This window comes from Algoriphagus ornithinivorans, assembly GCF_900115305.1.
Classification (GTDB): domain Bacteria; phylum Bacteroidota; class Bacteroidia; order Cytophagales; family Cyclobacteriaceae; genus Algoriphagus; species Algoriphagus ornithinivorans.
Genome location: NZ_FOVW01000006.1, coordinates 230,686 through 288,356 on the forward strand (window position 1 = coordinate 230,686; position 57,671 = coordinate 288,356).

Annotated in this window: 47 protein-coding genes (2 of these 47 only partly in view); 21 read left to right on the forward strand and 26 right to left on the reverse strand. The window is 38.8% G+C overall.

The genetic code is table 11. The features are described from left to right. The 3 genes from BM073_RS10995 to BM073_RS11005 form a co-directional block, all read right to left on the reverse strand. Positions 1–1,199, reverse strand: the 5' portion of a protein-coding gene (locus tag BM073_RS10995; protein ID WP_091654101.1) for a xylulokinase. 304 nt of this gene lie to the left of the window's left edge; only the first 1,199 of its 1,503 coding nucleotides appear in the window; the start codon lies at positions 1,197–1,199; its stop codon lies off the left edge, out of view. Positions 1,200–1,202: 3 nt separating this feature from the next. Further along, the gene (locus tag BM073_RS11000; RefSeq protein ID WP_091654103.1) at positions 1,203–2,846 is read right to left on the reverse strand and encodes a sodium/sugar symporter; all 1,644 of its coding nucleotides are present in this window, start codon (positions 2,844–2,846) and stop codon (positions 1,203–1,205) included. 126 nt (positions 2,847–2,972) lie between these two features. Then, positions 2,973–3,782, reverse strand: coding sequence for an aminotransferase class IV (locus BM073_RS11005; RefSeq protein ID WP_091654104.1), 810 nt, complete (start codon positions 3,780–3,782; stop codon positions 2,973–2,975). Between the two features lie 164 nt (positions 3,783–3,946). Here BM073_RS11005 and sdaAB point away from each other — a divergent pair, with 164 nt between their 5' ends. From sdaAB to BM073_RS11055, 10 genes are all read left to right on the forward strand, one after another. Continuing rightward, on the forward strand, positions 3,947–4,624 hold the full coding sequence (sdaAB, locus tag BM073_RS11010; RefSeq protein ID WP_091654106.1) for an L-serine ammonia-lyase, iron-sulfur-dependent subunit beta: 678 nt from the start codon (positions 3,947–3,949) through the stop codon (positions 4,622–4,624). Positions 4,625–4,632: 8 nt separating this feature from the next. Further along, positions 4,633–5,976 (forward strand): TolC family protein, encoded by a 1,344-nt coding sequence (locus BM073_RS11015; protein WP_091654107.1) that lies wholly within the window; start codon positions 4,633–4,635, stop codon positions 5,974–5,976. A gap of 3 nt (positions 5,977–5,979) precedes the next feature. Further along, positions 5,980–7,290 carry an efflux RND transporter periplasmic adaptor subunit gene (locus BM073_RS11020; protein ID WP_091654109.1) on the forward strand — a complete coding sequence of 437 codons (1,311 nt, stop codon included), beginning with the start codon at positions 5,980–5,982 and terminating at the stop codon, positions 7,288–7,290. 141 nt (positions 7,291–7,431) lie between these two features. Next, the gene (locus BM073_RS11025) at positions 7,432–8,913 is read left to right on the forward strand and encodes an acyl-CoA synthetase (RefSeq protein ID WP_091654327.1); all 1,482 of its coding nucleotides are present in this window, start codon (positions 7,432–7,434) and stop codon (positions 8,911–8,913) included. A gap of 1 nt (position 8,914) precedes the next feature. Continuing rightward, positions 8,915–9,289 (forward strand): malonate transporter subunit MadL, encoded by a 375-nt coding sequence (gene madL / locus BM073_RS11030; RefSeq protein ID WP_091654110.1) that lies wholly within the window; start codon positions 8,915–8,917, stop codon positions 9,287–9,289. Further along, entirely contained in the window at positions 9,273–10,037 is a 765-nt protein-coding gene (madM, locus tag BM073_RS11035; RefSeq protein WP_091654112.1) for a malonate transporter subunit MadM, read from the forward strand. Before madL ends, madM begins: the two co-directional genes overlap by 17 nt. Positions 10,038–10,066: 29 nt before the next feature. Beyond that, positions 10,067–10,627, forward strand: coding sequence for a helix-turn-helix domain-containing protein (locus BM073_RS11040; RefSeq protein ID WP_091654114.1), 561 nt, complete (start codon positions 10,067–10,069; stop codon positions 10,625–10,627). A gap of 87 nt (positions 10,628–10,714) precedes the next feature. Beyond that, positions 10,715–12,940 (forward strand): heavy metal translocating P-type ATPase, encoded by a 2,226-nt coding sequence (locus tag BM073_RS11045; RefSeq protein WP_091654116.1) that lies wholly within the window; start codon positions 10,715–10,717, stop codon positions 12,938–12,940. Between the two features lie 241 nt (positions 12,941–13,181). Continuing rightward, positions 13,182–13,874 carry an SIMPL domain-containing protein gene (locus BM073_RS11050; protein WP_091654117.1) on the forward strand — a complete coding sequence of 231 codons (693 nt, stop codon included), beginning with the start codon at positions 13,182–13,184 and terminating at the stop codon, positions 13,872–13,874. 100 nt (positions 13,875–13,974) lie between these two features. After that, a complete protein-coding gene (locus tag BM073_RS11055; protein ID WP_091654119.1) occupies positions 13,975–15,279 on the forward strand; it encodes a polysaccharide deacetylase family protein in 1,305 nt (434 codons plus the stop codon). Here BM073_RS11055 and BM073_RS11060 read toward each other — a convergent pair whose 3' ends face one another. Next, on the reverse strand, positions 15,280–15,861 hold the full coding sequence (locus BM073_RS11060; RefSeq protein WP_245756402.1) for a Pycsar system effector family protein: 582 nt from the start codon (positions 15,859–15,861) through the stop codon (positions 15,280–15,282). It lies immediately after the preceding gene. Positions 15,862–15,926: 65 nt separating this feature from the next. Then, entirely contained in the window at positions 15,927–18,119 is a 2,193-nt protein-coding gene (locus BM073_RS11065; protein ID WP_245756403.1) for a B12-binding domain-containing radical SAM protein, read from the reverse strand. Positions 18,120–18,228: 109 nt separating this feature from the next. Between BM073_RS11065 and BM073_RS11070 the strand changes: the two genes are divergently transcribed. The 3 genes from BM073_RS11070 to BM073_RS11080 all read left to right on the forward strand — a co-directional run bounded on the left by BM073_RS11070 (position 18,229) and on the right by BM073_RS11080 (position 20,585). Continuing rightward, positions 18,229–18,693: a YehS family protein gene (locus tag BM073_RS11070; RefSeq protein ID WP_091654122.1), complete on the forward strand. Its 465-nt coding sequence runs from the start codon at positions 18,229–18,231 to the stop codon at positions 18,691–18,693. A gap of 97 nt (positions 18,694–18,790) precedes the next feature. Next, positions 18,791–19,678, forward strand: a complete 888-nt coding sequence (locus tag BM073_RS11075) for a dienelactone hydrolase family protein (RefSeq protein WP_091654330.1) — start codon at positions 18,791–18,793, stop codon at positions 19,676–19,678. Between the two features lie 130 nt (positions 19,679–19,808). Then, on the forward strand, positions 19,809–20,585 hold the full coding sequence (locus tag BM073_RS11080) for an NYN domain-containing protein (protein WP_091654124.1): 777 nt from the start codon (positions 19,809–19,811) through the stop codon (positions 20,583–20,585). A gap of 14 nt (positions 20,586–20,599) precedes the next feature. Here the strand turns inward: BM073_RS11080 and BM073_RS11085 are convergent, their stop codons facing one another. Further along, positions 20,600–21,304, reverse strand: a complete 705-nt coding sequence (locus BM073_RS11085; RefSeq protein WP_091654126.1) for a class I SAM-dependent methyltransferase — start codon at positions 21,302–21,304, stop codon at positions 20,600–20,602. Positions 21,305–21,454: 150 nt separating this feature from the next. Between BM073_RS11085 and BM073_RS11090 the strand changes: the two genes are divergently transcribed. Then, positions 21,455–22,972 carry a M20/M25/M40 family metallo-hydrolase gene (locus BM073_RS11090; RefSeq protein ID WP_091654128.1) on the forward strand — a complete coding sequence of 506 codons (1,518 nt, stop codon included), beginning with the start codon at positions 21,455–21,457 and terminating at the stop codon, positions 22,970–22,972. Positions 22,973–22,978: 6 nt separating this feature from the next. On the opposite strand, the gene BM073_RS11095 is transcribed toward BM073_RS11090, so the two are convergent. After that, the gene (locus BM073_RS11095) at positions 22,979–23,692 is read right to left on the reverse strand and encodes an NUDIX hydrolase (protein ID WP_091654129.1); all 714 of its coding nucleotides are present in this window, start codon (positions 23,690–23,692) and stop codon (positions 22,979–22,981) included. Positions 23,693–23,775: 83 nt separating this feature from the next. Here BM073_RS11095 and BM073_RS11100 point away from each other — a divergent pair, with 83 nt between their 5' ends. Then, positions 23,776–25,416, forward strand: coding sequence for a carboxylesterase/lipase family protein (locus BM073_RS11100; protein WP_091654131.1), 1,641 nt, complete (start codon positions 23,776–23,778; stop codon positions 25,414–25,416). A gap of 35 nt (positions 25,417–25,451) precedes the next feature. Here the strand turns inward: BM073_RS11100 and BM073_RS11105 are convergent, their stop codons facing one another. Then, a complete protein-coding gene (locus tag BM073_RS11105) occupies positions 25,452–27,710 on the reverse strand; it encodes a helix-turn-helix domain-containing protein (RefSeq protein ID WP_091654132.1) in 2,259 nt (752 codons plus the stop codon). A 62-nt stretch (positions 27,711–27,772) separates the two neighbouring features. Next, the gene (locus tag BM073_RS11110; protein ID WP_091654133.1) at positions 27,773–29,407 is read right to left on the reverse strand and encodes a hypothetical protein; all 1,635 of its coding nucleotides are present in this window, start codon (positions 29,405–29,407) and stop codon (positions 27,773–27,775) included. A 110-nt stretch (positions 29,408–29,517) separates the two neighbouring features. On the opposite strand from BM073_RS11110, the gene BM073_RS11115 reads away from it, so the two are divergent. The 4 genes from BM073_RS11115 (at position 29,518) to BM073_RS11130 (ending at position 38,639) form a co-directional block, all read left to right on the forward strand. Then, positions 29,518–30,303 (forward strand): endonuclease/exonuclease/phosphatase family protein, encoded by a 786-nt coding sequence (locus BM073_RS11115; protein ID WP_091654135.1) that lies wholly within the window; start codon positions 29,518–29,520, stop codon positions 30,301–30,303. A gap of 1 nt (position 30,304) precedes the next feature. Then, complete coding sequence (locus BM073_RS11120) at positions 30,305–31,141, forward strand: 3-keto-disaccharide hydrolase (RefSeq protein ID WP_091654136.1); 837 nt, start codon at positions 30,305–30,307, stop codon at positions 31,139–31,141. Between the two features lie 175 nt (positions 31,142–31,316). Next, a complete protein-coding gene (locus BM073_RS11125) occupies positions 31,317–33,509 on the forward strand; it encodes a carotenoid oxygenase family protein (RefSeq protein WP_091654137.1) in 2,193 nt (730 codons plus the stop codon). A 3-nt stretch (positions 33,510–33,512) separates the two neighbouring features. Next, positions 33,513–38,639, forward strand: a complete 5,127-nt coding sequence (locus BM073_RS11130; protein ID WP_091654139.1) for an adenylate/guanylate cyclase domain-containing protein — start codon at positions 33,513–33,515, stop codon at positions 38,637–38,639. Here BM073_RS11130 and BM073_RS11135 read toward each other — a convergent pair. From BM073_RS11135 to BM073_RS11215, 17 genes are all read right to left on the reverse strand, one after another. Beyond that, positions 38,636–40,048 carry a Gfo/Idh/MocA family protein gene (locus BM073_RS11135; RefSeq protein ID WP_091654141.1) on the reverse strand — a complete coding sequence of 471 codons (1,413 nt, stop codon included), beginning with the start codon at positions 40,046–40,048 and terminating at the stop codon, positions 38,636–38,638. The two genes, BM073_RS11130 and BM073_RS11135, sit on opposite strands and share 4 nt — an antisense overlap. Positions 40,049–40,173: 125 nt before the next feature. Then, a complete protein-coding gene (locus tag BM073_RS11140) occupies positions 40,174–40,386 on the reverse strand; it encodes a YgaP family membrane protein (RefSeq protein ID WP_091654143.1) in 213 nt (70 codons plus the stop codon). A gap of 102 nt (positions 40,387–40,488) precedes the next feature. Next, positions 40,489–41,511, reverse strand: coding sequence for a glycoside hydrolase family 113 (locus tag BM073_RS11145; protein WP_245756404.1), 1,023 nt, complete (start codon positions 41,509–41,511; stop codon positions 40,489–40,491). An 11-nt stretch (positions 41,512–41,522) separates the two neighbouring features. Next, positions 41,523–42,740, reverse strand: a complete 1,218-nt coding sequence (locus tag BM073_RS11150; protein WP_091654145.1) for a bifunctional alpha/beta hydrolase/OsmC family protein — start codon at positions 42,738–42,740, stop codon at positions 41,523–41,525. 5 nt (positions 42,741–42,745) lie between these two features. Further along, complete coding sequence (locus tag BM073_RS11155; RefSeq protein ID WP_091654147.1) at positions 42,746–43,486, reverse strand: DUF6503 family protein; 741 nt, start codon at positions 43,484–43,486, stop codon at positions 42,746–42,748. Between the two features lie 6 nt (positions 43,487–43,492). After that, positions 43,493–44,230 (reverse strand): hypothetical protein, encoded by a 738-nt coding sequence (locus tag BM073_RS11160; RefSeq protein ID WP_091654148.1) that lies wholly within the window; start codon positions 44,228–44,230, stop codon positions 43,493–43,495. Next, a complete protein-coding gene (locus BM073_RS11165) occupies positions 44,220–45,569 on the reverse strand; it encodes an MptA/MptB family glycosyltransferase (protein WP_091654150.1) in 1,350 nt (449 codons plus the stop codon). The genes BM073_RS11160 and BM073_RS11165 overlap by 11 nt, the downstream gene beginning before the upstream one ends. After that, positions 45,559–46,452, reverse strand: coding sequence for a hypothetical protein (locus BM073_RS11170; RefSeq protein WP_091654152.1), 894 nt, complete (start codon positions 46,450–46,452; stop codon positions 45,559–45,561). Before BM073_RS11170 ends, BM073_RS11165 begins: the two co-directional genes overlap by 11 nt. 39 nt (positions 46,453–46,491) lie before the next feature. Next, positions 46,492–47,184: a glycosyltransferase family 2 protein gene (locus tag BM073_RS11175; RefSeq protein WP_091654153.1), complete on the reverse strand. Its 693-nt coding sequence runs from the start codon at positions 47,182–47,184 to the stop codon at positions 46,492–46,494. Positions 47,185–47,187: 3 nt separating this feature from the next. Further along, entirely contained in the window at positions 47,188–48,660 is a 1,473-nt protein-coding gene (locus tag BM073_RS11180) for a glycosyltransferase (protein ID WP_091654155.1), read from the reverse strand. After that, entirely contained in the window at positions 48,653–50,197 is a 1,545-nt protein-coding gene (locus tag BM073_RS11185) for a 4Fe-4S binding protein (protein ID WP_091654157.1), read from the reverse strand. Before BM073_RS11185 ends, BM073_RS11180 begins: the two co-directional genes overlap by 8 nt. Continuing rightward, complete coding sequence (locus BM073_RS11190; protein ID WP_091654158.1) at positions 50,194–51,549, reverse strand: NAD(P)/FAD-dependent oxidoreductase; 1,356 nt, start codon at positions 51,547–51,549, stop codon at positions 50,194–50,196. The genes BM073_RS11185 and BM073_RS11190 overlap by 4 nt, the downstream gene beginning before the upstream one ends. Positions 51,550–51,583: 34 nt before the next feature. Then, a complete protein-coding gene (locus tag BM073_RS11195; RefSeq protein ID WP_245756405.1) occupies positions 51,584–52,348 on the reverse strand; it encodes a DUF547 domain-containing protein in 765 nt (254 codons plus the stop codon). 81 nt (positions 52,349–52,429) lie between these two features. Beyond that, complete coding sequence (locus BM073_RS11200) at positions 52,430–52,942, reverse strand: rhodanese-like domain-containing protein (RefSeq protein ID WP_091654160.1); 513 nt, start codon at positions 52,940–52,942, stop codon at positions 52,430–52,432. Between the two features lie 36 nt (positions 52,943–52,978). Next, on the reverse strand, positions 52,979–53,692 hold the full coding sequence (locus tag BM073_RS11205) for a Crp/Fnr family transcriptional regulator (protein ID WP_091654161.1): 714 nt from the start codon (positions 53,690–53,692) through the stop codon (positions 52,979–52,981). A 68-nt stretch (positions 53,693–53,760) separates the two neighbouring features. Then, positions 53,761–54,234 carry a type I restriction enzyme HsdR N-terminal domain-containing protein gene (locus BM073_RS11210; protein ID WP_091654163.1) on the reverse strand — a complete coding sequence of 158 codons (474 nt, stop codon included), beginning with the start codon at positions 54,232–54,234 and terminating at the stop codon, positions 53,761–53,763. Positions 54,235–54,263: 29 nt separating this feature from the next. Next, entirely contained in the window at positions 54,264–54,938 is a 675-nt protein-coding gene (locus BM073_RS11215) for a ComEA family DNA-binding protein (protein WP_091654164.1), read from the reverse strand. A 181-nt stretch (positions 54,939–55,119) separates the two neighbouring features. Here BM073_RS11215 and hemA point away from each other — a divergent pair, with 181 nt between their 5' ends. Then, a complete protein-coding gene (gene hemA, locus BM073_RS11220) occupies positions 55,120–56,388 on the forward strand; it encodes a glutamyl-tRNA reductase (RefSeq protein ID WP_091654335.1) in 1,269 nt (422 codons plus the stop codon). A 79-nt stretch (positions 56,389–56,467) separates the two neighbouring features. Further along, on the forward strand, positions 56,468–57,671 hold the 5' portion of the coding sequence (locus tag BM073_RS11225) for a WG repeat-containing protein (RefSeq protein ID WP_091654166.1). The gene runs 365 nt beyond the window's last position; only the first 1,204 of its 1,569 coding nucleotides appear in the window; the start codon lies at positions 56,468–56,470; its stop codon lies beyond the right edge, outside the window.

Sequence of the window (57,671 nt, forward strand, 5' to 3'; positions counted from 1 at the left end):
TCTTTCATGATTCTAAATCCGAAAGTCAAAGCTGAAACTATGCCCTCTTGGGCTGCTCTCATTAAGTGCCTTTTATCGTGTTTCAGTAAATCAAGACCAAGCAGATGTGCTCCCAGTTGCTGATTCTGTAGAATTCTTTCAGCTCCATTTCCGAAAGGGATAAAAGTCAATCCACCAGCCCCAATTCCAGCAGAATGGGCAAATTGATTCATCTCTTCATAATCTATTTTGGAAGCTCCCATAGCCTTTTTCACCCAGCTATTTAAAATACCAGTTCCATTGACACATAAAAGAACGCCGTATGAAGGCTTTTTTTCTGTATGATTCACATGGACGAAAGTATTTACCCGTGATTTTGGGTCATATAAAGGTGTATCGCATACCCCGTATACGGTACCGGAAGTCCCTGCTGTAGTAGCCAACTCACCGGGCTTTAGAACCTGCAATGAGAATGCATTATTAGGCTGGTCACCCGCACGGTATGAAACAGGAACACCTTCTTCAATTCCTGTGAGTTGGGAGGCCTTGGAATTCACCTTCCCTTGCAATGAATAAGAAGGAACCACCTCTGGAATCCATGACTCAGCGATTTGGTAGTTTTTGAGTACCTGTTCACTTATTCCATTTTTCTTGAAATCCCAGAAAATCCCTTCAGAAAGACCTGTTTCAGAAGTTAGAATTTCCCCAGTCAGCTTCATGGCGATAAAATCACCAGGCAGCATCATTTTGTGAATTTTTGCTGCCAACTCGGGTTGGTTTTCTATTACCCAGCGTAACTTGGATGCAGTAAAATTACCAGGAGAATTAAGCAAATTAGAAAGGCAATATTCCTCCCCTATTGTTTGAAAAGCTTTTTCTCCAATTGAAACAGCTCGGCTATCACACCAGATAATGGAGGATCGTAGGACGTTCTGGTCTTTATCAACCAAAACCAATCCATGCATTTGATAGGCAATTCCAATTCCTTGAAGCTCACCTTTTTTGACTTGAGCCTCCTTAATTACAAAGTTGCTAGCCTGCACCACATATTTCCACCACATTTCAGGATCTTGTTCTGCCCAACCTGATTCAGGTGAATCAATGGGCATTTCCTGGCTCGGGAAGGCCTTTGATATTAAAGATTTCCCTGTATCGGCATCCAAAAGAGACGCTTTGACAGAAGAACTGCCTAAATCAAGTCCTAATAATAATTTTCTCATCTCTTACCAGAATACTATGTAAAGAGCGGCAATAATTCCAGAAATGATGAATGCCCCAATTTTGAAGCCTGGGCTTGTCTTGAACAATGCCTTATTGATTTCAATGCTGTTTGGATGATCTTTTCCTTTTCCTTCCACCAAACTGATAATAATCATCAAGGCAGCAAGTATCAAAAATACCACACCCATTCTATCGATGAACGGTAAAGCAGGGAACACTACTTTCAAAACTATGGATAGTGGGATACTTAATCCTGCGCCCACTAAGGCTGCATTGGAAGTGGTTTTTTTCCAGAAAACTCCGAAGAAGAAAATAGCGAAAACTCCCGGACTGATAAATCCGGTATATTCCTGAATGAACTGGAATGCCTGATCCAATTGACCCAATGCTGGAGCTACCAATGCAGCGATAAAGAATGCTACACCTGCCGTAATCCTTCCTACAGAAACCTGCTTGGACTCAGATGCATTTTGACCAAAGTACTTCTTGTAGATATCCATGGTGAAAATAGTAGATGTACTATTTGCCATAGATGCCAATGATGACACAATTGCAGCAGTCAAGGCAGCAAAGGCCAAGCCCTTTAGACCCACTGGGAGTAATTGTAATAAAGTAGGGTAAGCTCTATCTGATTTGATCAAGCCAGTACCAGGATCTTTCATGGATTCTATGAATGTCGCATCCAGACCATTATTGACAATTACCAAGGCTGCAATTCCAGGGATCACCACGATCAATGGCATCAATAATTTCAAGAAACCTGCGAAAATCATCCCCTTTTGAGCTTCATCCAAACTTTTTGCGGCCAATGCTCTTTGGGTAATGTATTGGTTAAAACCCCAGTAACTTAAATTGGTAATCCACATACCGCCAACCAAGACTGAAATTCCCGGAAGGTCAAGATAAGCATCTCTTGTTCCGCCCTGACCATCAGGAATCATCATTTCACCTTTCGATAAAATCATAGAAAAATGTCCAGGAACCTCTTTTCTTAATAAGCCAATGCCTTCCCAAGCATCTCCTCCGCCTACCATTTGAAGCGCGATATAGGTAGTAGCCAAGCCACCCACAATCAAGAATACCACTTGTACTACATCTGTCCAAGCAACTGCTTTTAATCCTCCGTAAATGGAGTAAATCATCGCAAACAAAGCCAGACCTATAATTCCGTAAACCAAAGGAACATTCAGAATGGTATTTAAGCTTAGTGCGCCTAGATATAAAACTGAGGTAAGATTGACAAAAACATACAATAAAAGCCAGAAAATGGCCATGGTAGTACGCACTCTGGTATCATATCTATCCAGCAAGAATCCTGGCATGGTGTAAATACCTTTCTTGATATAAACTGGCAAAAAGAATATCGCTACGACTAAGAGAGTCGCTGCTGCCATCCACTCATAAGTAGAAATGGCAAGACCAAGGGCAAAGCCTGATCCAGACATCCCTATAAATTGTTCCGCGGAAATATTGGAAGCAATCAAAGAAGCTCCAACTGCCCACCAAGGGAGTGCTTTAGAAGCAAGAAAGTAATCAGAGGAGTTTTTTACGTGACCTTTTTTTTCTTGAGAAACAAAAAGCCCCATTCCGATAATCAATAGACAGTATCCTATAAATACCGCCAGGTCTAAGGGTTCTAAGAGCATAATTTAAATAGGTTGGGTTTTATGGTTAATTCCTTTAATACAAAAAGGTGTTTGGTTTGATTAAAGCGATAAATATAAGATTTTAGAAGAAAGGTCTTCATTTTATTCTTTCATTTTAAGCAAGAATCATAAAATGTTTTCTAGAAAATCAGGAAGATTTGGATCAAATTTTTGATTTTCAATTTGATGGATCATACTGATACCCGTGACATTGCTAACCCAAACCAAATCAGCATTCAATAAGTCAGTCTGTCCAAACTCTCCCTCATTTACTTCAAATCCCATTTGAGCTAATTTTTCAATTAAAACTCTCCTTCCCACACCATCAATACAACCCGTAGATAGAGATGGCGTAAAGATCCTTCCATCTTTCATCCAAAAAATATTAGAAGCACTCCCTTCTGAAATACTCCCTTGATTATCCATTAAAATCAATTCATCCAGGCCCTTTTTCACCTTTTCTTGATTGGCAAGGACATAGGGAAGCGCTGAAATTGTTTTAAGTGAGGAAAAAGCATTTCCAACCAAAAATATACTATCAGAAAAACCAGCAATTTCTTTCAACTTCGGTGCTGCATGAAAAGACTGAAAGTGAAGCACTTGGGACACAAAATTACTCTCAGGGCTATATTTTCCCAGCCCCTCTCGATAAACAGTCCACCTTATTCTAAGCGGTTTTCCACTTCCGTAAAAATCCGCTAAATGTGTAATTTCTGTTGCCGGAATTTTAAAATCTTCAAATCCTAGTAAAGTCAAGCCGGATGAAAGCCTTTCGCAATGGTAATCCCAAAACCTGATTTGCTCTCCATCATAGACCATTGTTTCAAAAAGACCATCTCCAAAATACATGGCTCGATTGGGAATCCTTCCCATGGGATCGGATAGCCATGTCTCAGAATCGGAAGATTTATAAAGAACTGTTTCAAAATCGCTCATAGCCTTGTACGTAATCGGACATTATTCTAAACTGTCTATTTAGAATGGAGTTAAATTTTAAGAATTGAGAAATAATATGCCTCTAAAATGGCCATTAATTGGCAATTTTAGGCGATAGTTACAAATAGATTTGACTTTAGCACCAAAATTGGATATTTCGGGCAATGGCTGGAAAAAGTAGCATTTTTGATATGATAGGACCTGTAATGATTGGACCATCTTCATCCCACACGGCAGGAGTTGTAAGGATTGCAAGAGCTGCCATTAGAGTTCTTGGCTCCAAGCCAGATCAAGCGCAAGTGGTGTTTTATAATTCATTTGCCAGAACCTATGAAGGTCATGGCAGTGATAGAGCCATCATTGGAGGACTAATGGACTTTAAAACCGATGATGAGAGAATAAAGGATGCCTTAAAAATTGCAGAGGAAACAGATTTTAAATACCAGTTTAAATCGATCGGTAATTCATCTGTTCATCACCCTAATACGATTAAACTCCTTTTAACTAAAGGAGAAAAGAAAGTTGAAGTAGTTGGAGAAAGTTTAGGAGGAGGCGTGATTAATATTGCTGAGGTGGATGGTTTTGTTGCCAATTTCTCTGCTCAGATGCATACATTAATCATCAAAGCGCAAGATGTATCAGGAGCTATTGCTTTCATCTCTTCGGTTATAGCTCAGGAAAAAGCTAATATTGCTACTATGTCAGTGTCGAGAAAAGGCAAAAACGACCTGGCCTGCCATGTAATTGAAATGGATTCCGGAATCAACCCAATCACTATCGAATACCTGAAATCACTCCCCTGGATAAAAGAATTAATTTACATACCAGATATTGACCTTTAACTCACCACATGAAAAAGTTTATACTTAGTATTATTTGGGTTATTGGTTGTTATTTTTCTGCAATGAGCCAAGATGTCTCCGGAGCCTATGATCTGGAAACAGCTGTTCAAATTGCTTTAGAGAACAACCTCTCCCTCAAAAGATCAGAACTGAACCAACTCAGCAATGAAGCTACCCTTCTTCAAAACAAAGGAAGTAGATATCCTTCATTCCAGACAGGCGCTAGCTCAGGATATAGATGGGGTAGATCCATCAACCCAGTTACAAACCTCTTTGAAACCCAAAGGATTGGAAACATCAACCTATTTGCCAACTCCAATGTCAGTATTTTTGCTGGAGGAAGAATCAACAGCTCAATCAATCAGGCACAAGCTGACATCGAGGCGGGTTTGTACAATATTGAAGCAACCAAAAATGATATCACCCTGAATGTGATCAATTTGTTTGTCAATGTTGTCTTCAACAGAGAACAAGTGAATATTGCTGAAAATCAATTAAAAACAACTAAGGATCAGCTGGCAAGAACCACTCGTTTGGTAGAGGCTGGTTCTCTTCCCCTTTCAGATCAATTGGACCTACAAGCTCAAAATGCTACTAATGAACTGGAAGTAATCAATGCAAAAAATTCGCTTAGGATAGCAAAGTTAAATCTGGCTCAAGCGATGCAAATTCCTTTCACGGATGAATTTGAAGTTATTGAACCTAAATTCGAAATTAACGAGTCTCTAATGGCAACTGAAAATCCTTCTCAGATTTATGAAAGTGCCTTAGCAATCATGCCAGAATTAAAAGCAGCTGAGAAAAATATTGAAAGTGCAGAATATGGAGTAAAAGCAGCAAGAGGAGCTTTTTTACCAACCTTAGGCATTGGAGCCAATGTTTTCTCTAACTATGTGGACAGAGGAATCCCTGGGAGAGAGCCCGATGCATTTACCACTCAGATAGAAAACAACCTTTCTCAGTCTGTGAATTTGCAATTGAACATTCCCATCTTTTCTCAATTAAGTAATAAAGCATCTCTTCAGCGAGCTAGAGTTCAGAGGCAACTTGCTGAAGTAACTGAAATAGAAGTTAAAAATCAATTGAGACAGGATATTGAATCAGCATACACTTCAGCTTTGGCGGCTCAGCAATCCTACTCTGCTTCTGTGACTAGAGTGAAAAGCTTGGAGGAATCATTTAGAATAGCACAGCAAAGATTTGATCTAGGCGCTATAAATTCAGTTGATTTTCAAGTGGCTCAAGCCAATTACTTCAATGCTCAGGCAGATTTATTGAACGCTAAATACACCTATATTTTCAGAGTAAAAGTCCTTGATTTCTATCTAGGAAACCCTATCAACCTTAACTAAGCCATGGCTAATAAAAAATCAAATAAACTCCTTTACTACCTACTTGGAATAGTAGGTGTCATCATCGTTTTTGCAATCATCGGCCGTGCGGCAGGATGGATTGGTGGGGAAAAAGTCACCAATGTAGAAGTAGCTACCGTTGGAAAAAATTCCATCATTGAGAAGGTAAGTGCCTCCGGAGAAATCCAGCCGGAAATTGAAGTAAACCTTAGCCCGGATGTTGCCGGTGAAATAATTGAACTTAATGTCGCTGAAGGTGATTCTGTAGAAATCGGTAAACTTCTAGTAAAAATCAGACCTGATAATTTTGTTTCAGCTTTAGATAGAAGCCGTGCAAACTTGAACCAGCAATTAGCCAATTTGGCACAGGCCAAAGCAAGTCTTCAGAGAGCAGAAGCTCAGTACACCAGAAGTGAACTGGAATACAACAGACAAAAGAAACTCTATGAGCAAAAGGCCATCTCAGACTCTGAATTTGAGCAGGCTCAAGCGAATTATATCACAGCGCAAAAAGACTTAGAAGCAGCAAAGCAAAGCGTAGTGGCTGCAGAATTTGTTGTAAAAAGTTCTCAAGCTACTGTAAACGAAGCGGCTGAAAATTTACGATTAACCAACGTTTATTCCCCGGTGAGCGGAATTGTATCCAATCTTTTGGTAGAAAAAGGTGAGCGTGTTGTTGGAACTCAGCAAATGGCAGGTACTGAAATGCTAACCATAGCTGACCTGTCCAGAATGGAAGTAAGAGTAGATGTAAATGAGAATGATATTGTCCGATTGAGCAAAGGCGATACAACCATTATTGAAGTAGATGCCTATTCCTTCTCAGGAAAAAAATTCAAAGGAATCGTGACTAGCATCGCAAATACAGCAAATACAAAACCTTCAGCAGACGCAGTTACAGAATTCGAAGTAAAAATCAGAATTCTGAATAGCTCGTATGCAGATTTGGTTGCAGCTGGAAACAAATATCCATTTAGACCTGGGATGACAGCCGCTGTGGAGATCATCACCAATCAAAAAGAAAACGTATTGTCTCTACCACTTTCTGCAGTTACCACAAGAGAAGATCAATTGGACACTTTGGCGGACGGTTCTACCAAAATGCGTGAATTGGTATTTGTGATGCAAGATGGAGAGGCGAAAATGAAGGCAATCAAGACTGGTATTTCTGATTTCCAAAACATTGAGGTATTGGAAGGTTTACAGGAAGGAGATCAAGTCATTTCAGGTCCATATTTCGTAGTAAGCAAAGAACTGAAGGACGGTGATAAAGTAAGCAAGCAAGAAGGTCCGAAACCTGCTGCTAAAAAATAACATCAGCACTTATTAATTGAAGCTCCGGTATTAATCGGAGCTTTTTTTATGCCTGATTTTTCCAATGGCGGAAGTTTAGGGTGTTTAAAGTTTCTTTCATCAGTAAAGTACTTCCTATATTGGAAAAAAGAATTTTCTCAAATGCTCACCCTATTCCAAAACGCTGAGAGATTTAGCAGCAACATCGCCATCATTGACGCTAAAGGCTCTTATAATTACAAAGAGTTATTGACAGAGGCCCAAAATTTAGCCGGCATCCTACTTCAAGGACAACCTGATTTGAATCAGACACGCGTGGCATTTATGGTTTCACCTGGGTTTGATTATGTCAAAACCCAATGGGCTATATGGATGGCTGGTGGTATTGCTGTTCCGCTTTGCATCAGCTACCCTCTTCCCTCCTTGCAGTATGTAATGGATGATACAGAAGCAGAAATTTTGCTTTTTGGAAATGAATATCAGGAAATCTTAACTCCGATTGTAGAAAAAGGAAACATTCGAAGTTTAAATATTGAGTCTTTAACAGAAAATAAATCCCATAGCACAAATCTCCCTGAAATCTCCTTGACACGAGGTGCTATGATCCTGTACACTTCCGGCACCACCAGTCTTCCTAAAGGCGTGCTAACTACTCATGCTAATATTGAAGCACAAATTTCAACATTGGTAAAGGCTTGGCATTGGAGTCAAAACGATTATACTCTGGGGATTTTACCACTTCACCATGTGCATGGAATCATCAATGTTTTAGGTTGCTGCATGTGGTCAGGCGCCTGTATTCAGTTTATTCATCCATTTTCAGTAGAAGAGGTCTTGAAAGCATTTATTCAAACAAGAATTAATGTTTTCATGGCTGTACCTACAGTGTATTTTAAACTCATTCAAGCAATTGAATCATTATCAAAATCGGATCAAAAAGAATTGAAGGAGAAAATGAAGGGTTTCCGTCTGATGGTTTCAGGATCAGCCGCTCTACCTGTCTCAGTTATGGAAAAATGGAAAAGCCTATCGGGGCATTATTTGCTGGAACGTTACGGAATGACTGAAATCGGAATGGCCCTAAGTAATCCTTACCTGGGAGAAAGAAGAGCCGGTCATGTTGGCTTCCCGCTACCGGAGGTTCAAATAAGGATTGTGGATGAAAACAATAAAGAGATAGACCTAGGTGACTCGGGAGAAATACAAGTAAAAAGCCCCTGCGTTTTTAAAGAATACTGGAGGAAACCAGATGCAACAAATAAAGCCTTTACCTCAGATGGTTGGTTCAAGACCGGAGATATAGCTACCATCGAAGATGGATATTATAAATTACTGGGGAGAGATTCCGTGGATATTATCAAATCCGGTGGTTATAAAATATCAGCTCTGGAAATAGAGGAAGTGCTTCGTAAACATCCTCTAATCAAAGATTGTGGAGTAATAGGTATTCCGGATGAGGAGTGGGGAGAGTTGGTAGCAGCTGGAATTGTTTGCTCAGAGGCAATTCAAAAAGAAGAACTAATATCCTGGCTCAAAGAACGGCTCCCCGCTTATAAAATCCCAAGAAACTATATACAGCTCGAAGATTTACCAAGAAATGCCATGGGTAAAGTGACTAAAAACGAACTTAAAAAACTCTTCTGATATGATTTACGGATTAGCCTTACTCGCGTTTTCATTTTTAATGGGCCAGTGGGCAGGAGAAATATTGGGTTCTATTTTGGGTATAGATGCAAATGTAGGGGGAGTCGGCTTTGCCATGATTATTTTATTGCTCTGCAAAGAATGGTTAACAAAAAGGAATCTCCTAGAATCAGAAATGAACTTTGGCATTAATTTCTGGGGAAAGCTTTATATACCAGTGGTAATTGCCATGGCAGCTAGCCTCAACGTGAAATCAGCCTTATCATCAGGAATATTGGCCATTTTAGCTGGAGTAATCCCAGTGATTCTAGCCTTTTTTGCATTCAAACTTTTGATTGAAAACTTCAAGCCTAGAACCGATGCAGGAACTATTTAAAGTAATCGATCAAAATGGGCTGATTTTAGCATTTTTACTGATTGGGCTCCTTTATTTTGTTTCGGATTGGTTAAGTCGAGCAATTTTCAAGCGTAGAATTCCTGGCTCTGCAATAGCAATTTTTGGTGGATTGGGCTTAGGATATTTGGGAGGTTTGATTACAAATGGAAATAAGGGTTTTGCTGACCTAGAGCTTTTTAAAGGAGTTGGTTTTCTGGGAGGCTCAATGTTTAGAGACTTTACCATCGTTGCTACTGCCATGGGTGCCAGTTTCTTTCTAATCAAAAAGAGCGGCTGGATTGGCCTTGCATCTCTTATCACCGGTACATTGGTATTTTTTATTGCAGGAGTACTCATTGCCTGGACCTTTGGATACCGAGATGCTGTCAGTTTATGTACAATTGGTGCCGGGGCATGTACCTATATTGTTGGTCCAGTCACGGGAGGAGCCTTGGGGGCTAGTTCCGAAGTAATTGCCCTGAGCATTGCAACGGGAGTTGTAAAAACTATCGCTGTCACTGTTTTGACTCCCATTTTTGCCAAAAGAATCGGGCTTGATAACCCTACTGCGGCTATAGCATATGGAGGAGTAATGGGGACTTCAAGTGGAGTGACAGCAGGTCTAGCAGCAACAGATCCTAAACTTGTTCCTTATGGAGCAGTTTCAGCTACCTTCTATACAGGCTTAGGTTGTTTACTTTGCCCTTCTCTTTTCTACCTCATTCTGGAATTATTAACAGCTTCCTGATTGTTAAAGGATCAAGAATTCTAGATAAAATGGAATTAAGAATTAAAAACATGGTTTGCCACAGGTGCATTGAGGCAGTTAAAAGTCTGTTGCAAGAGCATCATATCCCATTCAGTAGCATTCAGTTGGGAACTGTCACTTTAGATTCAGAAATCTCAACATCATCAAAAAATCAGCTAGCTGGTGATTTATCAGGATTAGGCTTTGAATTATTGGAAGAACCCAAATCCATCCTAATTTCTAAAATCAAAGCTATAATCATCAAAGAAATTCAGCAGGCAGAGGGAGAAAGAAAAGTAAATTTCTCTCAATTAATTTCCAGCGGATTACAACATGATTACAGTTATCTGAGTAGGCTTTTCTCTTTAGTAGAAGGAATTACCATAGAAAAATATATTTCAAAACAGAAAATTGAAAAAGTGAAAGAACTTCTTTCCTATGAAGAACTGAATCTCTCCGAAATTGCCTATCAGTTGGATTATAGTAGTTCCTCATACCTTTCTTCCCAATTTAAAAAGGAGACAGGCATGTCACCCAGTGAATTTAAAAATTCTAGGAAAATCTCGAGGGTTTCCTTGGATAGCATTTAACTAGAAAAGGCAACTAGGTCAAAATTTTGATAAAAACTGCCAAAATTCTATAAGCTGTTTTTTTAACTATTATCTGACATTTGAAGCATGAAAAATACGGTAATACATCAATCAACCTTCCCAGTTACGGGCATGACCTGTGCGGGATGTGCTTCCAGTGTTGAAACTATCCTTTCACATACTGACGGTGTACAATCAGCTTCGGTAAATTTTGCCACAAACACGGTCCAAGTAAAGTATTCAGATGAAGTCAGCCCTCAGGGATTGCATGAAGCGCTTTTAGCAGTCGGTTATGGATTAATTTTGGATTCTGAAAATCTCCAGAAATCCGTAGACGAGGAACAAGATAAAAAATATCAGAAGGCCAAAAGACAAACCATAGGATCCGCCATCCTGAGTATTCCTGTCTTCATTTTGGGTATGTTTTTTATGTCCTGGGAACTCGGAAAATGGATTAGCATGGCTCTTTCTGTACCAGTTCTATTTTACTTTGGCCAGACATTTTTTATCAATGCCTACAAGCAGGCAAAGCATCGCAAGGCTAATATGGATACGCTTGTCGCATTAAGTACCGGTATAGCTTTCCTTTTTTCATTTTTCAATACTATTTATCCTCAATTCTGGACTTCAAGAGGCTTGGAAGCCCATGTTTACTATGAGGCAGCAGTGGTGATTATCACCTTTATTTCGTTTGGAAAAATGCTGGAGGAGAAAGCCAAATCCAGTACATCTTCCGCTTTGAAAAAACTTATGGGTCTCCAACCCAAAACAGTTAACCTTGTTAAAGATGGAAACGAGGTAGAACTAGGCATAGAAGAGGTGCAGGAGGGAGATATTTTATTGGTTAAACCTGGCGAAAAAGTACCCGTAGATGGGCAATTAACATCTGGTGAGTCCTACATTGATGAAAGTATGATCAGTGGAGAACCCATTCCGATTTCCAAAAAAACGGGCGATAAAATCTTTGCAGGAACCATCAATCAAAAAGGAAGCTTCCAGTTTATTGCTGAAAAAGTAGGCTCTGACACTCTCTTAGCCCAAATCATCAAAAGGGTGCAGGAAGCTCAGGGAAGTAAAGCACCTATTCAAAAGCTGGTAGATAAAATTGCAGGAGTGTTTGTCCCAACAGTCATTGCGATCTCCATGCTAACATTTACCATATGGATGCTAGTTGGAGGTGATGAAGCCTTTACCCATGCTTTATTAACTTCTATTGCTGTTCTGGTCATAGCTTGTCCATGTGCTTTAGGATTGGCCACCCCTACAGCCATCATGGTTGGGATGGGTAAAGGAGCAGAGAACAATATTCTTATCCGAGATGCAGAAAGTCTTGAAATTGGACATCGGGTTAACACCTTGGTATTGGATAAAACTGGGACAATTACAGAAGGAAAACCTAGCGTTACCGATATCAAATGGCTTAGTACAGAGGATGTCACAGAGGAAAATTTATCATTGCTCTTCGCTATTGAATCTCAATCTGAGCACCCACTTGCGGGGTCTATTGTCAACTATTTAAAAACCCAAGAAATTCAGGGTACTAAAATTGCTCAGTTTGAAAGTATTACTGGGCTCGGAATAAAAGCTATTCATAATGGAGAAACCTATTATGTCGGAAACCAGCGCTTGATAGAAAACAATAATATTGTTTTGGATGGCGAATTGAAATCAGAAGCTAATTCTTGGAAAGATCAAGCTCAAACTGTGGTTTATTTTGCGAATTCCAATCAAGTTTTGGCCATCATTGGAATAAAAGATCAAATCAAAGCCAGTTCTAAATCCGCAATCCATCAACTCAAACAATCAGGGATAGAAGTTCACATACTAACAGGGGACAACCTACAAACAGCCGAAGCTGTTGGGAAGGAACTTTCTATTACAAATATCCGCGCGGAAGTACTTCCATCTGATAAATCTGAATATGTTAAAAATCTGCAGGCTCAGGGAAAGGTGGTTGCGATGGTTGGTGATGGTATCAACGACTCGGAAGCTCTTGCCCAGGCGGATATCAGCATTGCTATGGGCCATGGTTCTGATATTGCTATGGATGTAGCCAAGATGACGTTGATTACATCAGATTTGGAAAAAATCCCTCAGGCCTTTAAACTTTCGCATCTGACTGTAAAGGGAATTAGACAGAATTTATTTTGGGCTTTTATTTATAATCTCATTGGAATACCTATCGCCGCAGGATTACTTTATCCCATCAATGGTTTTTTATTAGACCCAATGATTGCTGGAGCGGCGATGGCCTTCAGTTCCGTATCAGTAGTATTAAATAGTCTTAGACTTAAAAGAATTCAACTAAATTGAAATATGATTAAATCAGGGCTTTCTTAAAATTTGTCAAAACACTTCTTTTAAATGAGCAATTCCTGTAGCATATGAATTTTGGACCGCGTTTTGGAAGTAATTATTGTACTAAGCCATTTTTACTTAAATGAAATCGAGCATATCGGAGCCGAAACACACTGGGATGACCCCATGGTTAGAGGGAAATATGCGAGATTCCATGTGACCTTTAAAAATCAATTTATAAACACATGAAAATATTATGAAAAAGATAGCATTAACCTTACTTGCTGCCATTTTTGGCTTTCAAGTATTCGCCCAACAAATTCAGCAAGTTCCTTTGATTGAGGTTGAAGGATTTGCAGAAAGACTTATTTCCCCTGACGAGGCAGTTTTTAATATTATGCTTGAAGAAAAAGGCATGAAAGTTAGTGATGCCACCAAAATCCTCAATAACAAAACTCAACGCTTAGCGGACCTTCTCAAAAAAGCCAAGATTAAGGACTATAAATTAATTGCAGACAATTACTCTGTAGATATTAATAGAATTTACCGAAGTGGGGTTTCCAGAGACAGTGGTTATGTTGCCAGACAGACACTCAGGATTGTCACCGGAAGTAAAAATGAAGACTTGCAAAAAATAGCAGAGGCTATCCAAGAATCAGGAGATATGAGTTTTAATTTAAGCTTTCAGGTATCAGAAACTGCTCAAAAATCACTCGAGAATTCCTTATTGACCGATGCTTTGAGAAATGCACAATCCAGGGCTCTCCTTATTGCAGAAACTTTAGGGATAAGAAATATTTCTGTTTACCATGTAAGTGTGGACTCTCCTCCTAGCCCAGTTCCTATGTTTAGAATCATGGCAGATCAAGCCAGCGAGCAATCCCAAATAAAACTGGCTCCGGATAGTCAGAAGATTAATCGGAGAGTTTATGTCAAATACACTTATTAAATCTAAGCCGCCACAAGCGGCTTTTTCTTTTTGATCAGCGGTTGGTCCTTTGATATCATTTTGAGGATATTAGACTTCGAAACATCACCCCTATCAAACCATGCGCTACGGAATATTCTTTCTATTTGCCTTTGGCCTATTTGCTTGTCAAAACAACGTCACTGTAACAACAGAGATCACAAAATGGCCTGATGATAAATCAGGAGCAATTTCAGTCACTTATGATGATGGGATTATCAATCAATTTACCATCGCCAAACCTATCATGGATAGTTTGGGGCTCCCTGGGACATTTTACATCATTACAGGAAAAGTAGATGGATCAGGTAAAGGAAAATTCATAGGAAGAGACCCCAAAGAAATAATTACAGAAACCGCCAATACCCCCACTGATTCAACTAACTTCTTTGAGCGAGCATCTCTAATTGCATTTACAGGCACCTCTGAGGCGGAGGATTATCATGCTAGAGTTGGTTCTCTATTTGAGCAAGGAAAAGTAAAAGAAGCATATCTTCTACTGGATGAAGGCTACCAAAAATTACGGGAAGGCAAAATGAAAAACACCAATGACGTAGTATTTCATAACAATGTGGAAGATACTACCACTTGGGACCAGTATAAATCTTATGCCGCACAGGGACATGAGATAGCTTCACACACTGTCACACACCCCAGGTTAGCAGTTCTTGACGAAATAAACATGCTGTATGAGTTGGAGCAGAGTAAAGCTGATCTCCTCAAATTTATAGGAGAAGAATCAATCTTTAGTGCGGAAGGACCTTATGGAACAGAGAATGAACGGGTAATGGAATACGCTCATAAGATTTATCCTTCTTTGAGAAATAGAATGCCTGAAGATTGGTTGGAGGAAATTAACCGAGGAAGCAAAATGACTCCTGGCGAATCAAATAAAGAATATGTGCAATGGCAAAGAGGCCCCGTAAGTAGAATTGGAATTGGTGAAATGAAATCTTGGGTAGACACAGTCATGAAGCACGATGATACTTGGTTGGTTTTAGTTTTTCATGGTGTAGAAAACCTAGGTTGGGAACCTAAAACAAGAAATGAACTAGTGGAATATTTTTCCTACATGAAGGCAAATGAAAATCAATTATGGATCGCCACCTTCCGGGATGTTACCAAGTTTTTGAGAGCAAGAATGAATAGTGAAATCAGTACTAGTATTGAATCGGACAAAAAGATTCAAATTTCACTAAAATCAGAACTAGACCCCGCTATCTACAGTATTCCACTTACACTGAAGACCTATCTTCCTTCTAATTGGAAAAATGTTGAGTTAGGAAATAGCGGAGAGAAAATAGAGATTAAAGAGGATGAAAAAGGGAAGTACATCAGCTACAACTTGCAGCTAGGTAATTCTATCGAATTCAACAGGGTAGATTAATCAAAATATCTGTAGCAATAAGGCAATTACTCCGATCACTAATCCTAAAATAAATGCCTGATAAGCATGTCTCAACAATTTGTATTTATGATTGAGCACCATGCTTTGGTAGTATAAGGAAGTGGACATTTGATCCTGAATTTCGTCCTTGGATTTCAAAGTTTCATTGAGCTCTCTCAAGTATTCATCTTTGGTGAATTCAGAGACGGAGCCAAAGAAGATGACTGATCGCTTTTCAACAGATTGGTTTGATTTGCCAACTATCTTTGGTTTTGCTGCCTGAACAGCCAAGATAGTAGATGTCAATGAGGTAAGGATAAAAACTACCAAAGGGATTAACATTACCAAATTGGACATGTCTATTTGATTGGAAACTGATCCGTATCCGACCAGGGCTACCATAGATGAAATCACCAATGCATTGATACTGATGATAATATTTGCCTTGTTATCAGCTATTTTCAAAAGTTGAGAATTGTTATTAAAAGTAACTCTGTAAAAGGTCTGCCTCTCACGAGATGTTTTCTCAGTTTTTACATTTTGGTAAATCTCTTCTTCCATGTTGGCTAAATATTGAGTCAATTTAACAATTTTTCTCGGCAGAAAACCAAATTAAATTCTACGTAACTCTCAACCTATTTTAGATATCAAAAGATCAAAAGTCCATTATCCCTTAATATTTGCCAAACTTCAGATTCGGCCAATTCGGAAAAATCTCCCAATTTTTCTTCATAATCCTCCTTGATAGATTTCAGCCTTTGAAGCTGATTTTGATAACCGACATTTTCCAAAAAAGAGTAAACCCATTCCGCAAACTCCTCAGGTAACTCCAAGGCAAAATCCTCTTTTTTACCTGAAAAAATGAGTTCAGCAAAACCTTCCTCTTCTGAAGGCACTAATTCAGGCTGCTCACCTATCCAAATTATTCTTTGCTGATCTTTCAAAAGAAACTCCTCTTCCTGAAGCTCTTTTTCTATATATCTTTTGGGAATACTGCTTGAAGGCACTTGATGATCAAACCACTGATGAAGCGGAACGTCAAAACCTATTCCATGCATGTAATTGAAGAGTGATTTCCTCAATCCCTCTCCAAAAAGATCATGATCTGCTCCCGTTGGGTCCTCATGCTGCAACTCATTATTAGCAAAACGACCAAGTCCTGAAACAGCATTTTGCACTTTAAATAAATCTGGCGCCAAGCCAACAGGACTGTGAGCAGTCATGGCAAATCGGTGCCAAAAACCTGACTGCAATACCCCACTTTCAAACAGCTGTCGAACCATTTCAAGAGAATCAATGGTTTCCTGGGCTGTTTGAGTCGGAAAACCATACATCAAATAAGCATGAACCATAATTCCTGACTGGGTAAAGTGATTGCAAACTCTTGCCACTTGCCCAACTGTTACGCCTTTTTTTATAAGCTCTAGTAACCTATCCGAAGCAACTTCCAATCCGCCTGATACTGCTATGCATCCTGACGCTCGCAAGAGCTTGCAAAGATCAGCGGTAAAACTGCTTTCAAAGCGGATATTGGTCCACCAAACTACCGATAGGCCTCTTCGCAAAATTTCAATAGCGAGATCCCTCATCAAAGCTGGAGGTGCAGCTTCATCTACAAAATGGAATCCATTCTGACCAGTCTGAGCAATGATTTCCTCTATCCTATCACAAAGAATGGAGGCATTGATGGGTTCGTAGCGTTGGATATAATCCAAAGAAATATCACAAAATGTGCATTTACCCCAATAGCAACCATGCGCCAAAGTCAACTTATTCCACCTTCCATCCGACCAAAGCCTATGCATGGGATTAGCCACTTCGATCACTGAGAGATATTCTCTCAGGTGCAAGTCACTGTAATCTGGAGTTCCGGTTTCTCGCTGGGGAATATCTTTTACAGCAGAATTATTAATAAATCTCACTGCACCACTCTGCCGAATAAATGTCCTTTTTAATTCATCAACTGGTATTTTGCCATCCAGATATTCCAATAACAACTTGACAGGAGCTTCTCCATCATCCAAAGTGATAAAGTCAATATAATCAAATACCCTTGGGTCTTTCAAAGATCTTAGCTCTGTATTGGGGTATCCCCCTCCCATCCATACTTTGATATCAGGATAAGCCTTTTTTATAAACTGACCGCATTTTAAAGCTCCATATAAATTCCCCGGAAAAGGAACAGAAAAGGCAATTGATTTTGGATTGACATCTTTGATTTTGGCGTCTAAAATTTGACACATCCACTCATCCAAAAGTCCACTGGGTTGCCTGATTGCCTCGTCCATCTCGTCAAATTCTCTCGCACTCAAGCCTAATCTTTCTGCATATCGACTAAATCCAAAATTTGGGTCTATCGCCTCAGTGATCAGATCTCCTATATCTTCCAAGTATAAGGTGGAAAGATATCTTGCTTTATCCCGAATCCCTAAAGTGCCAAAAGCCCACTCCATATCATCCATTTGCTCAAACCGGGAAGCCTCAGGAAGAAAATCACCCTCTACGACGGTGTATGCCAAAGTCGGATTTTTATCCTGAAGAAATGCAATAACAGAACCTATGGTTTGCAAATACTTCTTCTTAAGCCTCAGGATTCTGGCAGAATTTTCAGACAGTTCAATCTGGCTTTCTTCAATTTGATGAAAAATCTGTCCTAAGCCCTCCACTGAAAAAATTTTCCAGATCAGTTCAATACCTAAATCCATCTGCTTGGATTCATATCCCAAGGTTTTTAAATATCCTTTGAGGTAAGCCGTAGCAGGATAGGGAGTATTCAGCTGGGTAAAAGGAGGAGTTATAAATAGAACTTGAGTCACTCTTTTTTTGATGGTTGCTGTCACAAAGATCCGTTGATTTTTTGGGAAAAGACCAATTGGAAAGCAAATTCACTTTAAAAGACCTCATCTAATTTTTGTAAGTATCTTAGTGATTTGAAACAAGCAGCGATTTATGAGTAATAATGATATTCTGAGAACCCTTCGATTCACTTTCGATTTCAATGATTTTGAAATGATTGATCTTTTCAAAAAAGGAGGACTGGAAAGTACCAGAGAGGAAGTCAGCAACTGGCTTAAAAAAGAAGATGATCCTGAATACAAACAGATATATGACAAAGAGTTGGCTCATTTTCTAAATGGGTTTATTGTTTTGAAAAGAGGTCAAAAGGATGGTGAAACTCCCGCAGCCGAGAAATCCCTGAATAATAACATGATATTAAGGAAACTAAAGATAGCCTTAAGCATGAAAGATCAGGATATGCTGGATGTCTTTGAGTTAAGGAAATTTCGGATCAGCAAAAATGAATTGAGTGCCTTTTTCAGAAAACCAGACCAACATCAATACCGAGTTTGCAAGGATCAGATTCTGAGAAATTTCCTCATGGGGCTACAATTGAAATTTAGAAGTACTGATTGATTTTGCCACTTATCCCTCGCTTTGATGAGTGATTCAACTTTTTCATGGATTCTATTTCCTTTTTTCGCAACTTAATGCTACACCCAAAATTGGAATCATGGATAAATTAAAGAAAGAGGATATACCTCAGGAAGTTTTTGACCTTTACGACTATTACGCACACAATAAACTGGATAGAAGGACTTTCATGGAAAAGCTTTCTGCTTATGCAGTAGGTGGGATTACGTTGGCTACTTTGATGAGCACCATGATGCCTGATTACATTACCACTGCAACAGTTCAGCCAGATGATGAACGCCTGCAGAGTTCTGATTATGTGCTTTACAATTCACCAAAAGGCGGAGGAGAAATTAGGGGATTGCTTTCCAAGCCATCAGGTTCAGGAAAATTTCCAGGAATTGTAGTCGTTCACGAAAATCGAGGCTTAAACCCTTACATTGAGGATGTTGGGAGGAGATGCGCTGTGGCTGGTTTTATTTCGATAGCACCCGATGCTTTATGGCCTCTAGGCGGATATCCAGGCAATGACGATGAAGGCAGAGAAATGCAGCGAAAAAGAGATCGGGATAGTATGCTGGAGGATTTTATCGCAGCCTATCATTACCTGAAAAACCATCCGGATTGTGATGGAAATGTTGGGGTAGTTGGATTCTGTTTTGGTGGTTGGATTTCTAATATGATGGCCGTGAAAATTCCTGATCTCGGTGCGGCAGTTCCTTTTTATGGAGGACAGCCATCGGCTGAAGAAGCAGCTCAGATCAAGGCACCATTACTAGTTCAATATGCCGAACTGGACGAGCGTGTCAATGCTGGATGGGAAGAGTATGAAAAAGCCCTAAAAGCCAATAATGTGGAATATACCATGCATATGTATCCGGATGTCAACCATGGATTTCATAATAATACCACTCCAAGATATGATGAGGCAGCTGCTCAGTTGGCTTGGGACAGAACCGTCGCCTTTTTCAAGGAAAAACTCAAATAAACTCCATAAACCAGATCAGAGAAAGGGCGAGATTCGCCCTTTTTCATTACTAGGTATGGAACTACCTGAGTAAAAACAGTCTTATATAACTTAGAATTACTTGTTTAAATAAAACTCTAACACATTTTTAATGAGAGATACCAAATCAAATCTTGCCGTACTCGTCGATGGAGATAATGCCTCAGCCAAATTGATTAAAGAAATTTTGGAGGAAGTGTCCAAATACGGGAAAGCAACCATTCGGAGAATTTATGGGGATTGGACTACTCCCCAAATGAATTCATGGAAAGAGGTCATCAACCTACATTCCTTTAGTCCTATTCAAAAGTTCGCATACACCACAGGAAAGAACTCTACAGATAGTTCTTTGATCATCGATGCGATGGATATTTTGCATAGCAATTCGGTAGATGGCTTCTGTATTGTATCATCCGATTCAGACTATACAGGACTTGCTAAAAGAATTCGGGAAGAAGGCATGTTTGTCATGGGAATAGGTCGTAGACTTACTCCACAGGCTTTCGTACAGTCTTGTGAGATTTTCACTTTTGCAGAAAATCTGGGCGATGAAGTGGAAGATGAAAAGGACACAAGCAACAGAGATTCAAAATCATCAGAACAAACCAAAAAACCTAATTCGAATCAGGAAGATTCAAGAAAGAAGAAATTCTCATCCAAATTGGATATGCATCTAATTGATCGGGCTTTTGAAATTTCATCAGATGAAGAAGAAGAAATTCACATTGCGAAAATCGGTGCTTCCCTTAGAAAAATAGACCCAAGCTTTGACCCAAGGTCTTATGGATTTAGAAACTTGACCGAACTATTCAAAAGCCTGGATAAATATATAGTAGTTAGAAATGAAGTAAATGGGTTGAATTACCCTTTAGTCAAGTTGAAAAATTAGAATTTCAAAAATCACTAATCCTCTTTCCCAAATATCAGGAAGTGTTGGATTTTCATGAATTTCCCGTTTTCAATGAATTTAAACCCATTAGCCTCCAATTCTTTCCTTGCTTGAGCTACCGTCATTTTATGTAAAGGTTTGATTGGAATCCAAGCATCTTCTCCCCTATACTCAATCAGTAGTACTTTCCCATCGGGCTTTAAGGATTTTCGAATTGATTGCAGCATCTCTTTAGGGTACTCTAATTCATGATAAACATCTACCATAATCACTAAATCCACTGAATTGGCCGGAAGATTAGGTGAGGTGGCACTTCCCTTTATTGCCTCCACATTACTGTAGCCTAGTTCTTTACTTTTTGACTTGAGATAGTCTATGGCTGGATCTTGAATTTCAACCGCGTAAACTTTACCCTTTGGTACTTTTGGAGCGATACGAAAAGTATAATAGCCCGAACCCGCTCCAATATCCGCAACCACACTTTCCTCTGTTACCGGAAGATTTTTGATAGCTAAAGAAACACTTTCTTCCTGCTCTCTACTGTTTCTTTCTAGCCAGGCTTTTCCCTGAAAACCCATAATCAGAGAAATTTCACGGCCCATGTAAATTTTACCCGAACCATCCCTACTTGGTGATTGGTATGTATAGGATGAACTTTCCTGGCTAAAAGCAGGAGAAAAAACCATGATTAGAAAACAGAGAGCTGATATAAATCTCATTTTAAGCTTTTGTAATTTTAAAAAGAACAAGGAAAAGCTTAGCATGTTTGATTCTGGAGAACTGTTTTACAGTATTTTTAATAACCATTGGCAATTTTTCCACTTGTTCCTAGCCATAGTTTTATCTAATTTCCAGCAAAGCTTCTATCTATGAAAAATACAATATTCATCCTGTTATTATTCTTGAGCTCAAAAATCATTGCCCAAGTTCCATCTCAAAGTGAGCTAGAGCAGATGACATCTGATAATTGGCAATCAGGCGTCAAGCTATTAAATGAAATAGTGGCTATGCCTAACGATGCGGTTTATCCTGAGCAAATAGAAGTCAATATTCTATGGTGCGAAAGACAGTTTGGTGAAAGAGCTTGGAACTCAGAAAGATTAGATACAGGAGGAATTCCGCTTTTATTGGCTCAAAAGAACCAGCCCGGGGCAACTCAAACTGTGCTTTTTTATTTTCACATTGATGGGCAGGCTGTGGATAGAAGTAAATGGCATCAAAAAGACCCTTACGTTCCTGAACTTAAGGTTCAAAATGACAAAGGGGCATGGGAAATCATCCCTATGGCGAAACTATTAGATGAATACGATCCTGATTGGAGAATATTTGCAAGATCCACTTCAGATGATAAAGGTCCGTTTGCCATGTTTTTGACAGGTTGGGACGCTCTATCAAAAAAAGGAATCTCACCCAATTACAATGTGAAGGTTATTTTGGATTTCGAGGAAGAACAAGGCTCTCCGAGACTACCCGATGCAGTTAAGCAATACAAAGATAAACTGAGTGCAGATTTGATGCTGATTATGGATGGCCCGAGACATACCTCGAACCTGCCAACATTAAGCTATGGAGCAAGAGGAATCTCTGAAATGACTCTTACCACTTATGGTCCAAAAGTACCACAGCATTCAGGACATTATGGAAATTATGCACCCAACCCTGGATTTCTTCTTGCGCAGCTATTGGCAAGTATGAAAGATGAAAATGGAAGAGTTACAATTCCTGGATTTTACGATGGAATTAATCTAAGTTCTGAGGAAAAGGCCATACTTGAGGCTGTCCCTGATGATGAGGCAGCTATCAAGAAACGTCTGGGACTAGGAAGAACTGACCAAGTAGGCCAAAGTTATCAAGAAAGCATCCAATATCCATCTTTAAATATCAGAGGGATGCAATCTGCTTGGGTAGGCCCTGAAGCCAGAACTATAGTACCTGCCACAGCGATGGCTGAATTAGATATGCGTTTGGTTCCAGAATCCGATCCCGAAAGGCTTTTTGCCTTAATTCAAGATCACATCAAAAAACAGGGATTTCATATCATCAGCGATGAACCTACAGATGAGGAAAGGATGATGTATCCCAAATTGCTGAGAATGAATTATACCATTTCATACCAAGCATTTAGAACCCCTATGAATTCAGAGGCTGGAGCGTGGTTAAGAAAAGCCATGGTGAGAGCTTTCGGGGAGGAGCCAATTCAAATCAGAATTTCTGGTGGCAGTATTCCAATTTCACCTTTCGTAGATGCATTGGGAATACCGGCTGTGACCATCCCCACGGTAAATGCAGATAATAACCAGCACAGCCCAAATGAAAATATCAGGCTGGGTAATTATAGAGAAGGAATCACAACAATTCTTAGCGTTCTTACCCAGCCTTTGCAATAAGGTTGGTTAGGAATTGCTCTTTCCTTTAATGCTGTATAGATATGGAGCTTTGTGAGAGCCTCCTGAGAAGAGCTTTTCGTGCCTTTCCAAAATATCTAAGCTTAGCATTTTTCGTTGAAAATTAGCTCTATTCAATTTTTCTCCCAAAATAGCCTCATAAACATTCTGAAGCTCTTTCATGGTAAAGCGTGTAGGAAGTAGGTTTACTGATAACAACTTTTGATCAAGATGTGCCCTTAGATGTTCTAAGGCTTTTTGAACAATAAAGCTATGGTCAAAAATTAAATCTGGAATTTCATCTATTCCATACCATCCAATAGAATCTGATAAGGCATCAGGCTTAGGCTCTACTTTTTCGTAGTCTATCAAAGCATAATAAGAGACTGAAATAAAGCGATCCAACAACCAATGATTATCTGGAATATCTCCATTCTGAGCCTCTAGAATCTTTTTCATCACTTCTGGTTGTACCCGCTCCAAAGAGCCAAAAGTGTGAAACTGCTCCAAATAAATTTCATCAAGTCCTGTTCTCTCCTTCAGTCCTCGCTTAACCGCTTCATCCAAAGGTTCATCTATTTTCACAAAACCACCGGGCAAAGCAAACCAGCCTGTGTTGTGATATTCCATGATGAGAATTTTAAGTTTCTCCCCTGAAAAACCAAATACCACAGAGTCGTAGGCAATATGGGGCAGATACTGATTTAGGTGCGGACTAGCCATGCTTTACAAAATTTATTCAAATAAATAGGAAATAAGCCAAATAGCAAGTACTATTGTTTCATAATGAAACAATAATCAATGCTATGAAAACTCAATTAGCCTTCTTTTTGATTATGGTATCCATCCAAGTCCATTCATTCAGTGCCAAAGCACAAACCTCCAATTCATTTGATGTTCAAACGAAAATTGAAACAGGAGTGATTGAAGGAATGTATGATACCAAGACAGGAATACAAAAGTACTTAGGTATTCCATTTGCGCAAGCCCCTATCGGAGACCTCAGATGGAAAGCTCCTCAGCCTGCCAAAGCGTGGGCTGGAATTAGGGAAACTAAAAAATTTGGTCCAAGAGCTGTTCAAGCGCCGATTTTTGGAGATATGAATTTTCGCTCTGATGGAATCAGCGAAGATTGTTTGTATCTAAATGTTTGGACCCCAGCGAAAAGGGATAGTAAAAATCTTCCTGTTTTGGTGTATTTCTACGGAGGAGGATTTTCTGCCGGAGACGGATCTGAGCCAAGATATGATGGAGAGAGCATGGCTCAAAAAGGAATTGTCGTTGTGACAGTCAACTACAGGTTGGGAATATTTGGGTTCTTTGCTCACCCTGAATTGAGTGCAGAGACATCCTACAAAGGTTCTGGCAATTATGGATTAATGGATCAAAATATGGCCTTACGATGGGTTCAAAATAATATTGCTTCATTCGGTGGAGATCCCAAAAAAGTGACAATTGCAGGAGAATCGGCTGGTTCAATCTCAGTAAGCTATCAGATGGCCTCTCCCCTATCTAAAAACCTGATTGCAGGTGCAATTGGTGAAAGTGGCGCAGGAATTCATCCTACTCTGGCTCCAATGCCATTAACGCAAGCAGAAGCTAATGGAAAAGAATTTGCCGATAAGGCGGGAGTAAGCTCACTGAAAGAGCTCAGATCCCTTTCCACCCGCGAATTGTATGAGATGTTTTTGGAATCCAAAAGATTTGGATTTCCTGTAACAATCGATGGTTACTTCCTTCCAAAAACATTACCTGAAATTTTCGAAGCTGGTGAACAGGCGCAAGTTCCTTTATTGGCAGGATGGAATTCTGCTGAAATTCCAGGAATGGCCTTTATGCAGGGCAAGCCTTTTACCGAAGAAGCTTTTATTGAAAAGGTGAAGGAAACCTATCCTCAAGAATGGGAAGAGGTATTGAAACTTCATCCCCATAATACTCCTGCAGAAGTCGAATGGGCAGCAACCAACCTTGCTGCAGATAGGTTTATTTCTTACAGTACATGGAAATGGCTGGATTTACATGCTAAAAATTCAAATCAGCCAGTTTATCGATATTTATACAGCAAGCTAAGACCTCCTCTAAAAGATCAAAACTTAATGCCTGGATTGGCGGGAGGAACTATAGAAAGAAATGGCCAGGAAGCCCCAAAGGCTCTTGGAGCACCACATGCTTGCGAAATAGAATATGCAATGGGTAATCTTCCCCTGGTCAAAGAATATGCTTGGACTGCCGAGGATTATAAAGTATCCAATCAAATGCAAAGCTATTTCGCGAACTTTATCAAAACTGGAAATCCGAATGGCGAAGGCTTAGCTCAATGGTCTTCAATGGGAGGCAATATTCCTAATCCACCTTATCTTATTATTGACGTGACTTCTAAAGAAGAGAGATCGAATGTAGAAGCACGCTATCAATTTCATGATCGATATTACAGCAAGAAGGATTAAGATTGAAAATGGGAAGTCAAATGGCTTCCCTTTTTTTATACAGTCTTGTTTCCTGCAATGACCATCTTTAAGGTTCCGTAATCGTATTTCCCTGAGAAATGCTCCCTTAACTCTTTCATGCTTTTGAATTTTTCCATGCTGGCAAGGATCTCTATGATAGTTTCACCGGGCAGGCAATCTTCCAATTCAATTCTTCCTAAAACAATCCCATCAGCCAAGTGACTCTTAATAGTAGACTCTGCTAACCCTCTCTCCAATGCGATTGCTGCTATTCCCTTTCCTGATTCAAAAAGCTGAAAAGTAAGTTCCTGAGAATCTCCTTTTTGTCTTTTCGGCTGTGCAGTTCCCTTTTTTACCTTTCCGGTTTTTGACTTGATGTCTTTCAATTTATCAGAGGCCAAGTCCTTTGCTTTCTCATAAAACTGTCTTCTCAAGCCTTTGAACTTATCTTCGATATCATCCATCCTGCCAGGAATATCATTTTCTAAAACAGCCTGAACTATCCTATTTATCTTATTGATTTCCAGATATTTTCGAATAAACATCTCCTCTATAGCTTCCACTTCTTCCTGATATGCCATTGTTTTAGAAAAATTCGAAACCAACACCAGCTGAAGTGCAAGCTTTTCTAGAATATCCAAAAAGAGACCTTTGTAATAAGCAACTCCTTTTTCTAACCTTTCCCTTAATTTCTCTTGGTCTTTTTCAAACAACAAATAGACGAGCTGTCTAGAGAACTTCTCGGTATTTTCCAATTCCAATTGAATCAATTGCCGAATAGAAGGCAGACATTGTTGCATTTGCTCTAATGCGAACTCCATCTTTCCTTCCTGACCGGATAGATGATCATTGATCTCCTTATAAATAGGCCTTAGCTGAAAGGTGTTTTCCAAAAGTTGCTGGAGGTAATTTCGCTGATGAACTTCCAAGGCTTCATCCAGTTTTTGATGGGTTTTGGCTCCTTGGGAGAAATTAACCACCTGTTGATCCGAATAAATCAAGCCGCTTTGAATTCTGCTTCTGAGGATCAATCCATCCAAGCTTCTCAAGCGGCTAAGAGCCACATATACCTGACCTGGAGCAAAGGCGTTTCCAACATCAATGATTGCCTTGTCGAACGTAAGGCCTTGACTTTTATGCACTGTTACTGCCCAAGCCAGTTTGATTGGAAATTGGGAGAATGTCCCAACAACCTCCTCTTCCAGCTCTTTAGTTTGAGGATTCACAAGATATTTCTTGTTCTCCCAAACCTCCTTTCTCAGTGTATATTCCTCGGTTTCATCGGCCATAATCACAGTAATGGAATTATGACTCAGCTCTGTAACGGTTGCCAACTTTCCATTGAAATAGGAGGAAAAGCCTGAGCTGTCATTTTTGACAAACATAATTTGAGCTCCTTCTCGCAATTCGAGTTTTTCTGGCAAAGGAAACAAGGATTCCGGGAAATCATCTTCTATATCAGCTCGGTAAAAATAAGAAGGCCCAGAAAGTGAATTGAGCTCATTCTGATTAATCTGATCTGCCTTGTAATTATGGGTAGTGATGGTAATACAATCCTTTTCTTCTTTTATTTCCTCCTGAGTTCGAAAATACTTATTCAATAATCTGACATCTTCTGCGTCTAGCTGATTATCTCTGAGATGATTCAATAAGTTGATAAAAACCTCATCTCTCTGGCGAAAAATCTTATCCAGTTCCAGATAAACCAAGCCAGATTGATTAAGAGCTTTGGCCTCAAAAAAATGCATGCTGGAATAAAATCTTCCCAAAATTGCCATCTCATGATCCTTTACTATGGGAGGTAATTGATATAAATCCCCTATCAACAAGACCTGGACTCCTCCAAAGGGCTGATTAAAATTTCCCTTGACACTTTTCATCCGATAATCGATAGCATCCAGAATGTCTGCTCGTAGCATACTGACTTCATCGATTACCAGTAGATCAATAGACCTCAAAACAGATTTTCTGATCTTATTCAATGGGTGTCTTCTCCCCAAGGTATGTTGAGTATAGAATCCATATTGATCCGTGTAATTCCCTTCAGGTTCTTTGACTGGTAAGAAACTTCCTAGAGGAAGTAAAAACTGGGAATGTATGGTCACCCCTTTAGCATGCAAGGCCGCAATCCCTGTGGGTGCTACGACTACATAATTTTTATGGGTTTTTCCGGCAAGTTCTCTGAGGAAAGTTGTCTTTCCCGTTCCTGCCTTTCCTGTTAAAAAAATGGGGGCTGCTGTACTGTTAACAAACTTCGCTGCCAGTTCCAGCTTTTCATTGGACTCTTGATTCATGCCTAAATTTATAAAAGTCCTAGTATTCCTCTCTGACAAAATGTGACGGAAAGCAAAAAGCTTTATTTTTTCTGATTTTTTTCTGGCTTCCGGTCAGAATCTTTCCTCCCTGTCAGCAATTTGGTGAGCCCACCGGGGGTAATTTCCTGTAGACCACCTTTGGTGCTTTCCCAAATAAAATTGAAAGGGCTGCGGTATACATTCCTTTTGGTTTGATAATTAGCGATTCGATAATTCTTTTTTTCGGGTAGGTTCTCAGACCTAATCGCAATGTTTCCTATGACACTGAGCAAAGAGTTTTTTTGTTTGGAAGTGCCGTCTTTCAGCACTTCTAGCTTGAGACCTTCATAATCAAAGACCATCTGGTTGTTGGATGCTACTTCCCAAGAATCCATCTGTAAGCTCAATTTGCGGAGTTTTCCTGATTCCACCCTCAATGCTGCCATTGGCTCAATGATGGGATTTAAAATAGTTAAGTCCATGGCTCCTAAGTTGAGGTTCATCTTGAAAAGCTCCTGATTGTATGGAACCGTGAAATTTGCCTGTATGGGAGTTTGCCCCAAAAATTCTGTCTTTACCTCCATAGTCATTTCCTTGGACCTTCGAAGTGAATCTATGCTAATTACCCCATATATGTCTGCATGGAATTTTTCGAATGAAATCTTTGGTCCTTTTATATGGCCTTCGGGGATTTCAATATAGGTCAGGTGGCTGTTTCGAATTTGAAGAGTGTCAATTTGAAGAGGAATGGGAATTCCCGAAAGCATCCCTGCAAACATCGGCTTTTTGATCTCTTTCTCTCTAGGTTTATTCTTATTCCTAACATCTGTGAAAATCAAGGAGTCCAAAATCATTTTATCTGCAATGATAGACCAGTTCCCATACAAATCACTCTCTGCATCTAAACCCACAAAATTCAACTCCTTCAGTTCAAATTCTATCAAGTCTTTTTGATATGTTTTTTCAAAAGAAATTTTTTCTATCTCCTGATCATAACGCATTGCAACATTTTGAAAGGATAAGCTTTCATTCAAAAAATCAAAATCAATGGCTCCAATCTTTATTGACTGCTTGGAGTTCATTTGTAAAAATAAATTCTTCAGCCCTGTTTGAATCTGATTCAACTCAAATGGAACCACATGAGTCACAATCCTTTTATCTGTTTTCAAACCTTTAGCATGAATAAATAAATCTGTAAAAAACCCAAAAGATCTCAGGCTGTCTTCCTGAATCAATAATTCTGCTTTGCCTCCCTCTAAGACGAAATCCCTTACAATTCCTCTGGATATCAAATCCCCAAAAAGATCCTGAAAGGCTTTTGAATTATCTTGTAAATTGGAAAGTGAGTCAATTTTAATCAGCCTAAAAGAGGGATTGATCAGCTTGATCTCTCCTATGTCCACTGCATTATTGAAGATCAAATCCCAAATACTGAGTGAGGAGAATATAATTTGTTCTACAGAACCAGTGATTTCTACTGGCAACCCCTCTTCTAAAGGATCCAACAAAATATGCCTTAACTCTACTCTGCCTCTCAGAATATTGACATCGATATTTTCAAAAAGCAAGTCATATTGCCTTTCCGGATTCTCATTAATAAGTTTATCGATTTTCTTGGCCAACCAAAAATCAAGGCCCAAAAAGGCCAAACCAATACCAATAATGAAAATGATGAAGAAGAGTACAGCTTTTTTCATTTACTAAAAATTAAGAGAAATATAAGGAGTTATTCGATTATGTACTACTTAGCTTATATTAAAGACTTATCTTGATTTCATCCGCGATTCAAAGCACTATTAGTCAATCAATGAAACTACCTCATATTCTTCTATTTATTCTTTTTTACAGTTTTATGAAACTTCATGGATATCCACAGGAAATAAAAGTAATGACCTATAATATCTATCACGGAGAAAATCCTTACCAAATGGGAAAGCCTAATTTAGATAGTTTGGTCAAGCTGATTCATGAATTAAATCCTGATGTAGTAGCACTTCAGGAAATAGATAGCATGACGAATAGACTAAATCCTATCTATGGGCAAAAAATCAATTTGGTCAAAGAACTGGCTAAGCAAACGGGCATGCAAGGCTATTTTGCAAAGGCGATGGATTATTCAGATGGAGGATATGGTGAAGGTATTTTAGCAAAAAGAGGTGCAGATTTCGAAACCCAATTACTTCCAACTCCCAAGGGTGGCGAACCCAGATCTGTAGCATGGGCAAGATTAAACATTGATCAGAATACCTGGCTAGTCGGGGGAACTCACCTTTGTCATGAATATCCTGAAAATCGATTGGCACAGGTAGCTTCTATTTTGAACTTTGTTCAAGGTCGACAGGATGCAATCTTATGGATGGGGGATTTAAATTTTAAGCCTGATTCAGAAGAATATCGCAGCATTCCAGAAAATTGGCATGATGCAGGTCAAATGGCAAAAAACACTCAAGCAACTTATGCTTCCGAGTCCTATACAGGGAGAATAGATTACATTTGGTATAATCCTGAAAAACTGGAACTGATCTCATATGAGGTTTTAAACAAGCCCTATTCAGATCACTATCCAGTAATCGCCACCTTTAGATTTAAATAAAATGAGAATCAAATACCTACTGATTGCTTTTTCAATCATTTTGTTCTCTTGCCAGAGCAGTGAAAAAAATGAAGAAGCTATAATCTGGACTTCCCTTTTCAATGGAGAGAATTTAGAGGATTGGCATGTAAAAATCAGGGGGTACGAATTGGATGATAATTTCGGAGAGACCTTTCGGGTAAATGATGGACTGCTTCAAGTTCGATATGACGCATATGATGCCTTTCAAAGAAGATATGGGCATATTTTTTTCAAAAAACCTTTCTCATATTACCTACTTAAGGTAGAATATAAGTTTGTTGGAGATCAAGCTCCGGAAGGTGAAAATTGGGCTTACAGAAACAGTGGAGCCATGCTACATTCCCAAGATCCGAGTACTATTTTAACAGATCAGGATTTTCCAATATCCATCGAAGCGCAATTTTTGGGTGGGAATGGCAGTGATGAAAGAAGCACTTGTAATCTATGTACTCCGGGAACCCATGTGGTTATGGCAGATACTTTATTCACACCTCACTGTATCAATTCCACTTCCAAAACATATCATGGAGATCAATGGGTTCAAGCATTTTTGATCGTTTTGGGGGATGAAGAAATTCATCATTTGGTCGAAAAAGACACCGTTATTTCCTATTACAAACCTCAGATTGGAGGAGGGAACGTAAGTCCCGTAGATAGTTTGATTAAAATCGATGGAACCCCTCTAAAAGCTGGCTATATCGCTCTTCAAAGCGAAAGTCATCCCATTGATTTTCGAAAAATTGAGCTAATTGACCTGGCTGTTTATCAAAATGATCGCACTAAAATGAAGGAGTTGATAACTAAGGCCTTACGCTAAAATCACTCAAATCAATTCAGAATTGATAGTTATTGTAATTTTTTGAGAATTTATTCTTTTATGAACTAGATTTTCTGCAAAGAAAATCAAACTATTTTTATTTAATCTTTCGCTAAGAAGCTAAAAAAAAGTAGATTATAATGATTAATTTACTTTTACCTAGCCTGATTATTTAATGATTTTGAAAAAGATATGGAATGCTATTTTGAATTTTTTTAAGAAAAATTCTGAAATAAAGGCGATTCAAGGTGAACCCTTATTGAAAGCTTCAAGGAAGGAAATCACTGGTGAATTAAAGATAATTGAAGGGAAACTTCCAGAGGATATTTTTGGGGTTTTTCATGTTTCACTTCCTGTAGGAACAGTTAACTCCGAAGGCCTTCCTTTCCCGGAAAAAACAGAAGAAGGAAAGAATAATCCCGAATTTGGTTCACCTATAATGAATGGAGACGGTATGGTTATTCAGGTCAATCTGAACCAATCAAGCCCAGAGGTTAAGACCAAATTGATGAAAACACCTTGTTTTTATGCAGATGAAGCAACAAAACAAGGGACTAAACATCATGGATTGATGGGTTTCCATAATATGGGAATCACTAGAATGAGTATGGTTTTCGGTTCTAGAAACGAACTGAACACAGCTACTCAGCCTGTTAAATTCAATGGGCAGAAACAGGGAAGTTTGATGGCCACCTATGATGTTGGAAGGCCCTATTTACTGGATCCCAAAAGTCTGGAAATTATTACCCCAATGGGCAAAAGCACTGAATGGATGACCGCGGAGCCCCCCATGGTTCCTTGGCCTTTTGGAATTGCCCAAACCTCAGCGCACCCCGTATTTGATCCGCTAACCAAGGAGGTTTACACCGTCAATTACTCCAGAGATAAAGGTTCCTTTACTCACATGGAGCAAACTATTCATCATTTGAGGCATAATAAAGAGTCTTTTAAGGATAAGTTAGAAGCTCTGGCGCATAAACTAGTTGATCATCCCGACCATGATCATGTGAATGAAGAAGTGAAAGGTTTTTTCACAAACCTAAATCATCACGTCGATGGAAAACCTCATGACAATGATGAGCCAAAAGGAGATGTATTCATGTTTTTACTTGCATGGGATGGCAATGGTCCTATGAAGCGCTGGGAGCTTGAAGACCAGACGGGGGATAAACTGGCCATTTATGAATGCATGCATCAATTGGGAATCACCGAGGACTTTATCATTCTAACAGATTGCTCTTTTAAGTTTGCGATGGACCTACTTTTTGATAATCCATTCCCGGAAAGTAAGGTGATAGAAAGGTTGATCAGACGTTTAAGCACTGTAAAGATGGAAGCCTTTACCACTGTCTACCTTGTCAAAAGGAAAGATATGGATCCTTCCAAAGAAAAACTGACTGCCTATAGACTGAAAGAGCCGATTCCTTTGGAAACTATCCATTACAGCTGCGATTATGCAAATCCAGATGGAGTTATCACTCTTTACGGAGTTCATAATGCTGCAACTTGTATCGCTGAATGGGTTAGAACTTTCGACAAAAGAGCTTTGGACAACAAGCCTGTAGATCCTAATTACTACTCACTTTTCGCAGTAGGCAGTATGGATATCAGTAGACTGGGAAAGTGGAGAATTGATAGCAATTCACTGGAGGTATTAGAGGAAAAAAGCAAGGTATTAGAAGAACCTGGAAAGTGGAAAGAAGATGTGATAGGCCCAAATACCTGGACTATCGTGCTTTATACCTATAGAGATATTCTTTCTGCAGACAAGGTAGTACCGACCATTAAACAATTTTGGTATGTCAGCGATGGTACTGACTCAAACTTGCTCACCAAATTTGTTTATAATCTTTACAAGGATTATCCGCATCGGGATCTTTCTCTGGATGACATCAAAGAGGCAACTAAGAGAGAATTGCCATTCAGTATTACTCGGGTAAATCTCGAAACCATGGAGACTGAAGATTATTATCAATGTGCCAAAAAAACTTATATAAGAGGGGTTCATTTTATTCCCCGCAAAACTCCTGACCCAAGTATTCCAGAAGAATTAGATGGCTATTTATTTTGCCCGGTTCAGGTAGGAACTGAAATTCCCGAAGGGGGCTGGACTTATAGCAGTGAATTTTGGGTTTTTGATGCCACTTCGATCTCAAAGGGTCCGATTTGCAAAATGAAAAATGAAGAAGTGAAATTTGGTTTTACCCTTCATACTTCTTGGATGCCTGAGGCAGATACCACAGAACAAAGCTATAAAATCCCGGTTAGGGAGGATTATGAAGAAGTAATCGAAGGCATAAAAATCAAAGCCGATACTAAATTTCTGGAAGACTTTTTCGAAAAAAACATCTATCCACATTTTGAATAAAAAGTGAAAGAAATCCCTCAAATACAGAAGTTAAAACTGCACTATGAAAGCCATAGGAGTAAACTTTTTACAGGTCAAAGTGAATCTGGTGACACTATCTTGCTAAAAGAAGATCTAACCGGCGATTTGGGCAGACTTCATAATGAGGCGATGATTTCCGGTAGATCCAGTCATAATGAAGTCAATTCTCAGGTAATTCTTTATAATGGCCGAGTGGTGATGGTTAGAGAATTCATCCCAGGAAGTACCTTAAAAGAAGCACTCGAAAAAGGATCACTTGACACAAAAAGCTTTCTAGAATTGGCAATCAAACTATGTCATGAAGTTCAGGATTTACATTCCAAAGGAGCACTTCACAATGATCTTAATCCAAAAAATATCATTGTAACTGAAGACCTTTCTGCCTGTCAGTTAATTGATTATGAATTTGGGTCCTCTATTGAAAATATAGAATTACAATACGAGCCATTATCTACAATTTCCGGTACGATAGAGTACATATCTCCAGAGCAAACAGGGAGAATGAATAGGAAATTGGACCAAAGGAGTGATTACTATGCTTTGGGTGCCACTTTTTATGAAATGCTTACCTCCCAGCCTCCTTTCGTGGGCTCGGACCTTTTGGCTATGATTCATTGTCACCTTGCAATCAATCCTGTACCGCCAAGTCAAATAAATAAGGGTATACCAGAGGCTTTGGACAAAATAGTACTCAAACTTTTGGAAAAAAATGCAGAAGAAAGGTATCAGTCCATTCCTGGTTTATTGGCAGATTTAAATTTCGCATTAGAAAATTGGAAGGCTTCAGGAAAAATACCTGAATTCGAGCCGGGTCTCACTGATATTGCCTCTAAACTTCATATTTCTCAGAAGCTATACGGGAGAGAAAAAGAAATCAAGGAGCTTTCCAAGCATTTTAAACTTGCTTGTGAGGGAAAGAAAGTCTTAATGACAATTGGTGGCTTTAGCGGAGTAGGAAAAAGCGTTCTTTCACAGGAATTATACAAAGAGAGTTCGGTAAAAAACGGACTATTCTTATCCGGAGCATTTGATGTTTTGGACAGGCAAACCCCCTATTTAGCCTTTGTTAAAGCCTTTAGGCAATTTGCTGAGTGGCTTTTGGTCGAAACAACAGAGGTGCAAGCTCATTGGGCAAAAAAGCTCAATAAAGATTTGAAGGGTTTGGGACAAATCATTTTGGAAATGGCTCCCAATCTGAAGCATATTCTTCCCCCTCAACCTCAATTGGTAAACCTGACTGGTTATGAAAACCAACAAAGGATACAATTCACGATTAATGCTTTTTTGCAAAGTTTAGCATCAGAAGATACTCCCCTGGTATTATTCTTAGATGATTACCAATGGGCCAATGATGCTTCCATAGAATTATTGAAAAGTTTATTCAATAACTATAGTCTTTCCCATGTGATGATTTTAGTGGCATATCGGGACAATGAAACCAATGAGTTCCATCCATTCACCCAAGCCATCAAATCCATCAAGTCCAATAATCTGGATGAGGACTATCTAATTATCAAAGAGCTGCATTTGGCTCCATTGAGCTTGAATCATGTGGGAGCGCTCATATCCGACACGCTAAAATTGGAGTCATTGGAAGTAGCCAGTCTTGCGGAACTGATCTATTCAAAAACCAAGGGAAATCCCTTTTCATTGAATAAATTTTTAGAATCGCTATATATCAAAAAGCTATTAGAATTTGATTACGACAGTAATAAATGGACTTGGGATATAAGAACAATCAATGCTCAGAACCTTAGTGAAGATATTGTCGATTTATTGCTTTTAAGAATTCGGGAATTACCAGAGGAAGCACTTCAAGTTATAAAAGTTGCCTCTGTTTTTGGGATGGAGTTTTCTCTTTTTCAGTTATCTCTGATCACCGGGCAGCATATGACCCAGATTCACCAATATTTATGGCCATTAATTCAGGAAGGCTCATTGATTCCTGTAGGGAATGATTATAAGTATATTCCAGAATACTATGGAGAAACCAATAAAGACATACGTTTTCGCTTTGCACATGCAAGAATTCAGCAAGCTGTCTATGCATTATTAGAGGAAACTGAAGAAAGTAAATTTCATTTTGAAGTTGGTCAGATTTATTTAAATAAACTTTCTCAATCAGAAATTGCCCAGAAACCTATTGAGATAGGGCTTCATTTTGCCATTGGGTACAAGGAGGTATTGAAAGCCAAAAACAAGGAACAAATCGGCTGGCTCTTATTGGATTCGGGAAGAAAATCTGCTCAATCAGCCTCATTTGAAGGAGCTTTAAGCTTTACCGAGAAAGGCATTGAGTTATTGGATGATAAGCTGGGTAACGAGGAGAAATTTGAACTCTACTTAGGCGCACTGGAGTACTCATATCTTCTAAGAGACCCGGTGAAGCAGGCAAAATTTGAAAAATTAGCATTTAACATTGCGGACGACCAAGTCAAGCGAGTATTGGTCAATGAAGTGATCGTAAGATGCTTGGGTTTCGCGAATTTACCCAAAAAAGCTGTTGAAGTTGCCCAAGTTGCACTGAAAGAAGTTGGAATTCACATTCCGGATAAAGCATCTAAAATCCAGGTTATTTTCCATGCCATCAAAATCCAATTATTACTCCCAAGGAAGAAACTGAGTAAAATCAAAGACATTCCAGAGGCTAAAGATCCTTTGGCGCTTGCTACTTTCAAGCTCTTATTGGCATCCTTGTCTTCCTACTTTTTTGTTAACATTTCAACTTATCCGCTTTTAATATTCCAAATGATTCAACTCACTTTGAAAAAAGGAATGGGGCCTGAATCGGTAATTGGAATAGCTTCCTATGGATTGATCTTGACAACTGCCCTTAAAAAGCCATCAGACGGATATGAGGTGGTAAAAAACTCCATGGAGCTCCTAACCCGTCCGGAAAGAATGAAGTACGCGGCAACCATCAATATGATGTATGTCTCATTTACCTCCCATATCAAAAAGAATATCGTAGACAGCGTTCCTTTAACCTATGAGGGATATTTGAAGGGGTTGGAATACGGAAATATGGAATATGCCTGCTGGAATTTATTTTTCGGAACAGCACTGAAGTTTCATGTCGGTGATGATTACGAAGCCCAGCATAAAGAAGCCATGGAAACAGAAAAGTTTGCCATTCAGTACAACTTTGCTAATCAGGCGGCAATCACTCAAATTATTGAAAAATGTCTGGCAGTTTATTTAGAAGAAAGTAAAAATATCAACGAGGCACTGAAAGAATTGCCTAGAAAACTTGAAGACAACTATAAAATCGCCTTAAAGGAGACCAATCATATTTTTCTGATGTCTTATTATGGTTACATAGGTTCTACCTTGATGTTCTTTGGAAAGTATGGCGAAGCATTTGATTATTTTGACAAATTGCCAAGCCATAGCAAAGACCAACCCACCTCATTTTTTATCCATTATTACAATATAAACAGTGGTCTCAATGCGGTATTTCTGATGTTTCAAATTGGAAGTTCCAGCTTCCGTGATTCAGATTTAAAGGCAATGATTCAGGAAACCATTGATGACTTAAGATCCCTTTCCAAACTTAATCCGGTCTGCTATACTCCCTACCTGAATATTTTTGAGGCAAGTTTAGAATATTATGAAACCAAGCAGCTAGATCATGAAAAGCTAGAGGTTAGTGCAGAAAATTTAAAGGAATTAAAGCATACTCGATATTACATCCTATTTGCTGAGTTAATCAGTCAATTTTTCAAAAAAGAAAAGAATCCTAAGTCTGAATATTGGAGTAATCAGGCAGCTGCAGAGGCGAAAAGAATTGGGTGTGTGTCAAAGTCCATTTTCCTTCTTCATGAAGAGGACGATTCCACTTCCTCTAAAGCCAGTCGCTACGAATTTTCAAGCTCTTCCACAGAAATTGGACAGATTGACACTCAAACCCTAGTGAAGACCATGGAGGCATTGGTGAGTGAAATTAAATTGGAAGCTCTCCTGGAAAAGCTAATTACCTATGCCATGGAAAATACAGGAGCACAAGAAGGACATTTTCTTATCAATCGAGATGGAAAGTGGATTTTGGAGGTGTCAACCATGGCAAACCACCAACTTCACACCCATTTTCCTAAAGAGGATCTGGATGAAACTGAAGCAGTCAGTCCGGCAATAATCAATTATGCTAAAGCGAGCAAAGAACCTCTTTTGATTGAAGATGCATTTACAACCAAACCCTTTGATTCCGATGAAATTGTAAAGTCCAAAAGGCTAAAATCAATTCTGTGTATTCCTTTTATCAATCAGTCCAAGATTTCAGGTATTATTTACCTAACTCACTCTCTGACAAAAAATGCTTTCTCGAAAAATCAAATCTCATTGATGAGATTAATGGCTGCCCAAATCGGGGGAATCATTGAGAATGCTTTGCTCTATGAGAATATGGAAAAGTTGGTTCAGGAGAGAACAAGGGAATTAGAGGAAGAGAAACAAAAAAGTGATGCCCTTTTGCTCAATATTCTTCCAAAGGAAATAGCAACAGAACTGATTAAAACAGGCAAAGCCTCTGCAAGACTTTATGAAAAAGTCTCAGTCATGTTTGTGGATATCAAAGACTTCACAAGAATAGCTCAAAGGTTGAGTCCGGATGAATTGGTTCAAAATCTCCAAGTATTCTTCACTCGTTTTGATGAGATTATGGATGAATACGGATTGGAAAAAATCAAAACCATAGGAGATGCCTACATGGCAGCAGGAGGTATTCCTATCCCAAGCGAGGACCATGCGCTGCGCATATTAGAAGCTGCAAGGGATATTTTAAAATTCACTGATCAATACAATGAAAAAAGTAGATTGCATAACAAACCTGTATTTCAGATCCGCATAGGTATTCACCTAGGCCCTGTCGTAGCAGGTGTAGTTGGGCATAAAAAGTTTGCCTATGACATTTGGGGCGATACTGTCAATATCGCCTCGAGAATGGAGAGTAACTCTGAAACTGGCAAAATCAATGTCTCCGAGGACTTTTTCAATGAGATCAAAAGTACCTATGCATGTGAATTTAGAGGTGAAATAGATGTAAAAAATAAGGGGATGATGAACATGTATTTTGTCAACCATCCCCGTACTCAAGGTCATGTGGAAACTTAAACCCGCACTTGGGTATTTCCCCCTCCTTCTAAAGTTATTTTAACTGGCTCATTGGTTTTCCAACTTCCACCCGTAAAATCCGGAACATCAATGGAATTGGATCTATTGGCCACAGACCACTCACTTAATGGACTGATACAGCTCCAAAGTGCCGCGTCGTATACATCTTGATCCAATGGCAAACCATTTCTCAAACAATCAATTAGTCTCCAATCCATCATAAAGTCCATACCTCCGTGGCCACCTACTTTTTTCGCTAACTCACCCACTTTCTGAACAATCTCAGGAGTGTATTTTTTCTCCAATTCTTTCATCTCTTCCTCCTTCATCCAAGCATGACCTTTGGAAACTCTAGGTTGCGGGTACTTTTGTGCATATCCCTCTGTTCCGCTTACCACATGTAATCTGCTGTAAGGTCTTGGTGAGGTTACATCGTGCTGAATCATGATTGATTTACCTTGCTTCGTCTTTACCATGGTTGTGTTCATATTCCCTCGGTAATTTTTAGATGCAAATTCAGCCCAGAAAAGATCCTCTTGAGCTAACTCTTCAGCTTTCTTTTTCATCTGGAAATCATTAGAACTCAATGAAGTTAAATAATCCATTTGATCTCCACGATTGATATTAAGAATCTGGCAAACTGGACCTAGACCATGGGTAGGATAAAGATTTCCATCTCTGTAATTTTCCCGCAGTCTCCACATATTCTGGTAGCCTTTGTCTTTATCAAAGTTCAACCAAAGCAAATCATGAATATAGGCACCTTCAACATGGACCACCTCTCCGAAAAATCCTTCCCGAGCCATTTTTAAAGTCATCAGTTCAAAAAAATCATAACAGCAGTTTTCTAATTGCATGCAATGCTTCTTTGTTCTCTCAGAAGTTTCTACCAATTGCCAACATTCATCCAAAGTTCTGGCAGCTGGAACTTCAACTGCCGCATGTTTTCCAGCTTCCATGGCATAAACTGCCATAGGTGTATGCCACTCCCATGGTGTAGCAATGTAAATCAAATCTAAATCTTCTCGATCGCACATCTCCTTCCAGGAATATACATTTCCAGAGTAGGAAATAGGCTGATGCGGTGTTCCCTTCAGCATTTCCTTCGCTTTTTCAACACGATCAGGTAAAAGATCGCAAAGGGCTTTTATCTCAACTCCCTGAATTTTACTAAGCCTATCCACAGCTCCCGGGCCACGCATGCCTAAGCCCACGATACCCACCCTCACTGTGTCAATTTTGGGAGCAGCGTAACCAGACATATTGAAAGCCTGATTTCTTTGCTTTCCATATTGAGCTTCAAAGGGTAAAATTTTAGACTCCTGTGCCAGAGCTGACCCTGCACCAACCAAGCCTAATCCAAAAAGACCTGTAGATTTCAAAAACTCTCTTCTGGGATTATTCTTCATTTTTTGATTTTATTGATTTTGAAACTACTATTTACTAAAATTTTCAAAAAAGTTCATCTAAAAATTCCCAAAAGAAAAAAGCTAGAAGCATGACTTCTAGCTTTTCGCCAAACTATTACGCATTATCATTTACTTTCTGCTCTTGGGCAGGTATTGATTCCCACCAATGTATATAGTGGGCAAAAACCAATTAGGGTCGTTAAAGTGAAAATAGCAGCAATCACAATTGCCACAATTCCAATGATTCCGGATATTAAATTTGAGAAATAGAGAGCGACAAGAATGGCGGCGATCGTCAATCGAATTGCTCTATCTGTGGTACCCATGTTCTTTTTCATGACTCTTGAAGTTTGGTTAGAAATGGACTGCTTATTAAGCTTATTAAAGCTAGCCTATCCCTTACATGAAAAAAATGACAAAAGTCACAGTAGGAAATGAATTCAGTCAACAAGAAAATATTGTTGCATTACCTTCTCGGCTTGAAGTCCTTGAGGAGTAAAGTCAGGATCCCTCCTTTTTCCTTCAGGGTACCATTTCCAAAAATATACTCCTGCTAACCAGTCTTTTTGATAGGCAGTTTCAAAAAACGACTGATAGCACATAGCCTGAATTTCTTCTGACAAGGCTATCTCTTTTCGTTCATTCGGCCAAACCCAAGGCTCTTTTGCTGCATCTACTGTATTACAATATCCTATCTCCGTGAATAAAACAGGTTTTCCAGTTTTTCTTACCAGCTTTTCAATTTCTTGAATGTGATTTTCCCAAGATCTTTTCAAATCTTTAAGATTGGGAGTCTTTTTATCAGATAAAGGAAAGTAAGCTTGGATTCCAATAAAATCCAATTCATCCCAAAAATTCACTTTCTGATATTCCGTGAAATTGGCAGCATAAGTCAATTGACCGGAATAGACTTTTTTTACTGCTTGAATAATTTTTCTCCATTCTGCTTCCCTTTGGGAGGTTTTTTCCAATTCAGTTCCTATACAAAGCATTGGAATTCCCTCTTTTTCAGCTAGGCGGGCATAGTCGATTATGAAATTTTCATAATTTTCAAACCATATTTTCCAATCAGCTTCATTCGTCATTTCGATCTCACCAGGCCAACTTCCACGAGCCCATAGATGCGGCTTGAGCATATTGTGGATATTGAACTTCTGCGAAGAGTCCAACGTAGCTGAGATTCCTCTACCAGATTCTCCCCACCATTGCCTATCATTTTCAACCAGCCACCTAATTTCGGGATTATTGATTTCTGACTGCCAACCAAATGGAGTTTGAGAAATTGCATTGATACCATTGGCAGTCAATTCCTGAAATTCTCCCCCTTGTAGTGGATTTCTACTACCTACCCAGCAGACGCCATTGTACTTTTCTTTCCATACGGGAAGGTTAGAATCGAAAGAAAAAAACCAGAAAAAGGAAGATATGAAGACTAAAGCAACCGAACTTAAGAGGTATTTCATAGGGAGATTTTTCACTTGCTGAGTACGGTATGGATAACGATATCTTCTTCTAAAGTTCTGTGGACGGGGCATCGATTCGCTATTTCAAGCAATCTTTGCCGTTCCTCTTGATTCAAATCTCCTTCTAATTCTATCACCCGGGTAAATCGAGATACCTTGGCTGATGGTTCATCAGTATTTTCACTATCCTCTTTGTGGACTTTTTGATGATCTAAGTAAACTCTCACCTCATCTAGGTTCCACTTTTTTCGCTCTGCATACATTTTCAAAGTCATAGCAGTGCATGTCCCTAATGAAGCCATTAATAAATCATAGGGGGTAGGTCCTAGATTATTGCCACCCACATCTTTTGGCTCATCTGCGATCAAATGATGAAAAGGTGTTTTAACATCCGTAGTATAGCCTTGATTTTTACTTAGGCGAACCATCACAGGATTACCTTTGGTGTCATTCTCTACTGCTTGCTTGGATTCAATATAGCGATTACTCCAGGAAGCAATCACTTGACCGATGTAAGCAGCATCTTCAGTTTTGGACACCAAATGGTCTGCCCCGTCCAAAGAGACAAATGATTTAGGATGAAAAGCAGCTTCATAAATCATCTGAGCATTTTTGATCTCAACAATCTCATCTTGCGGTGAGTGAAGGATCAGTAATGACTTCTTTAATTTTTTCAGAAAGCTGTTTATAGGTTTCTTTTCGAGGTCTTTGACAAACTCACTGCTAATTTGAAAAGGACGACCTCCTATGAAAACTTTGGCTTTTCCTGACTCTTCTATTTCCTCAATGCTATTTTGAAAAAGATGCTTTACGTGTAATGGATCAGCTGGAGCTCCCAAGGTCACAACAGCACTTACCTCTTCCAAATGAGGAGAAGCATATAATACTGCTGCACCACCCAAGGAATGACCAATTAGCATTTTTGGAGCCTCGTAATTCTCCTTTAAAAAAGCAGCTGCATCCAGTAAATCTGAGATATTAGAACTGAATGTACTATCTTTAAAATCTCCCTCACTCCTTCCTAATCCGGTAAAATCAAAGCTAAAAACCGCTACTCCTTCTTGAGAAAGTGATTTGGATATTCTACTGACGGCAGAGAAGTTTTTGGAACAGGTAAAACAGTGGGCAAAAATTGCATAAAATTTCGGCTCTCTATCTAAAGGCATATATAAATGAGCCGAAAGATTGATGCCGTCGCTATTTGAAAAAGTAAGGGATTTAGGATTCATAAAATTTATTTTTTCAATTCCCGAACCTGAATGTTTTCCAGATTGATTTCAGAAAGTAATTCTAATTTACCTTTTTCATAAAGGACTTGCATGCTGTCGACGGGAGTATTTTTATCCTCCGGTTTAAGATTTAAATAATTCTGAAACCTTATTCCACCTTTCTCAATAGCATTGCTCACTTCTCTCATTCGAACTCCACCTCCATCAGTATGATAACTGTATGCCAAATAATCCATCAAGTAATCCTCTTCCCCTATCCAATATAAAAACTGATCATCGAAGTCCTCTCCTCCACCTTCTTTTTGAAAAGTGACTTTGATTAAATGATAAGACTCTCCGTTCAACTCTGTTTTTCCAACATATGTCTTAATTACCGCAGGATCATTTAAGCCGTAGGGTAGAAAAGCAAAATATGCCACAGAATTCACAGATCTTGAAAATGCTCCTATTCTTTCTTCTGTTAAAGTATCGATCTTTACAGAATTGACGGTTCGTGTAAAACCCTCATTATTGAGTACATCTTTCACCATTCCGGTGGAATCCTCAAACTCTCTGATATACTCAAATGAGTTCTCTGATTTATAGATCGTATAATGAATATTTCTAAAGTCAAACTCAATCAAAGAATTGGGATAGTTATTCCCTCCATGTGCCTCAATTGCCAAATCCACAATTTTTTCAGCTTCCGTTTTTGAGTTACATGATATTAATGTAATACTTAAAACAAATATTATTAAATATTTCATTTTCTGTTATTTAACATTTTCAATTTCAAAATCACTATAGCTATACTCAGCCCTTAAAAAGGTGTTATCTCCTGATTCGTTTACTCTAAAGCTTTTTCTTTCTCCGTAGAATATAAACGGATCAGCATAAGAATAATTCAAGTTTTCGATCCGGCTTCTGTGATCGGAAAGCTGAACTTCATTTCCTACCATCATATAGCTATCAGCATCAAAAAAATACCACCAAATATCTTTCCCGGGTCCATAATCAACTTTAACTACTTCTACTGATTGTGAAAAAATTTCTCTTTTACCAACATAGGTAAGTTTAGCCCCCTCATCCTCCAATAATTTCCAAGGCTGGGCTATGACATAAAAAGCAGCATCAAAGTCCTTCTTCTTGGAAGCTAAAAAATCCGGGTTTTGTACAGGGTTTCCGGCAATAGAATAATGCATGGACTCTCCGTCAAAATGAGCTAAATGTTCCACAGAATCTTTCTCCCAGCGGATAGTTCCTTCAAAAGAAGGTTGTAATCTAAAGCTTAATAATTGATCAGTTTCACTCTCAACAGTTCCATCTTCGAGTAATAATCTGGTCCACTTTCTGAACTGGATAGTTTCTACTTTATCCCATGCATTCCATCCCCCATGTGCTTCAATCGACTTTTCAAGAATATCTTTTGCCTGCTTTTCCTCCGAGGGAGTACAAGAGACTAATGCGGACGATACAATTAAAAGGAGAACATATCTTACATTAAGATTCATTTTTTGAAAGTTTATTGAGAGTAGAGAAGATTTGAGGGCGATAATCCCAAACCAAAGCTATCAGCAATAAAGCATATTCTAGCACCAAGTAAAAGCTGCTTTCTTCAAAATTAGGGTTTCCATATGCCTGATAGGAAAAAATCACTGCAAAGCTCCATACCAAAAAGGACTTTTTCCCAGTCATCAAACTCAATCCTAATCCTGGAATTAAGTACCAAGGATGTATAACTGGTTGAAGCAATAAGTAACTCAGATAGATCAATACCCATAAATCTGCCAGCTTAAAAAGTGACTTGGGCGCTTTTTTCCAAGAAATAAACCAGACCCAAATCACAAAGGTCAAGCTTAGAACTTTACCTAAAGTCTCGATTGTATTATAGCCTTTGATCCGAAAGCCCACCTCTCTGAGCAGGTAATAAATTGAAGCATTGAATTCAAACTTTCCCTGATATAATCTGATACTTTGTAAAAAATTAATCCAGGCATCATCCCAAACTAACCCAATAAATGAAATGCAGACAGCCAATAGAGTTCCAATCCAAAAAAAAGGGCTGAATTTAATTTTTCTAAAAAACAACCAAGAAGGTAGGAAGACAAAAGGCAGAAGCTTTACTCCTATGGCTAAGCCCCAAGATGTGCCAGCTAGAAATTTCTTGTTTTTTGAATATGCGATCAATGAACCTAAAAGGAACATCAGAACTATGCCTTCAAAATGAAGGTTGCCTATGACTTCTAGTATCACCAAAGGATTGAGCCAATATAAAACCAGGTTTCTCAATGGCACATCAAACCTCCGGAATAGCTTGAGTAAGCCGAAAAAGACCAAAAGCTCACCAAGCAATAAGAAAGATCTGAGTGAAATTATTCCGAAAAGCGTGTTTTCCCCACTGGCTTCTGCAGCCAATCCAAACAACAATTGATTGGACGGCGGATAAACTGAATAATAATTCGGAGAATTCAAATAAGGATAAAGGCGCTCAAAGAATTCCAACTCATTGGCTGAATCTTCTACCAATTTCTGAGGAGTTTTGTCATAGGGATTCCCCTCTAATCTGACTATTTCACCATCCCAAAGAAATCTAGCATAATCATCTGATAATAAAGGTATTGAGTGAGACAATATTAACCTTAGCAAAAATCCGAAAAGAAATATACCCAACCATATTTCCTGATATTTTTGTAGCTTATATATTCCATACATCCCCAAAAAAGAAAGGGAAAATGCTGCAAAGAGATATGGGAAATTCTCTCGGGAAATAGAGTACCCTAAGGCATAAACACCAATGACTAGAAAAGCGCCAAAAATTAATAATAACGCCTTATGCTTATTACTTTTCAATTCCTAAATCGTTTCTCAGAGGCTCAAATAATTTTTCATTTTTATTCCAATAATCCAGCATATTGAGACTTCTTCGAGTAGCTTTAGTCACTTCTTGATCACCATTGCTTTTGGTTTGGATTTCCTCCCAGGCTAAGATTTCGTATGGAAAAAACTTCTTGTATTGAATTTTTAGGGTTCTTCTGAGTTGCGGATAATCCACGATCAACTCAGAGCTGTTTTCACCTAGGTCATTTTTGCTGATATCAGCTCTGTAGTCTTTTAGTTCTACATGAGAAAACCTTTGAAAAGTCAATCCCGGAATTAATCTGGCATCTCCTTCAGCAATCAAATCAGGATTCAAGCGAATCAAATTAAATAACTCATCCTCTGCCTTGGCATCGATTTTCAGCTCCTGATCTCCTTCCGATTCAAAATATGAAAACAACTGCACTTTGTAGGCACTGTTTTTCCAATTCATCTGAGTAAATGCCTGACCACACCATTCTGTGACCGAGGAGACTATTTTATAGGAATTTAGCTCCTCATAGATCGGTGTAAAAACTGACAGCATGGTATTATAAGGGTAAACTCCTGTGACAAACTCTCTAGTCATGTTGAGCTTCATAACCTTTTTGGCATCCCTTCCTGCTTCAGAGGGATCATCTAGCTTCACCTGTTTCCTTTTGGAAAAATCTTCCGTCACAAAAATTAATACGGCAGTACCATTTCTAGATTCCCCGTACCTAACCTGCTCCAAATCAAAAACATTGATTTCGGCTTGACCCTGATACCAATAGCCTGCAAACTGTTCTTCTTCTACTCCATCCCTACCTTTGGGGCCGCAGGCGTAAATCGAAAATGCCAGCAAAAATATCAGTAATATGTTTCGGGAATTTCTCATAAGTATGAAGATTTAAAAACTTCTCTAAGATTGCCAAAATTACCAATACTTAAAAATCGTATAGATAATCTTATAGCCAGCACCAAAAACTCCTTTAACAGTACCGCTGACTTTGGACACTCCTATTCTTTTTCTATACCTTACCGGAACTTCAGTATACCTCAGACCTGCTTTATGGGCTTTGATCTGCATCTCTATAGTCCATCCATAATCTTGGTCTACCATATTGATGTCCATGAGCTTTTGCCAAACAATAGCTCTAAAAGGGCCTAAATCAGAAAATTTAGCTCCTTGAATGTATTTCATCATGGTTGTGGCAAGCCAATTGCCAAAGACCTGAGGAAAAGTCATGGAACCGGATTCCCGCTCCCCTTGTGCTCTAGATCCAATCACCATATCGGCTTGTTTATTAATTATTGGCTGGATCAAACCTGTCATTTCTTCCGGATAATCTGAATAGTCTCCGTCCAAAAAGACCACAATATCAGGCTGAACTTCCTGAGATCGAATCCAATCCATGGCTGTTAAACAAGCTTTCCCGTAGCCCTTTTGTCCTTCAAAGACGACTACTGCTCCCGCCTGCTCCGCTACATACCCAGTCTGATCTGTTGAGTTATTATTGGCAACAACAATATTTCTAACCCATCTGGGAATATCTTGTATAACCTTGGCAATAGATTTTTCCTCATTAAATGCAGGAATGATGACGTCAATTAGGTGATTTGGAAACATGAATTATCGCCCTAGAGCATAAGATTTAAAGGAACTGATGAAAACTAGGGAATAACCCACCGCTAGCATCAGATGGAAAGGTAGGAAGAGGTAGTTTTGTTGAAATATTCCAAGTACAACCATTCCAATGAAAACGAGAGCCAAGGCACCTTCCAACCAAGTCGTAATCGGCATCCGTAAATTGATGTATTGATTGCTGCGAAGACTGAATTTTCCTCCTTCCAAATTGAATTTTGGTGTCCGGATAAAGGGTGATTTCTTTCCAGTTAAGCCTTCCATGACCGCTTGGGTATTATGTAATGCCATTCCCATGGAGACAGAAAGGAATAAGGGTAATAGAAAAATAGCCTCGAATAAGCTTTTGAAAAAATGTTGCTTTCTATAGAAATAGGAAACCAAATAGATCAGGGATATGATGGCAAAGCCCACCAAAGAAAAGCTTGCTAATTGAATCCAACCTGGACCTAAAATTTGCTGATCTACTAACCACCAAACCCCAATACTGCTCAGGCTGACAATCAGTATAGCCAAAAATATGGTACTGTTAAATAAATGAGCCATTGCATGAATTTTCACATGTGCTGGCAAATTTGTCTTTAGAACTGCAGCCCCGTGTTTAGCCGCACATTCTGCCCCACCCTTGGTCCATCGGAACTGCTGGGATTTAATAGCTGACATAATGGGAGGAAGTTCTGCAGGTGATTCCACTTCAGGCCTGTAGATAAATTTCCAACCTTTTCTTTGAGCTCTATAACTCAGGTCTAGGTCCTCAGTAAGGGTATCGTCATGCCAATTCCCCGCATCCAGTATAGTTTCCTTTCTCCAAATACCTCCCGTACCATTAAAATTAATAAATGCACCCTGACGGTTTCTACCCATTTGCTCAATTAAAAAATGAGCATCCAGGGCAAAAGCCTGTAGTCGAGTCAACAAAGAATAATGCTGGTTTAAATGAGTCCAACGACTCTGAACCATTCCTACTTTTGAATCTGAAAACCAAGGAATGGTTTGTAGCAGAAAATTAGGATCAGGAATGAAATCCGAATCAAAAATGGCAATAAATTCACCTTTAGCTACTTCCAGCCCCTCTTTTAAAGCCCCAGCTTTAAAACCTTTTCTATCAATTCTGTGAATGTATTGAAAGTTAATTGTGGGAAACTCCTTCAATTTCTCCTGAATCAGTTCTTTGGTTTGGTCAGTACTGTCATCCAAGATCTGAATTTCTAATTTATCCAAGGGATAATTCAGTTTTGACACAGCTTCGATTAACCTTTCAGCTACGTACATTTCATTGAAAAGAGGAAGCTGAACGGTGATTTGTGGCAACTCGGAAGGATTGGAGGGTATGGGCTGAGGATTTCTTTTCTCCTTAAAGAAAAAAAGCAATAGATGCCCTTGGGCCAAACTATAAATAAATATGAATACCATTCCCAAGAGATATATCCCCAGAAGAATGAATGCTAAGATCTCAGGCATTGACTTTAATGGAATCGTTACCGATCAAAATCGGATTTTCGTTAATTCGTCCCTCTTCAGGACCATTTTCTAGTTTTAATACTCCTCTTGGACAAACCGCAGAACAAACCCCACAACCTACACAAGAAGAGCGCACAATATTCTGTCCTCTTTGAGCATACCATCTGACGTCAATTCCCATTTCGCAATAGGTTGAACAGTTGCCACATGATATACACTGACCACCATTGGTCGTAATTCTAAATCTAGACTTGAACCTTTGAACCATACCTAAATAGGCAGCCAAAGGGCATCCAAACCTGCACCAGACTCTATTTCCCATAAATGGATAGAAGCCTGTTCCAACCACTCCCGCAAATGCGGAACCAATTGCAAATCCATAAAACGAATGTAGCTGGTTGGTGACATTTCCCAAAAAGCTGAAAGATGAAAAATAGTTAGCAATTGTGACCAAAGTCATCACCACCGCCAAAACCAAAACCCCATGGATAAGGTATCTTTCAATATTCCAAGCTTTTAAGCTTTTGTCGGAAAGCTGTCTGTAAGGGTCTCCAACAGTTTCGGCCAAACCACCGCATCCACAAACCCAAGAGCAATACCATCTTTTTCCATAGAAATAGGTAAAAAGAGGAACGGCGATGATTATTAACAGAATACCCCATATCAACATAAACATACCTACCCCTCCATTGGAAAGGAATGTGCTTATCTGATAATCATAAAAAAAATCATAATCTAATGGCCAAATATTCTTGAAATCATAGTAGGGCTGGTTAAGCAATACCAATATCTCGGGGATTAGAAAAGCAAAAGCAGTCTGAAAAAACATAACCGAAGCTGTTCTAAGCTGTTGGTATTTGTTGCCTCTGTATTTTCTAAACATTCGAATACCCATCACCAAAATGGCAAGTGTGTAAATAAATCCATACAAAAACCATTGGCTAGCAGGATTTCCGGATAGTAAAAGGCTTAGGGGATTGACCATCCAGACAGCATTTACCATATAGGCAGGAAACCAGTATAAAATGATATAGAATAAGATGAGATAGGTTCCGGTAATCATACCCAACCAACCTCGATTTTTCATTTTAGAGTGAAAAATTCCATTGTTCTTTATTCCTTCAGGTTCTCCTTGATGTTTGGGAATATTATATAATAAGCCTCCCAAGACCACCAAGCCAATTGACAGAAACAAAAAAAGCAAAGGTTGGGACTTGACTGGACTCTGCACAGATGCTTTTGTCAAAGGAAATGTATAATCATCCCATATTACCTGATCCCATTGCTGATTATCCTTGCGCTCTTGATTGTAGTCATCAATTTTACCATTAACCTCAGAAATAAATGTGAAATTCGTCTGATAGGTTTTTCCATAGAGGGGACTCAATATTTCATTCATTGACTCCTGATGGATCTCTTTGGTTTGAGATAAAACTATCTCCTCAGAAAGTTGATAACTGCCCAAAAAGGGGATGATAGTAAAAGCTAACAATCCTCCTAGAAACAAAACCAAGCCTAATTTTTGAATTAATTTCATAATCTTGCTCCTAGTAGTTTTTGAATAAATGATTTTTTAGAAGGAGTAAATTCTCCACCAAATTGTTCTTTGTAGACCTTTTGGATTTCGTTGATGTAGGGGGCATAAAATTCCGGATCAAAATTAGCTTTCGATAAATGAGCCATCACCTTTTCCCCAGTCCAACCCTGACTAATTGCTTTATCAAAAAACTCATGCTTGAGTCTAAATCCAAAATTATTTACTCCCAGAATTTTCTTTTCCTGATCCATCAACATTCTGAATGCCACTTTACCTGAACGGTGTTCCCAATAGAAATTGATCACATCATCCTTTTCCCAATCAGCAGGAACAGTTCCATATGTCTGGTATTCTATATCTAAAAATTTTGCAGAGTTAAACCAAACACCAGGCTTATACGGAACAGGTTTATTTATCAAATTATAAGCTAGCGTCTCTCCGTGCATCCTTCCTGTATACCAAACCTGTTCAATATTTTTTCGGTCTTTCCCCGGCACTTCCCTAAACTCTGCACAATCACCGATGGCAAATACATCAGGCATGTTGGTTCTGAAATATTGATCAACCAAAACTCCTCTTTTTAAATCCAACTCAGAATTTTTAAGAAAATCAATATTTGGAGAGACTCCAGCGGTTAATCCAACAAACTGACAATCAATCAGCTCACCTTCTTTGGTTTTAACTGCTTTCACTTTTCCATTTTGATCGCCAATTATTTCATCTAACTCAGCATTGAGTCTCAAATCAAAATGGTGTTCTTTTATATGCCTGCCTACAAGTTCGGATTCCTCTTTAGGAAGTACATTATTCCAGAAACCGGCTTCCCTAACCAAAAAAGTGACACTGATTTTCTTATAGGCAAGCATTTCGGCCATTTCAATTCCTATCAAGCCCCCTCCTACAATCACAGCATGAGAAACACCTGCCTCAGTGGTCTTTTCCATTAACTCCAAATCTTGCTTAGAATAAAGACCTTGAACATTAGCTAGATCCTGCCCAGGCCAGCCAAACTTATTTGGCTTAGAACCTGTCGCTATCACCAATTGATCGTAGGATAGAGAATCGCCACTGGTAAACAGAAGAGCCTTCGATTTAAAGTCAATTTGCTTAACCCACCCCTCTATTAAATCGATCCGGTTTTTCTCCCAAAACCAATTCTCATAAGGCTGTGTGTGCTCGAATTTCATATGTCCCATGTACACATACATCAGAGCAGTTCGGGAAAAGAAATACTTGCTTTCGCCCGAGATAACAGTGATTTTAACATCACTATCCAGCTTCCTTAAGTGTCGGGCACAGGTTATTCCTGATATTCCATTTCCAATGATAACTATGTGCTGGGCTTGAGACATTACTGGGTGAAAGGTTGGTGGTTGTTTGTAGATTCTACTCGTTCAAACTCCAGTTATAATCAAGATGATTGACTTTGGCGTTAGAAGAGATTTTCACTTTACTGTATTTGTTAAGGAAATCAACCAAGCTACCTTTTTTGGTGAAATCACCTTTGAACCAAGAGAAAATTGAAGAAATCTGAACCTCATCTTTTGAGATTTTATTGTACTTGGGATTATTAATAAATTCCCTTGCAGACTGATCCAGTTGCTGATCAATTTTTGATGCAACGTAAGCCTCATTTTTCAAAGGAGGACAAGAAATAGATGCACAATTGATAGCAAAATGAATTCTAGGTTCATTGAATTCTTTTCGAAGAATTCCGTGTTCAATTTCATCCAAACTGGATTCCTGACCTCCAATACTGAAGAACTTATAGTGCCAAACATCCTTAATCAAAGGAATTTTCAACTTAGGTCCTAAATCACGGATACTCTCAACAGGATAATTGTCTACGATTAATTTGACTGTAAAAGCATTGTATGCATTAATCCAGTAAGCAAGCTGCTCATTTTTACTCCAAGTCTTTCTGTCAGGAGCATTACTTGAAAGTGAATTTAAATACTTCTCCAATTGAGGTTTGTCTTTGATGAAACCTTTATAATCTACCAAGCCGTTTGGCTTCACGTGTTTCTTAAGCAACTGATCCCAAAGTTCATGACTTGGTGGAGTCGTACCTGCCATTCCTATGCTGGAGTTTTTACAGCTTAAAATAGTCATGGTTAAAAATACCATGATCACTGTTTTGATAATGTTCATAATGTGTCTGTTTGGAATCATTTACGAGGTTAAGCAAAAGTAAGATTGAGCAAATTAACTTATTGTCCTGAGTCTGACATTTCATTCATAGACTTTCACGCCCTTGTTTAGCCAAATACCCCAGGCTCGTGTATAGGTGTGAACTTTATCTGTTCTTTTTTCGCCCTTGTACAATGGATACTCTTCGTTGGCCCAATGAATAATACCTCCATAGAGGTTGTAGACTTCATAGCCATTTTCGATAAGCTTTTTCCCAATATTTTGAGATCTTGCTCCCACTGTGCAATACACTAGTACCGGTTTTGACTTATCTAAACGATCTAGGCTAAAGGTTGGAAATTGATCATACCCAACCCAAATCGCACCTTTTAAATGACTGACTTGGTACTCTTCTTTTTCACGGGTATCAAGAACCTGATAGGAAGATAGATCATCGATTTCTTCCGGGTAGATCACAGGGAAATCTTTTTCATAGAGCGTACTCAACAAGGTCTTATATGCAAAAGACTGAGAAAGTGCCTCTTTGAAAGGGATAATCGAAAATAGAATCAAACCTATAATTAAGGAGAAAATGCCGGGTTTTGGTGCTTTCATACACACAAAACTTCAAAAAATACAATATGGTTCTGATTAGGCATAGAAATCCGAAAGTCTCGCCAAACCTCTTTTATCCTTTATGATTATTTTTTTTCCCTCAAACTCTATCAGGCCATCTTTCTTGAATTCAGAAAGCAAACGGATTACGGATTCCGTGGCTGTACCAACGATTCCGGCAATTTCTTCCCGAGTTAAAATCAAATCAATTTTCTGACTATCTCCCCCTTCAATACCGTATGAACTCGCAAGATGAATTAAGACAAAAGCTAATCTTTCTCTAATACTTTTTTGGGTTGCATCAGTCAGCTTTTCCTCCATAACTCCCAATTCATGACTCAATTCCTTGGTCACTCTTTTAAAAAATTGAGTATTACCAAGTAAAGTATTTAAAAATGCCTCTTTTGGGATAAAGCAAATCTTAGCATCCTCAACGATCATAGCTGAATTGGTGTAGTTTTCTTCACCCAGCAGAGCGGCATAACCTAAAAAGTCGCCCTCTTTTCCTAAGTGGACAATTTGTTCTTTCCCATTTGAGGCTGTTTTATAAACTTTTACTACTCCAGAATTGATACAAAATATTCCTAGTGGTTTGGTGCCTTCATAATACAGAATTTGACCTTTCCGATGAGAAATCAAATTTTTATGATCTGAAATTGAGCAAACCTGTGCATGTGATAAGTCTGACATTAGGGAATATTTACGACTGGCACAAAGTTCACACGGCGTATTATGAGGTTGATTAGACATGCTGGGACTTCATATGGATTTCAATTATCAAGATAAAAAATGACTGACTCATATCATAAAATAAGTAACTATTTCGGGGCTTCCGGAAACTTTTTAAGCTGAACAAATTTCTTTTCTTCATATAACCACTGGAGAGATATATGAACCAAACCATTACTCAAAATTAGATATTCAGTCTGAAGTTGGTGATGATAAAGGCAGGCTTGTTCTACAGTCTTTTGGTTGATGGGAACTTGAGGAGCTTTGCACTCAATTAACAGATAGGGCTTTCCTTCTGTATTCCAAACCACTAAGTCAGTTCTCTTTTGGAGCTGATTGTATTTTAGACCTTTTTCCAAGGTTAGCAAGCCCTTAGGGTAATTCAAATTTGAAATCAAATAGGAAATCCAATGTTGTCTAACCCATTCTTCTGGAGTCAGGACCAATTCCTTTTTTCTTAAACTGTCGAAAATCCAAAATTTTTGTTCTCTTTCAGAAATCTTCGACTGAATGTCAGGTAAATTTAAAATCGGTAATTGAAGTTTTCCTTCTTCGGATTTCATACCCCAAAGATGGCAGGAATTCTTAAAAATTAATCTGAAAATGAGAGATAAGGAGACAATTTATTCACCCAATCTTCCTTGAATATTTTAATTTTTAAGAGATCATCGGCGCTTAAAAATGGCCCATGTTGATTTCGGTAAGCAAAAATCACCTTTGCCTCCCCATAACCTATGTATGGATGTTTCGCTAGCGTATTAATGTCAGCCTGGTTGATGGAGATTTTCCTAAGACTAGGTCGATCAAAGTCAAAATAATTCCAGATTTGGTCAGCCACCTCTTCTTTCATTCCAAATACTTCCTTTAACTGATCCTTATGAACCAATCCTCCTAAATTCTCACGAAATTTAATAACCCTTGATGCCATTGCTGGCCCTATTCCTGGAACTATCTGCAATGTGATGGAATCAGCCTCTGAGAATAATATTTTTTGAACTGAGGCCGGTAAAATAACTTTTCCCGTATCTAAAGGGTTGAAAATAGGTAAAGGAGAAGTAGCTGGCTCAAAACAACTTATCGATAAAGAGTCAATTAAATAATTTATTCTAGACTGTTTTATCTCTGATTTTCTTCCCTGAACCTTTTGTATGAAAAAAGGAAGACAGATTATGAATAATAAAAACGGAATAAATAGCACCAAACCTTTAGACTCTTTGTTGCTAAGGCCGATATAGAGTTTGAGGAAATAAAAAAACTTCTTAATCATAAAAAAATATCAATAGATTTCTTCAATAACGTATAAGTTAAGAATATTGGACTAACATTCAAAAATTACAGAACTTTGAGAGTTAAATTTAATTTAGACGAATTCTAAATTGATTAAGGATTATAAGAAAAAATCCTTTGAAGCTGATTTGTCTCTTAAATTTGCACCCAAGACTGATGCTATGCAGATAAAATTTAGAGCTTTAAGTTTATCACACAAAACCGCCCCCGTTCAAATCAGGGAACTGATAGCATTAGATGATCAAGCTATCCACAGTATTTTAATCAAGCTGAAAGAATTTTTCAGCCTTGGAGATGCTTTGATTCTATCTACATGTAATCGGACAGAAGTCTATTACAGCCATGATTTGGATCTTAGCACGGAGATCATCAAGCTAATTGGTTTGGAAAAAGGAATGACTGATGTCGTTGATTATTTCGATTATTTTGAGATTTTCAATGATGACAAGTCTGCCATCAATCATTTATTCAGAGTCTCCATGGGTCTAGAAGCCCAAGTTGTAGGAGATATTCAAATATCAAATCAGGTAAAAAGAGCTTATCAGGCAGCAGCCGATTTAGACATGGCAGGTCCGTTTCTTCATCGCTTAATGCACACAGTATTTTTTACCAATAAAAGGATTGTACAGGAAACTTCTTTCCGAGACGGTGCTGCTTCTTTGTCTTATGCTGCTATCGAACTGATTGAGAGTTTAACATCAAATACTTATCAGCCTAGGGTTTTATTGATTGGTGTAGGTGAAATTGGAGAGGATGTGGCTAAAAATATGGTCTACCTCCCTGACGCAAAAGTCAAAATCACCAATAGAACTCAATCTAAAGCAGAAGCAATTGCTGCTGAATTAGGTTTTGAAGTGGTTCCTTTTGATGATTGTTTGGATGCTATGAAAGAAGCTGATGTCATTGTTAGCTCCATTCAGCGCTCAGAACCCTTCATCACCAAGAAATTGATCAGTGATTTTGAAATTCAATCCTACAAATTACTGGTTGACCTTTCGGTGCCTAGGTCTATTGAAACTACAGTTGAAGATATCCCTGGAGTTATACTATATAATGTGGACAACATTCGAAGTAAAGCTACAGAGGCATTGGATAAGCGTCTTGCTGCCATTCCAAGAGTTGAAGAAATCATCGAAGAAACAATTGAGGAATTCTCCAGCTGGAAAAAGGAGATGCTTGTATCCCCTACCATCAATAAATTGAAGCAGTCTCTCGAGCAAATCAGGCAAGAAGAACTGGCTAGATTTATGAAAAATGCTTCCGAAGAGGAATTTGCAGTAATCGACAAGATTACCAAGAGCATGATGCAAAAAGTCCTCAAGGTCCCAGTGGTTCAGTTGAGAGCAGCCTGTAAAAGAGATGAGGCTGAGGAAATGATAGAATTCATTTCAGATCTTTTCGATTTGAATCAGGAAAAGACTGAAAATTAAAATAACTCATACCGGTTCACGACCAAAAGGGACTTTCCTCTTTTGGTCTTTTTGTATCCACTCCATTGCAAGTCGTCCTATGACTCAAACTTTACGCTCTACTTTCCTACTTTTATTCTGCACTGTATTGATCCATTTCTCTACAAAAGCTCAGACATGGGAAGTTTACGATTATGATCTCCAGCTAAAAAGCAGATTGGTCTATCAGTCCATCGCCATATTGAGCGATGCGGTGAAGATTGGAAAAAATGAAAATGGACTATTCTTACTGTCCAGTGATTATAAACCAGCAGTCCAATTAGAAGGAAAAGAGGTTTATCAATTTTTGGAACCCTGGATTCTTATGAAAGGAGAAAAGGGCATTGGTGCTTATCACGAGTACGGTCAAAAAGTCCTCAATTTGGAGTTTGATGAAATTCAAACTTATTACAACTTTTTATTGGCTCGAAAAGGAAGCGAATACTGGGTTTATCAAAGAGGAAAAGGCACAACAAATTACTTGGGAGAACTTGATGAAGCGAGAATTTCAAACGTTGGACAAATCATTTCCCGAAAAGGAAACTCCTACTTTCTTCCGCTTTCTTCTAATCCAGATCGGCCATTTGAGAAGTTAGAGGACAACGATGGGGAATATATTTTGGCAAAGACTAAGGATGGGTATGGCTTGGTGAATGTTGAAGGAACTCTAGTCTTAGATCCGGTAATTGATGAATTACAACATACCAAAGGCAATTTCTATTATGGCTTTGATGAGGGGCAATATGTACTTATTGAAGGCGATTTGGTACAAGCAAATATCAAGTATAATTCTTACCACAAAATCACTTATCAGGACGGATTGATGCTTGAATATATTCATGGAAAACTCCGAAGAGTGATGGAGGGAGATGGAATTCTTCTGGATGCTGTAGGAATGACAGAGGTAATAAGAATCGATCAAGATCTGTATAATGTCAGATTCAGAGACGGAAAGCTTGGCTTACTTGGAATAAAAGGGTGGTTGGTTAATCCGACAGATAGCTTGGAGAAAATAGAAAATGGATCTGAAGGTTATTTCCCTGCCAGAAAAAAGGGGCAATATGGCTATGTAAATAGAGAAGGAAAATGGCTGATCAAACCGACATACGATCTTTCGCTTAATTATTCCGAGCAAATAGCTGCTATTAAGTCCGGACTTTATTGGGGTGCCATTGACAATTATGGAAAAGTTATTCTTAACCCAGAATGGGAAGAAATAAAAGCCTTTCAAGGTGGTTTTGGTGTAGGTAAAAAAGAAAATCGAT

What these genes read in the sequence shown, in the direction of transcription:
- BM073_RS11000 (WP_091654103.1), bottom strand. Translation starts at nt 2,846, where the DNA reads ATGCTCTTAGAACCCTTAGACCTGGCGGTATTTATAGGATACTGTCTA.
- BM073_RS11005 (WP_091654104.1), bottom strand. Translation starts at nt 3,782, where the DNA reads ATGAGCGATTTTGAAACAGTTCTTTATAAATCTTCCGATTCTGAGACA.
- sdaAB (WP_091654106.1), top strand. Translation starts at nt 3,947, where the DNA reads ATGGCTGGAAAAAGTAGCATTTTTGATATGATAGGACCTGTAATGATT.
- BM073_RS11015 (WP_091654107.1), top strand. Translation starts at nt 4,633, where the DNA reads ATGAAAAAGTTTATACTTAGTATTATTTGGGTTATTGGTTGTTATTTT.
- BM073_RS11020 (WP_091654109.1), top strand. Translation starts at nt 5,980, where the DNA reads ATGGCTAATAAAAAATCAAATAAACTCCTTTACTACCTACTTGGAATA.
- BM073_RS11025 (WP_091654327.1), top strand. Translation starts at nt 7,432, where the DNA reads ATGCTCACCCTATTCCAAAACGCTGAGAGATTTAGCAGCAACATCGCC.
- madL (WP_091654110.1), top strand. Translation starts at nt 8,915, where the DNA reads ATGATTTACGGATTAGCCTTACTCGCGTTTTCATTTTTAATGGGCCAG.
- madM (WP_091654112.1), top strand. Translation starts at nt 9,273, where the DNA reads ATGCAGGAACTATTTAAAGTAATCGATCAAAATGGGCTGATTTTAGCA.
- BM073_RS11040 (WP_091654114.1), top strand. Translation starts at nt 10,067, where the DNA reads ATGGAATTAAGAATTAAAAACATGGTTTGCCACAGGTGCATTGAGGCA.
- BM073_RS11045 (WP_091654116.1), top strand. Translation starts at nt 10,715, where the DNA reads ATGAAAAATACGGTAATACATCAATCAACCTTCCCAGTTACGGGCATG.
- BM073_RS11050 (WP_091654117.1), top strand. Translation starts at nt 13,182, where the DNA reads ATGAAAAAGATAGCATTAACCTTACTTGCTGCCATTTTTGGCTTTCAA.
- BM073_RS11055 (WP_091654119.1), top strand. Translation starts at nt 13,975, where the DNA reads ATGCGCTACGGAATATTCTTTCTATTTGCCTTTGGCCTATTTGCTTGT.
- BM073_RS11070 (WP_091654122.1), top strand. Translation starts at nt 18,229, where the DNA reads ATGAGTAATAATGATATTCTGAGAACCCTTCGATTCACTTTCGATTTC.
- BM073_RS11075 (WP_091654330.1), top strand. Translation starts at nt 18,791, where the DNA reads ATGGATAAATTAAAGAAAGAGGATATACCTCAGGAAGTTTTTGACCTT.
- BM073_RS11080 (WP_091654124.1), top strand. Translation starts at nt 19,809, where the DNA reads ATGAGAGATACCAAATCAAATCTTGCCGTACTCGTCGATGGAGATAAT.
- BM073_RS11085 (WP_091654126.1), bottom strand. Translation starts at nt 21,304, where the DNA reads ATGAGATTTATATCAGCTCTCTGTTTTCTAATCATGGTTTTTTCTCCT.
- BM073_RS11090 (WP_091654128.1), top strand. Translation starts at nt 21,455, where the DNA reads ATGAAAAATACAATATTCATCCTGTTATTATTCTTGAGCTCAAAAATC.
- BM073_RS11095 (WP_091654129.1), bottom strand. Translation starts at nt 23,692, where the DNA reads ATGGCTAGTCCGCACCTAAATCAGTATCTGCCCCATATTGCCTACGAC.
- BM073_RS11100 (WP_091654131.1), top strand. Translation starts at nt 23,776, where the DNA reads ATGAAAACTCAATTAGCCTTCTTTTTGATTATGGTATCCATCCAAGTC.
- BM073_RS11105 (WP_091654132.1), bottom strand. Translation starts at nt 27,710, where the DNA reads ATGAATCAAGAGTCCAATGAAAAGCTGGAACTGGCAGCGAAGTTTGTT.
- BM073_RS11110 (WP_091654133.1), bottom strand. Translation starts at nt 29,407, where the DNA reads ATGAAAAAAGCTGTACTCTTCTTCATCATTTTCATTATTGGTATTGGT.
- BM073_RS11115 (WP_091654135.1), top strand. Translation starts at nt 29,518, where the DNA reads ATGAAACTACCTCATATTCTTCTATTTATTCTTTTTTACAGTTTTATG.
- BM073_RS11120 (WP_091654136.1), top strand. Translation starts at nt 30,305, where the DNA reads ATGAGAATCAAATACCTACTGATTGCTTTTTCAATCATTTTGTTCTCT.
- BM073_RS11125 (WP_091654137.1), top strand. Translation starts at nt 31,317, where the DNA reads ATGATTTTGAAAAAGATATGGAATGCTATTTTGAATTTTTTTAAGAAA.
- BM073_RS11135 (WP_091654141.1), bottom strand. Translation starts at nt 40,048, where the DNA reads ATGAAGAATAATCCCAGAAGAGAGTTTTTGAAATCTACAGGTCTTTTT.
- BM073_RS11140 (WP_091654143.1), bottom strand. Translation starts at nt 40,386, where the DNA reads ATGAAAAAGAACATGGGTACCACAGATAGAGCAATTCGATTGACGATC.
- BM073_RS11145 (WP_245756404.1), bottom strand. Translation starts at nt 41,511, where the DNA reads ATGAAATACCTCTTAAGTTCGGTTGCTTTAGTCTTCATATCTTCCTTT.
- BM073_RS11150 (WP_091654145.1), bottom strand. Translation starts at nt 42,740, where the DNA reads ATGAATCCTAAATCCCTTACTTTTTCAAATAGCGACGGCATCAATCTT.
- BM073_RS11155 (WP_091654147.1), bottom strand. Translation starts at nt 43,486, where the DNA reads ATGAAATATTTAATAATATTTGTTTTAAGTATTACATTAATATCATGT.
- BM073_RS11160 (WP_091654148.1), bottom strand. Translation starts at nt 44,230, where the DNA reads ATGAATCTTAATGTAAGATATGTTCTCCTTTTAATTGTATCGTCCGCA.
- BM073_RS11170 (WP_091654152.1), bottom strand. Translation starts at nt 46,452, where the DNA reads ATGAGAAATTCCCGAAACATATTACTGATATTTTTGCTGGCATTTTCG.
- BM073_RS11175 (WP_091654153.1), bottom strand. Translation starts at nt 47,184, where the DNA reads ATGTTTCCAAATCACCTAATTGACGTCATCATTCCTGCATTTAATGAG.
- BM073_RS11180 (WP_091654155.1), bottom strand. Translation starts at nt 48,660, where the DNA reads ATGCCTGAGATCTTAGCATTCATTCTTCTGGGGATATATCTCTTGGGA.
- BM073_RS11185 (WP_091654157.1), bottom strand. Translation starts at nt 50,197, where the DNA reads ATGAAATTAATTCAAAAATTAGGCTTGGTTTTGTTTCTAGGAGGATTG.
- BM073_RS11190 (WP_091654158.1), bottom strand. Translation starts at nt 51,549, where the DNA reads ATGTCTCAAGCCCAGCACATAGTTATCATTGGAAATGGAATATCAGGA.
- BM073_RS11195 (WP_245756405.1), bottom strand. Translation starts at nt 52,348, where the DNA reads ATGAACATTATCAAAACAGTGATCATGGTATTTTTAACCATGACTATT.
- BM073_RS11200 (WP_091654160.1), bottom strand. Translation starts at nt 52,942, where the DNA reads ATGAAAGCACCAAAACCCGGCATTTTCTCCTTAATTATAGGTTTGATT.
- BM073_RS11205 (WP_091654161.1), bottom strand. Translation starts at nt 53,692, where the DNA reads ATGTCTAATCAACCTCATAATACGCCGTGTGAACTTTGTGCCAGTCGT.
- BM073_RS11210 (WP_091654163.1), bottom strand. Translation starts at nt 54,234, where the DNA reads ATGAAATCCGAAGAAGGAAAACTTCAATTACCGATTTTAAATTTACCT.
- BM073_RS11215 (WP_091654164.1), bottom strand. Translation starts at nt 54,938, where the DNA reads ATGATTAAGAAGTTTTTTTATTTCCTCAAACTCTATATCGGCCTTAGC.
- hemA (WP_091654335.1), top strand. Translation starts at nt 55,120, where the DNA reads ATGCAGATAAAATTTAGAGCTTTAAGTTTATCACACAAAACCGCCCCC.